Source organism: Luteitalea sp., assembly GCF_022842525.1.
In the GTDB taxonomy this organism is placed as follows: domain Bacteria; phylum Acidobacteriota; class Vicinamibacteria; order Vicinamibacterales; family Vicinamibacteraceae; genus Luteitalea.
Map to the genome: position 1 here is coordinate 1 of NZ_JALHPM010000017.1, position 56,609 is coordinate 56,609.

At 69.6% G+C, this 56,609-nt stretch carries 36 protein-coding genes; 17 read left to right on the top strand and 19 right to left on the bottom strand.

Annotated features, from left to right (window positions below; all coding sequences use genetic code 11):
- The 5 genes from Q0C41_RS05475 to Q0C41_RS05495 form a co-directional block, all read right to left on the bottom strand.
- The coding region (locus Q0C41_RS05475) for a metal-dependent hydrolase (protein ID WP_291981677.1) at nt 1-522 on the bottom strand (522 nt) is incomplete at its 3' end.
- Entirely contained in the window at nt 523-1,512 is a 990-nt protein-coding gene (locus Q0C41_RS05480; RefSeq protein WP_291981679.1) for a lysophospholipid acyltransferase family protein, read from the bottom strand.
- The gene (locus Q0C41_RS05485) at nt 1,509-2,195 is read right to left on the bottom strand and encodes a glycosyltransferase family 2 protein (RefSeq protein WP_291981681.1); all 687 of its coding nucleotides are present in this window, start codon (nt 2,193-2,195) and stop codon (nt 1,509-1,511) included. The genes Q0C41_RS05480 and Q0C41_RS05485 overlap by 4 nt, the downstream gene beginning before the upstream one ends.
- Nucleotides 2,192-4,648 carry an MMPL family transporter gene (locus Q0C41_RS05490; RefSeq protein WP_291981682.1) on the bottom strand — a complete coding sequence of 819 codons (2,457 nt, stop codon included), beginning with the start codon at nt 4,646-4,648 and terminating at the stop codon, nt 2,192-2,194. Before Q0C41_RS05490 ends, Q0C41_RS05485 begins: the two co-directional genes overlap by 4 nt.
- A 30-nt stretch (nt 4,649-4,678) precedes the next feature.
- Nucleotides 4,679-5,374, bottom strand: coding sequence for an outer membrane lipoprotein carrier protein LolA (locus tag Q0C41_RS05495; RefSeq protein ID WP_291981684.1), 696 nt, complete (start codon nt 5,372-5,374; stop codon nt 4,679-4,681).
- On the opposite strand from Q0C41_RS05495, the gene Q0C41_RS05500 reads away from it, so the two are divergent.
- From Q0C41_RS05500 to Q0C41_RS05530, 7 genes are all read left to right on the top strand, one after another.
- On the top strand, nt 5,373-6,620 hold the full coding sequence (locus Q0C41_RS05500; RefSeq protein WP_291981687.1) for a beta-ketoacyl synthase N-terminal-like domain-containing protein: 1,248 nt from the start codon (nt 5,373-5,375) through the stop codon (nt 6,618-6,620). The genes Q0C41_RS05495 and Q0C41_RS05500 overlap by 2 nt on opposite strands.
- 102 nt (nt 6,621-6,722) lie before the next feature.
- Nucleotides 6,723-7,478, top strand: a complete 756-nt coding sequence (locus Q0C41_RS05505) for a beta-ketoacyl-ACP reductase (protein ID WP_291981689.1) — start codon at nt 6,723-6,725, stop codon at nt 7,476-7,478.
- A 7-nt stretch (nt 7,479-7,485) separates the two neighbouring features.
- A complete protein-coding gene (locus tag Q0C41_RS05510) occupies nt 7,486-7,743 on the top strand; it encodes a phosphopantetheine-binding protein (RefSeq protein WP_291981690.1) in 258 nt (85 codons plus the stop codon).
- A gap of 36 nt (nt 7,744-7,779) precedes the next feature.
- Nucleotides 7,780-8,619: a polysaccharide deacetylase family protein gene (locus tag Q0C41_RS05515; RefSeq protein ID WP_291981692.1), complete on the top strand. Its 840-nt coding sequence runs from the start codon at nt 7,780-7,782 to the stop codon at nt 8,617-8,619.
- A complete protein-coding gene (locus Q0C41_RS05520) occupies nt 8,604-11,498 on the top strand; it encodes a hypothetical protein (protein WP_291981694.1) in 2,895 nt (964 codons plus the stop codon). The genes Q0C41_RS05515 and Q0C41_RS05520 overlap by 16 nt, the downstream gene beginning before the upstream one ends.
- Nucleotides 11,499-11,511: 13 nt before the next feature.
- Entirely contained in the window at nt 11,512-12,732 is a 1,221-nt protein-coding gene (locus Q0C41_RS05525; RefSeq protein ID WP_291981695.1) for a beta-ketoacyl synthase, read from the top strand.
- 129 nt (nt 12,733-12,861) lie between these two features.
- Nucleotides 12,862-15,486, top strand: coding sequence for an alpha/beta fold hydrolase (locus tag Q0C41_RS05530; RefSeq protein ID WP_291981697.1), 2,625 nt, complete (start codon nt 12,862-12,864; stop codon nt 15,484-15,486).
- 9 nt (nt 15,487-15,495) lie between these two features.
- Here Q0C41_RS05530 and Q0C41_RS05535 read toward each other — a convergent pair whose 3' ends face one another.
- From Q0C41_RS05535 to Q0C41_RS05550, 4 genes are all read right to left on the bottom strand, one after another.
- Nucleotides 15,496-16,575, bottom strand: coding sequence for a hypothetical protein (locus tag Q0C41_RS05535; protein WP_291981699.1), 1,080 nt, complete (start codon nt 16,573-16,575; stop codon nt 15,496-15,498).
- Nucleotides 16,576-16,681: 106 nt separating this feature from the next.
- Complete coding sequence (locus Q0C41_RS05540; RefSeq protein ID WP_291981701.1) at nt 16,682-17,770, bottom strand: SPFH and helix-turn-helix domain-containing protein; 1,089 nt, start codon at nt 17,768-17,770, stop codon at nt 16,682-16,684.
- Between the two features lie 117 nt (nt 17,771-17,887).
- On the bottom strand, nt 17,888-19,474 hold the full coding sequence (locus Q0C41_RS05545; protein ID WP_291981703.1) for an NAD(P)/FAD-dependent oxidoreductase: 1,587 nt from the start codon (nt 19,472-19,474) through the stop codon (nt 17,888-17,890).
- A 160-nt stretch (nt 19,475-19,634) separates the two neighbouring features.
- Nucleotides 19,635-19,853, bottom strand: a complete 219-nt coding sequence (locus tag Q0C41_RS05550) for a hypothetical protein (RefSeq protein ID WP_291981705.1) — start codon at nt 19,851-19,853, stop codon at nt 19,635-19,637.
- A gap of 267 nt (nt 19,854-20,120) precedes the next feature.
- Between Q0C41_RS05550 and gltB the strand changes: the two genes are divergently transcribed.
- Nucleotides 20,121-24,752, top strand: a complete 4,632-nt coding sequence (gltB, locus tag Q0C41_RS05555) for a glutamate synthase large subunit (RefSeq protein WP_291981707.1) — start codon at nt 20,121-20,123, stop codon at nt 24,750-24,752.
- Entirely contained in the window at nt 24,752-26,191 is a 1,440-nt protein-coding gene (locus Q0C41_RS05560; protein WP_291981708.1) for a glutamate synthase subunit beta, read from the top strand. Before gltB ends, Q0C41_RS05560 begins: the two co-directional genes overlap by 1 nt.
- Here Q0C41_RS05560 and Q0C41_RS05565 read toward each other — a convergent pair.
- Both Q0C41_RS05565 and Q0C41_RS05570 read right to left on the bottom strand, forming a co-directional pair.
- Nucleotides 26,188-27,255: an HD domain-containing phosphohydrolase gene (locus tag Q0C41_RS05565; protein WP_291981710.1), complete on the bottom strand. Its 1,068-nt coding sequence runs from the start codon at nt 27,253-27,255 to the stop codon at nt 26,188-26,190. The two genes, Q0C41_RS05560 and Q0C41_RS05565, sit on opposite strands and share 4 nt — an antisense overlap.
- A gap of 217 nt (nt 27,256-27,472) precedes the next feature.
- The gene (locus Q0C41_RS05570; protein ID WP_291981712.1) at nt 27,473-29,803 is read right to left on the bottom strand and encodes a DUF2339 domain-containing protein; all 2,331 of its coding nucleotides are present in this window, start codon (nt 29,801-29,803) and stop codon (nt 27,473-27,475) included.
- A 72-nt stretch (nt 29,804-29,875) separates the two neighbouring features.
- On the opposite strand from Q0C41_RS05570, the gene Q0C41_RS05575 reads away from it, so the two are divergent.
- Nucleotides 29,876-30,886 (top strand): hypothetical protein, encoded by a 1,011-nt coding sequence (locus Q0C41_RS05575; protein ID WP_291981713.1) that lies wholly within the window; start codon nt 29,876-29,878, stop codon nt 30,884-30,886.
- On the opposite strand, the gene Q0C41_RS05580 is transcribed toward Q0C41_RS05575, so the two are convergent.
- Nucleotides 30,883-31,428 (bottom strand): hypothetical protein, encoded by a 546-nt coding sequence (locus Q0C41_RS05580; RefSeq protein WP_291981714.1) that lies wholly within the window; start codon nt 31,426-31,428, stop codon nt 30,883-30,885. The genes Q0C41_RS05575 and Q0C41_RS05580 overlap by 4 nt on opposite strands.
- Nucleotides 31,429-31,485: 57 nt before the next feature.
- On the opposite strand from Q0C41_RS05580, the gene Q0C41_RS05585 reads away from it, so the two are divergent.
- Nucleotides 31,486-32,952, top strand: coding sequence for a M48 family metalloprotease (locus Q0C41_RS05585; RefSeq protein WP_291981715.1), 1,467 nt, complete (start codon nt 31,486-31,488; stop codon nt 32,950-32,952).
- Nucleotides 32,953-32,973: 21 nt separating this feature from the next.
- On the opposite strand, the gene Q0C41_RS05590 is transcribed toward Q0C41_RS05585, so the two are convergent.
- The gene (locus tag Q0C41_RS05590) at nt 32,974-35,841 is read right to left on the bottom strand and encodes a SpoIIE family protein phosphatase (protein WP_291981716.1); all 2,868 of its coding nucleotides are present in this window, start codon (nt 35,839-35,841) and stop codon (nt 32,974-32,976) included.
- 167 nt (nt 35,842-36,008) lie between these two features.
- Here Q0C41_RS05590 and mtgA point away from each other — a divergent pair, with 167 nt between their 5' ends.
- Nucleotides 36,009-36,914, top strand: a complete 906-nt coding sequence (gene mtgA, locus Q0C41_RS05595; RefSeq protein WP_291981718.1) for a monofunctional biosynthetic peptidoglycan transglycosylase — start codon at nt 36,009-36,011, stop codon at nt 36,912-36,914.
- A gap of 61 nt (nt 36,915-36,975) precedes the next feature.
- Nucleotides 36,976-37,767: a hypothetical protein gene (locus tag Q0C41_RS05600; RefSeq protein ID WP_291981720.1), complete on the top strand. Its 792-nt coding sequence runs from the start codon at nt 36,976-36,978 to the stop codon at nt 37,765-37,767.
- Between the two features lie 13 nt (nt 37,768-37,780).
- Here the strand turns inward: Q0C41_RS05600 and Q0C41_RS05605 are convergent, their stop codons facing one another.
- Nucleotides 37,781-38,302: an HNH endonuclease gene (locus Q0C41_RS05605; protein ID WP_291981721.1), complete on the bottom strand. Its 522-nt coding sequence runs from the start codon at nt 38,300-38,302 to the stop codon at nt 37,781-37,783.
- A 147-nt stretch (nt 38,303-38,449) separates the two neighbouring features.
- Here Q0C41_RS05605 and Q0C41_RS05610 point away from each other — a divergent pair, with 147 nt between their 5' ends.
- Together Q0C41_RS05610 and Q0C41_RS05615 are read left to right on the top strand one after the other, a co-directional pair.
- Nucleotides 38,450-38,923 (top strand): C40 family peptidase, encoded by a 474-nt coding sequence (locus Q0C41_RS05610; RefSeq protein WP_291981723.1) that lies wholly within the window; start codon nt 38,450-38,452, stop codon nt 38,921-38,923.
- 41 nt (nt 38,924-38,964) lie between these two features.
- The gene (locus tag Q0C41_RS05615; RefSeq protein WP_291981725.1) at nt 38,965-39,954 is read left to right on the top strand and encodes an IPT/TIG domain-containing protein; all 990 of its coding nucleotides are present in this window, start codon (nt 38,965-38,967) and stop codon (nt 39,952-39,954) included.
- A gap of 39 nt (nt 39,955-39,993) precedes the next feature.
- Here the strand turns inward: Q0C41_RS05615 and Q0C41_RS05620 are convergent, their stop codons facing one another.
- From Q0C41_RS05620 to Q0C41_RS05640, 5 genes are all read right to left on the bottom strand, one after another.
- Nucleotides 39,994-40,983, bottom strand: a complete 990-nt coding sequence (locus tag Q0C41_RS05620) for a nitrilase-related carbon-nitrogen hydrolase (RefSeq protein WP_291981728.1) — start codon at nt 40,981-40,983, stop codon at nt 39,994-39,996.
- The gene (locus Q0C41_RS05625; protein ID WP_291981730.1) at nt 40,980-44,327 is read right to left on the bottom strand and encodes an FG-GAP-like repeat-containing protein; all 3,348 of its coding nucleotides are present in this window, start codon (nt 44,325-44,327) and stop codon (nt 40,980-40,982) included. Before Q0C41_RS05625 ends, Q0C41_RS05620 begins: the two co-directional genes overlap by 4 nt.
- A gap of 108 nt (nt 44,328-44,435) precedes the next feature.
- Nucleotides 44,436-46,133, bottom strand: a complete 1,698-nt coding sequence (locus tag Q0C41_RS05630) for a CRTAC1 family protein (RefSeq protein WP_291981732.1) — start codon at nt 46,131-46,133, stop codon at nt 44,436-44,438.
- The gene (locus tag Q0C41_RS05635) at nt 46,130-49,129 is read right to left on the bottom strand and encodes a tetratricopeptide repeat protein (RefSeq protein WP_291981734.1); all 3,000 of its coding nucleotides are present in this window, start codon (nt 49,127-49,129) and stop codon (nt 46,130-46,132) included. The genes Q0C41_RS05630 and Q0C41_RS05635 overlap by 4 nt, the downstream gene beginning before the upstream one ends.
- Nucleotides 49,130-49,262: 133 nt before the next feature.
- The gene (locus Q0C41_RS05640) at nt 49,263-50,966 is read right to left on the bottom strand and encodes a CRTAC1 family protein (RefSeq protein WP_291981735.1); all 1,704 of its coding nucleotides are present in this window, start codon (nt 50,964-50,966) and stop codon (nt 49,263-49,265) included.
- Nucleotides 50,967-51,466: 500 nt separating this feature from the next.
- On the opposite strand from Q0C41_RS05640, the gene Q0C41_RS05645 reads away from it, so the two are divergent.
- Both Q0C41_RS05645 and Q0C41_RS05650 read left to right on the top strand, forming a co-directional pair.
- On the top strand, nt 51,467-55,063 hold the full coding sequence (locus Q0C41_RS05645) for a carboxypeptidase regulatory-like domain-containing protein (protein ID WP_291981737.1): 3,597 nt from the start codon (nt 51,467-51,469) through the stop codon (nt 55,061-55,063).
- 173 nt (nt 55,064-55,236) lie between these two features.
- Entirely contained in the window at nt 55,237-56,460 is a 1,224-nt protein-coding gene (locus tag Q0C41_RS05650) for a tetratricopeptide repeat protein (RefSeq protein WP_291981739.1), read from the top strand.
- The last annotated feature ends 149 nt before the right edge of the window (nt 56,461-56,609 follow it).

Consider the following 56,609-nt stretch of genomic DNA (forward strand, 5'->3'; position numbering starts at 1 on the left):
GCGCGCCCGCGTCGTCAGCTTGACGGCACTGACGAGCGCCAGCAGTGCCATCACCAGCGCCGCCGCCGTGCGTGGCACCCGCGGCCACACCCACAAGGCCAGCGCGCCGACGATGAGGACGGCGATGACGATCGGGTCGGCCATCGCCACGACCGGTGCCGAGATGGGCGCCGACCACACCGGCCACAACAGCCGGATCGTGGCGCCGGAGAACAGGTCGAAGAACACATGGCTGAGCGTGCCCAGCCAGGCGCCGAAGACCAGCGCGCTCAGCGGTGCCGCACGCGCCCACGTCCGCACGAACGCGCCTGTCGCCAGGGCCACCACGGGCGTCCCCACGAGTGCGTGCGTACCCACCTCGTGCCACTGCAGGTACACGTCCCAGCCCACGGCCATCACGGCCGCGTCGATGTCGGGCGCCAGCCCGCCGAGGACCGTTGCCGCCACCACGCCGCGTGGCACGTGCGACGTCCGCGTCGCGGCGACCATGCGCGCGAAGAGCAGGTGCGAGATCGGGTCCATTCAGGCCGGATCCCCGATGCCTGACTCCCGCGTCCCGACTTCCGACTCCGGCCCCCCGACTCCCGACTCCCGACTCCCGACTCCCGGTGCTTCCCAGTAGCGATAGAACTGGTACCAGCAGTCGGGCCGCTTCTCGATCTCGCGTTCGAGCAGCGTGGCCACGCGCTGCGCGGTGGCCCGCACCTGGAGATCGCGCTGCCCCGTTCGATCGACGAGGATCGGCTCGTGCGGTCGCGCGCGGAAGCGGCCGCGGCCCTCGCGCACGAGGAAGATCGGCACCAGCGGCGCGCCGGTCAGATACGCCAGCATCGCCGGGGCCCCCATGAAGTGCGCCTCGCGGCCGAACATGGTCACCGGCACGCGGTCGCGCGCCACATGCCGATCCATCAGCATCGCGACGGCCCGGCCCTCCGACAGGCGACGACGAATCTGCAACGGGGTGTCGAGCGACTGCCGCACTTCGATGGTGTCGGCGTCGAGCGACGTGCGCACGCGGTGTCGCAGCCAGTTGACCGCGGGATCGGCCTCCGGCATGGCGACCACGGTGAGCGGTACGCCCAGGGCCTTCATCAGCACCGCGCCAGCTTCCCAGTTGCCGAAGTGGCCCGTCACCAGAATCGCGCCCCGGCCGAGCGCGAGCGCGTCCTTCAGGTGATGGGCCTCCTCGTAGACGAAGCGTTCGAGGACCTTCTCGCGCGACCACGACAGCGATCGCATGAAGTCCATCCAGTCGTCCGTGTACGTGTGACACGTGCGGTAGGCACGCCGCCGCAACTGGTCGTCGGACTCCTGCGGGAAGACCGCGCGCAGGTTGTCGACCAGCGCATCCCGCACACTCGCCATCGTGTGGCTGACGAACCAGGCGCCCGCGTGGGCCACCGGCCACGACAGCGGCAGCGGGGCGTACCGCGATCCCAGATAACTGCCACCGACGATGAAGGACCCGTTGAGACGGTGGGTAACCCAGCGCACCGGCGCGGCGAGGCTCATGCCGGGCCTCGTCCGCCGCGACGGAAGAACCGGTAGACGAGGGCCAGGATGATGTTGCGCGTCGTGTCGCGCACGGGGCGGATCTTGCTCTTCTCTGCGCCGTACACGGCCTTGATCGGCACGCGGGCGATCTGGGCGCCGCGGCGCGCCAGCTTCACCACGAGCTCCGTCTCGAACTCGTAGCCGGTCGCCTCGAGCGGCAACTGCCGCAGGACGTCGGTCCGCACGACCCGGAATCCCGACTGCGTATCGGTCAGGTCCACACCCATCAACGTCGCCAGCGCCCAGCTCCCGATCACGTTCGCCCAGTAGCGGGACGCCGGCATCTCGTCGCGTACGAAGACGCGCTCACCGATCACCATCGCCGCGCCGGTGGCCGCCGCTTCCGCGAGCAGCGCCGGAATCTCCTGCGGACGATGCTGGAGGTCGCCGTCCATGAAGAGCACGTGCGTCGCGGTGCCGGCAAACACCTGCGACAGCCCGGCGCGAATGGCCGTGCCCTTGCCGCCATTGTGGGCGAGACGCATGACGTCCGCCCCAGCGGCCGCGGCCGCCTCCCCCGTGCCATCGGTGGACCCGTCGTCCACCACCAGCACCTGCGCGACGTGCGCCGTCGCCCCGTGCACGACGGTGGCAATGGTCCGGGCCTCGTTGTACGCCGGCACGAGCGCACACACCTTCATGCCGCACGCTCCCGAGCCATCAGCGCAGGGAGCACCAGGAGCGAGGCGATCAGGCCAGAGGCGAGTGTCGCCACCGACACGAGCCCCAGCGAGCGCAGGGGGGCATACGCCGACCAGACCAGGGTGCCGAAGCCGACGATCGTCGTGCCGCCGGCCAGCAGCAGGGCCGGACCGACGAGCGAGAGCGTCTCCGACAAGCCGGCGCCGTCGGGGCCGAGGGTGGGGTGGAGCAGATGGATGCCGTAGTCCACGCCGATGCCGAGGAACATCAGGATTGCGAACACGCTGAACAGGTCGAGCACGACGCCCGCCCATCCCAGCATGCCCAGTCCCCAGATGATGCCGCAGATGGTCGGCAGCAGCGCCAGCAGCGTGGGCGTCACCGTCCGGAACTCCAGCCAGATGAGCACCAGGACCACCAGCGCGCCGACGGCCAGGCCGGTGGCCAGCTCGCGCGGGAACCGCGCCGCCAGGGACGCATTGACGAGCGGCAGGCCGGTGAGCACGAGGCCCGGGTGGGCTCCGACGGCCGTCTGCAGGGCTGTGAGCCGCGCGGGGTCGGCGGCCGTGGCGTAGGTCACCACCAGGAAGTCGCTCCCCTCCCGGCGGATGAAGCGTCCGGCCAGTTCGCCGAAACCCCTGGCGTCGAGTGACTCGAGCGTCAGTGACTGGGCCGGGTCGAGCACACGCGTCAGTCGCTCGCGGAACGGCGCGAACGTCCCGGCGACGAAGCCTGCCGCATCGCCGGCCGTGTCCACCGCATCGGCCAGTCCGGCGCGTGCGTCGTCGAGCGAGGCCAGCCGCGCTCGACGCTGCCGCTGCACAGCCTCCGACGGCAGCAGCACCGACGGGCCCACATGGGCGACGCCGGTGGTGCCGGCCAGGTCGTGATCGAGGGCTTCGTGCGCGGCCAGCAGCGGGTCGAGCGCCGGTCCACGGCCGAGCACGAGGTAGACGTCCCTGGCCAGCCCGAAACGCTCGGTGATCTCCGTCTCGAGCGCCAGGCCCGCGGTCACGGGGCGGAGGCGCTCGAGCCGAGGATCGACGCGCAGCTTCGTGAGTCCCCACGCGAGCGGCACGGTCACGAGCACCGCGATGGCGAGGATGCGCCGTCGATGCCGCAGCACCCAGGGACCGAGCCCGGGCATGGACAGGTCGCGGGCGCGGGTGACCCACGCGCGACCGGGCAGGCCCGCCACCAGCACCGTCAGCGTGAAGAACACGGTCAGCAGCATGCCGAGACCGACGACGATCCCGAGTTGCTGGAGACTGGGAAAACTCATGAACCAGAGGCCGAGGAAGGTTGCCGCCGTCGTGACCGCCCCGAGGAAGACACTCACCCCGACGCCTCCGAGATCGCGCACGGCATCCAGCGGGGAGCAGCCGCGCGCGAGCCGATCGCGGTAGGCCACGAACAGCAGCACCAGCCCGTCGTCGCCGAGGCCGAACAGCATCGCGGAGGCGCCCGTCGCGGCCGCCGACAGTTGCACGCCGGCCACCTCGTGGATGGCGAGTGTGACCAGGGTGCCGAGCAGGATCGGCAGCGTGCCGAACACCACCAGCCACACGTTGCGGAACGCGAGGTAGAGCAGCGCCAGCACGCCGACCATCGACCAGGCCGTGTTGCTCACCGCCTCGCCGCGCATCAACGACTCCGTCTCGATGGCGGTGCGGTGTCCGCCGGCGACGTCCATGCGAGGCGGCGGCAGGTCGTCTGCGGCCCACTCGGGGGCGAACTGCGCGCGCATGCGGGCTTCGGTGACGGCGATGCGGTCCAGCAGCGTCCGGGCGTAGGTCGTGTCGAACGGCGGCTGGGTCGGGTGCACGACGAGCATCCGGGCGCGCCCGTCCGTGGTGACGTAGCCATCGGTGCGCGACGGATCGACCTGCAGCACGCCGGAGGCGCCCTGCAACCGTGCACTCGTCAGCTCGAACCACCCGAGGGGATCCCGCTGCGCCAGCGCCTTCATCTCGGGCGTGGGCAGCGCCAGCAGTTCGCGCGTCCGGGTCAGCTGCACCGGCACCCGGTCCGGCGCCATGCGCGCGGTCGCCTCCGTGAAGCCGGCCTCGTCGAGCAGCAGCAATTGCCGGTCCGTGAGGTACGTCCAGTCGCGCGAGCCGTCCAGCAGGCCGGTATCGACGCGCGTGATCTCCGGCACCGCACGCAGGGCGTCGGCGAGGGCCTCGACGTAGTCGTCGTAGTCGGCCACCGCGCCGTCGCCCGGCGCGGCCACGTAGACGTACAGCGCATCGAGGCTGCCGAAACGTTCGAGGTATGTCTCGAAGGCGTCGACGGCTCCGGACTCGCGTGGCATCAGTTGCAGCACGTCGGTCTCGAACCGGATGCGCAGCACGGGCACGAGGCTGACGACAGCGAGGACGGCGGCGAGCACGAGCACGAGCACGCGACGCGTGCGCGCCCCGGTCATGAGGCCCTGAATCAGACGGGTCACGAGGTGTGGATCACGAGGGGCATCACGGCCTCAGCGCCGTGCGGGCACGGCGAAGGCGCCGGCATCGACCGGGGGATTGACCCGCACGTCGCTGAACTCCATCAGCCGCGTGTCGCCGCCCGGATAGTCCATCGCGAGCGCGCGCATCACGAGGGTGGCCTGATCGATCCACAGGTGCACGCGCGACACCCCCTCGCGCATCTGCTTGCGCTTCGGCGTGAAGGTCACGCGCCAGGCGCCGGCGCGATCGGGCGCCTCGACGGCGACGATGTCGAAGTGCTTGCGGAGTTCGGCCGGCGAGGACATGACGAAGAACCGCTCCGCGCGCCGCATGGTGCCACCGATGTCGCGCGTCTCCTTCAGGTTGCGGGCCGGCCAGTCGAGGGCCAGCGTGTTGCCGTTGACGATCACGGTGCGCGCGTCCACCCCGGCATACACGAGGCGCACGCGATTGGGCCGCTGGCCGACCAGGGTGCCCCGCGCGATCTGCGGCGCCTTGAGCAGCGTCGAGGTACTGGTCTCGACGAAGTCCGCCGACACGGTCCGCAGGGTCTTCTCGACGGGGGCGCCTCGCCGGAAGATCTCGTCGAACAGATCGCCGCCCGCGGTCTGCCCCGAGGAGGACGCCGTTCCGGACGCCCCTCGTGCCGAGCCGGGTGCCGCGGAGGCCATCGCGAGGGCCAGCACGGTGGCGAAGACACGTCGAAGCGCCCGTTGAAGAGCCATGAATCGAAATGGTAACGTACCCGCCGTGCAGCGACAGGCCGCAATCACCGGGGTTGCCGCCTGCTCCAGCCTCGGGCAGACCGACGCCTTTCTCGAGGCCGTGCTCGAGGGCCGCACGGGCATCCGTCCCATCACGTCGTTCGACACGACGGCCCGCCAGGCCCGGCAGGCGGCCGAGCTGTCGGGCTTCGACCCTGCCGCGTTCATCCATCCGATGAAGCTGCGCCGGATGGACGAGGTCGGTGCCTTGTCGGTGGCCTCGGCCCGGCTGGCGCTCGACGCCGCGGGACTCCCGCGCAGCGACGCCGGCTACGACGACGTGGGGGTGGTCTTCGGCACGTGTACGTGCGGGGTGCACTCCACCGGCGAGTTCCTCGATCGGTTGCTCGACCTCGGGCCGACCGGCGCGCCCGCGATGCTCTTCAGCAACACCGTCGGCAACGCCGCCGCGAGTCTGATCGCCCTCGAGGAGAAGCTGCGCGGGCCGAACACGACGTTGAGCTACAAGGAGGCGTCGGGCCTGGCGGCGGTGGCGCTGGCCACCGATCTGGTGCGGGCCGGCAAGGCCGGCGCGCTGGTCACCGGCGGGGCCGAGGACATCTACGACCTCTACTTCCAGGTGCACGACTGGTTCGGGGTGCTGTCGCACGACGGCGCCTACCCGGAAGGTGCGCGCCCCTTCGACCGCACCCGCAACGGCTTCGTGATGGGGGAGGGCGGCTTCGTGGCCATCGTCGAGGACCTGGACCGGGCGCAGGCGCGCGAGGCGGCGGTCCTGGCGACCGTGATCGGCGTCGGCGCGACGGCCGGGCTGACTGCGATCAATGCCTGGCCCACCGAGACGGCCGCCCTCGTCCGCTGCATGCGCGACGCCCTGGCCGAGGCCGGCATCGACGCGGCCGAGGTCGGCGCGGTCTATGCCGCGGCCAACGGCGCCATCGATTTCGACCGCCTCGAGTCGGCGGCCATCGCCGAGGTCTTCGCGGACCGCCCGGTCACGACGACCTCCGTCAAGGGGGCCGTCGGCGAAGGGGGGATGGCCGCGGCCGCGTCGCTCGTCGTGGCCGTGCTGGCCGGGCGGCGCGGGCTGGTCGCGCCGACGGCTGGCCTGTCGGCCCCCGATCCCGCCTGTGCGCCCCTGGGCTGGGTGATCGGGTCCCCGGCCCCGCTGCGCACGCCGTACATCCTCGTGAACAGCTTCGCCAGCGGCGGCACCAACTACAGCGTCGTCCTGCGCTGCCAGTAGCACGCGGGGTCGGGGGCCCGGTGCCCGGTGCCCGGCCGATCGTGCCCGCTGTTATAGACTGTTCCTTCGGCGGTGCCGCCCGGGTGCCGCCAGGGATGCTGCGTGCCGTACGAATCGCTTGCCCTGTCTGGCCGGGTCGCGCTGGTCACTGGCGGATCGCGCGGCATCGGTCGCGCCATTGTCGAGGCGCTGGCCCGTCGCGGTGCGGCGGTCGCGTTCTCCTACCGCGAGCGCGACGAGCCGGCCCGCGAGATCGTCCGCACATTGCAGGCGGAAGGGGCGCGCATCTGGACCGGTCCTTGCGACGTGGCAGACGAAGCGCAGGTGCAGCAACTGGTCGCCGACGCCTCGGCGGCGCTGGGACCCATCGACATCCTGGTCAACAACGCCGGCGTCACGCGTGACGGGTACCTGATGATGATGGACCGCGAGAAGTGGGACGCCGTGCTGCGTCCCAATCTCGACGGGGCCTTCTTCTGCACGCGGGCGGTGGTGCGCGGCATGCTCGTCCGCAAGTGGGGGCGGGTCATCAATCTCACCTCGCCGAGCGCCGTCGCCGGGTTGCCCGGCCAGGCGAACTATGCGGCGTCCAAGGGCGGCCTGATCGGCCTCACCCGGACGCTCTCACGCGAGCTGGCGCCCAAGGGCGTCCTCGTGAACGCCGTGATGCCGGGGCTCATCCAGACCGACATGACGGCAGCGATTCCCGAGGCCACCCGTGAGGCGCACCTGCGCAACGTGCCCGTCGGGCGGCTCGGCACCCCGGCGGAAGTCGCCGAGGTGGTGGCGTTTCTCAGCTCCAACGCGGCCGCGTACGTCACCGGTCAGGTGATCGGCGTCGACGGTGGGCTCGTGTAAGGCAGTCATGACTGATCTTCGTAGCGACATCAAGGCGGCGATCGTGCGCGCCCTCAAGCTGCCGATTGCGGCCGACGAGATCGACAGCGCCGCGCCGCTGTTCGGTGCCGGCCTCGGCCTCGACTCGATCGACGCCCTCGAGCTGGTACTGGAGATCGAGCGATCCTTCGGTGTCGTCATCGGCGACGAGGAGACCGGCGGCAAGGTGCTGCAGTCGGTGGATGCCATCGCCGAGTACATCGAGGCCCAGAGGAAGCCCGCGTAGTGCGCTGCGCCGCGGGCTGCGCGTGCGGCTGGTGAAATGGCTGCCAACGCCTTCACGGTCGACGTCGAGGACTGGTTCCACATCTGCGGCATCGACGATCGTCTGCCGCCCTCGCAGTGGGATGCCCTCGACAGCCGCGTCGTGCCGACGACGCGCGCGCTGCTGGACGACCTCGCCGCGACAGGCAATCGCGCCACGTTCCTGATCGTCGGCTGGGTCGCCGAGCGGTTTCCGGCGCTGGTGCGCGAGATTCGTGACGGCGGTCACGAGGTCGGCCTGCACAGCTACTGGCACCGGCGCGTGTTCGACCTCTCGCCCGAGGCCTTCCGCGACGACCTGCGCCTGAACATCGCCGCCGTGCGGGCGGCCGGCGCCGGGCCCCTGACCACCTTCAGGGCTCCCGAGTGGTCCCTGAATCAGCACGCGCCCTGGGCCCTCCCCATCCTCGTCGAGGAGGGCATCCGCCTCGACGCGAGCCGCGCGCCTGTCGCGCGCGTCGGGTCGCCGGCGTTCCCGCGGCGCCCGCACCCGATTGCCACGGTGGCCGGCGCGTTGCTCGAACTGCCACCCCTCGTCGGTCGGCTCGCCGGGCAGGCCGTGCCGCTCGGGTGGGGCTGGGGCCTGCGCAAGGCCGAGCCCGGCGCCGTGCTCGACGCCATCGCCGCCAACAACCGCAAGGGCGATCCCGCCGTCCTTACTGTGCACCCATGGGAGATCGATCCCGCCCCGCCGCACGTGCGGCTGCCGCCGCCACTTGCGTTCGCGCACTATTACCGATTGTCGGGCTTCCGGGCACGTCTCAGGGAGGTGCTGGCGGGCGCCGAGTTCGGACCACTCTGCGAACTGCCGGACGCAGAGGCGTGGCTGCGCGCCTGAGCGGTGCCGGGCTGCTGCTCGGCCTGCTGACCGTGGCGGCGCCTGCCGCGGCCGGGCAGGCGCAGGCGCCGACGCTGCCGCGGCTCGTGTTCGACACCGGCGTCGAGCGGGCCACGATGCCGGCGTCGCTTCCCGCCGCCGTGCGTGTGACGGTGAGCGCCGAGGTGCCAGACATCCAGTCGGAGGCGCCGGCGATCCCGCAGGACACGGCCGTCTGGTTGACCATCACGGCCGTCGATGGCCCGGCCGTCGACCCGTCGACCTGGTCGGCTCGCGTCCGCGCCATCGTCGCCGCGGTGCCCCGGCTTGCGGCCGTCGAACTGCAGGCGGATGGCCGCGACCCGAGGCGCACCGCCTTCCTGATCAAGCTCGCCGCTGCGGAGATTCGCGCCCAGGCGGCCTCCGCCGCGATCGTGCTCGGCGGGGCCGCCGCGTCCGACCCGCAGCGCGATGCCGTCCTGACCCCCGACGTCGCCCCCGTGATCGATGGCCTCGCGCTCGCCCCGGGCGCCGACCCGGAGGCCGCCGCGGCATGGGTCGCCGACCACGATCCTGGCGCCTCGCTCGTCGAACTGGACATCCCGCTGCCGGAGGTCGAACCGGCACGGGCGTTCGTCGATCACGAGATCGCGCGACTCGGGACGCCTGTCGCCGTGCGAGGCTATCGGCTCTCGCCATCGGCCCTGGCGGGCGTGCGACCCGTCGCGGTCCGCCTGCAGGATCTGTACGCCGGCGACATGGCGCCCGTGGCCACGCCACCGGGAGCGCTCACCGTGCGTGCGAGTGGACGCGACGTCACCGCGACGCGCCGTGCGCGCGTGCTGTATCACCTCGGCACGCTGGGCACGTTCCTGGTGCTCGACGCCGCGGCGAGCGGCGAGACCCTCGACGTCTCGCTCGTCCTGCCCTCGGCCGGCACCGTCGTGGTCCGCGACCCGGTGTCGGGGCGCGACCACCCGGCGCGACGGGTGGTGCGCGACGATGCGGCGCAGCGGACCGAGGCGACGATCGTGCTGCCCGGGACGGGGCCGTGGCTGGTCGACTTCAACCGGGGCGCGGAGGCGGGGTTCGTCCAGCAGGAAGACGTGACCGGCGCGCGGACGCTGTCGGTCGAGGAGATCCTTGCCCGCCATCAGGCGCGTCAGGCCGCCGAGCGCGAGCGGTCGCCCCGGTACGTGGTCGATGGACGCATCCAGCAGTACTTCCGGCCGACAGTGACCGATCCCGGCTTCGACGTCATCACGGAGAACCGCTTCTTCGTCGACCGCGTCGACGGCACCGAGTGGGAGGAGCGCGACTTCAGCGTCAACGGCGCACACTTCGGCGAGCCGCGGCCGCCGTTCCCGCTGCTGCAACCCGAGAAGGTCCTGACCCCGCCGCTGTCGATCGAACTCGACGCGCGCTACCGCTATCGCCTGCAGGGCACGGCGATGGTCAACGGCCGGTCGGCCTGGGTGGTGGCGTTCGAGCCCCAGGTCCGCGACCAGTCGCTCTACCGCGGCACCGTCTGGATCGACCGGGAGACCTTCGCGCGTCTGCGCCAGCAGGCCGTGCAGACGGCGTTGTCGGCTCCCGTGATCTCGAACGACGAGACGCAGGACTTCGCGGCCGTGCGCACGGCGTCCGGCGACGAGGTGTGGCTGCCGTCGCGCATCTACAACCAGCAACTGATCCTGATCGCGGGCCGCAACCTGCTCGTCGAGCGGCGCATCACGTTCAGCGACTACGACCTGGCGCCGGAGGACTTCGCGGCGCAGCGTCAGGCGGCGCGCGCCGGCGATCGGACGATGTATCGCGACACGGACGTCGGCGTGCGGTACTTCGTCAAGGAAGGTGACCGGCGGGTGGTCAGCGACATCGCGACGACGAAAGCCAGGGCGCTGGCGCTCGGCGTGACCATCGACCCCGGCTTCGAGTTCCCGCTGCCGATCGGCGGCATCAACTACCTCAACTTCCGCTTCCTGGGGCGGCAGGACACGCAGGTCGCGGTGTTGTTCGCGGGCGTCCTCGCCGCGGGCAACATCCAGCGTCCCCGTGCCATCGCCAACCGCATCGACGCCTCGATCGACTTCTTCGCGATCGCGCCGCCGTCCACCGACCGGCTGTTCGTCGCCGGTGGGGAACGGAAGGACCAGAGCCTGCTGACGTGGCCCCTGTCCACGGGACTGAACCTCGGCTGGCAGGCGACGACCTACCAGCGCATCTCCGGGCAGTACCTGTTCCGCTTCGACGGCTTCGTGCGCAACACCACGACGGCCGACGACTACGTGACGCCGACCAGCACCATCACCAACGGCCTCGGGCTGCTCTACGAGTACCGCCGCGGTGGCTACTCGGTCACCGCCAACGGCACCTGGTCGGGACGCCTGTCGTGGCGGCCGTGGGGTGACCCGTCGGCGCTCGCGGCCACGCCCTCGACCTATCTCAAGTACCAGGCGTCGGCGACCAAGGTGTTCTACCTCGGCGCGTTCAGCAAGGTCATCGTCAACGGCGCGTGGTTCGGCGGCACCCGCCTCGACCGCTTCAGCCAGTATCAGTTCGGCCTGTTCGACGACACGAAGATTCATGGTGTGCCGTCGGCCGGCGTCCGCTACGGCGAGCTGGCGATGGCCCGCGGGCAGTACTCGTTCAACATCCTCGATCAGTACCGGATGGACCTCTTCGTGGATCAGGCGTGGGGCCGGGTGCGTCCCAGAGGAGTGCCTGGTGTCGTCGAGGTGCCCTGGGAGCCGCTGACGGGCGTCGGCGTGGCCTTCAACGTCCGCGTGCCGGGGCGGACGGCGTTCATCCGCGGCGAAGTCGGCCACAGCTTCCTGCCCAGCCGCTACAGCGGACTGGGATCGACCACCATCCAGGTGATGCTGCTCAAGCCGCTCTAGAATTCACGTGAGCATGTCTGACCAGAAGCGAATCGCGATCACGGGCATCGGCATGATCTGCGCCCTCGGCACGCAGCGCGAGGCGGTGTGGGCCCACATGCTGGAGGGGCACTGCGGCATCGGCCCGGTGACGCTGTTCGACACCGAGGGTTACCGCAGCCGCATCGGGGCCGAGGTCGACCTGACCGAGGTGCAGGCCCGGTACACGCCCTACCAGCGCCGCCGCTGGTCGCGCAGTGATCTGATGGGGGTGGTGGCGGCCACCGAGGCGCTGGAGGACTCGGGGCTGCTCGACAGCGGCATCGACCGCACGCGGGTCGGGGTGATGCTCGGTGCGGGCACCGGCGATCTCGTCCGCAACGAGTCGTACTACTTCACGATGCGGCGCGAAGGGATGGACCGGGCCCGGCCGACCTGGATTCACAACCACTTCTCGAGCACCCCGGTGGATGTCGTCGCGACGCACTTCGGGCTGGAGGGCATGCGCTCGTGCCTGATGGCGGCGTGTTCCTCGAGCACCATCGCGATCGGGCAGGCCGTGGACGCCATCCGTCGAGGCCGACTCGATGCCGCGCTAGCTGGCGGGACCGACGCGCTGTCGCGGCTGACCTTCGCCGGGTTCAACGCCCTGCGACTGATGGACCCGCAGCCGTGTCGCCCCTTCGATGCCGGTCGTCAGGGCATGAACATCGGCGAGGGCGCCGCCATCCTCGTGCTCGAGGACTGGGATCGGGCGGCGCGCCGCGGCGCGCACATCTACGCGGAGCTGGCCGGGTACAGCTTCACGTGCGAGGCGCATCACCCGACGGCGCCGGAGCCGGAGGGCCAGGCGATCGGGGCGACGATTCGGGCGGCGCTGGCCGACGCCGGCGTCAACGCCGACGAGGTCACGCACGTCAACGCGCACGGCACGGCCACACCGCAGAACGACAAGGCGGAGGCGCGGGGGGTGCGCGTCGTCTTCGGCGATCGGGCCGCTGCGATGCCGGTGACGTCGCTGAAGGCGATGTTCGGCCACTGCCTCGGTGCCGCGGGGGCCATGGAAGCGGCGGCCCTGGCCCTGACGATCGATCGGCACTGCATCCCGCCGACGATCAACCACGAGCGCACCGACCCCGAATGCCCCGTCGATCTCGTCGCCAACACCCCGCGCGAGGTGCCGGTGCCCTGTGCCGTCTCGACGTCGCTGGCCTTCGGTGGCAACGACTCGGCGCTGGTGCTGCGCCATGCGTAGACGGCTGCGGCGTCCGGGAACCATGCGCACGGCTGAGGCGTATCCACAAGACACGTCGGTCAATTTCAGGGGGATGGCATGGTGCGAGTGTGTGCGGCGGTGGTATGTGGCGGAATGGCGATGGCGCTCATGAGTGGCGTCGTCTTGGCGCAGTCGACGGGACAGCCGCCGCTGATCGACCGGGCGCTGTTCTTCGGCGATCCCGAGATCGCGGGCTCGCAGCTGTCGCCTGACGGGCAGTACCTCTCCTTCATCAAGCCGTTCAACGGCACGCGGAACATCTGGGTGAAGAAGGCCGACGAGCCGTTTGCCAACGCCCGGCCGATCACCAACGATCAGAAGCGCCCCATCGGGGGCTACTTCTGGAGCCGCGACAGCAAGTACGTCCTCTACTCGCAGGATCAGGGCGGCGACGAGAACTTCAACGTCTACGCCGTCGATCCGACCGCGTCACCCGCCGCCGGGCAGCCGGTGCCGGCGGCGCGCAACCTCACCGACGCCAGGGGCGTGCGGGCGCTGATCTACTCGGTGCCCAGGAACGACCCCGACACCATGTACGTCGGCATCAACGAACGCGACAAGGCCTGGCACGACCTCTACAAGGTCCGGATCTCGACCGGCGAGCGGACGTTGCTGCGACAGAACACCGACAAGGTCGCCGGCTGGGTGTTCGACGAGGCCGGCCGGCTGCGCCTGGCGGCCCGCACGACCGACAGCGGCAGCACCGAGATCCTTCGCGTCGACACGGACGCGCTCGTGAAGGTCTACGAGTGCTCCGTCTTCGAGACCTGCCAGCCGGTCCGCTTCCACAAGGACGGCACGCAGGCCTACATGATCACGAACAAGGGCGACGTCGATCTCATCGGCCTCGTGCTGTTCGACCCGGCCAGTGGCAAGGCGACACTGGTCGAGAGCGATCCGAAGAAGCGGGTCGACTTCGGCAACGCCATCTTCTCGGACCGCACCGGCGACCTCGTCGCCACGCAGTACGAGGACGACCGCACGCGGTGGTACGTCAGGGACGCCGCCCTCAAGGCGGACTTCGAGTTCCTCGAGAAGCGCTTTCCCGGCAAGGACGTCAATCTGCAGTCGTCCACCGCCGACGAGCAGCGCTGGATCGTCGTCGCAGCCAGCGACACCGACCCCGGCGAAGTGTTCGTCTACGATCGCCGCACGAAGGCGCTCGTGTCGCAGTACAAGGTGCGCGAGGCGCTGAAACGCGACCAGCTCTCGCCGATGACGGCCATCACCTACCCGTCCTCGGACGGCGTCGAGATTCCGGCGTTCCTCACCTTGCCGAAGGGCGCCGCCGCGACCAACCTGCCCCTCGTGGTCTTCCCGCACGGCGGACCGTGGGCGCGCGACACGTGGGGCTACGACACCTACGCCCAGTTCCTCGCCAATCGCGGCTACGCCGTCCTGCAGCCCAACTTCCGCTCGTCGACCGGCTACGGCAAGCGGTTCCTCAATCTCGGCAACGGCAAGTGGGGCGAGACGATGCAGGACGACATCACGTGGGGCATCAAGCACCTCGTGGCGAAGGGCACCGTCGATCCGAAGCGTGTCGGCATCATGGGCGGGTCCTACGGCGGATACGCCACGCTCGCCGGCCTCGCCTTCACGCCCGACGTCTACGCCGCCGGCGTCGCCATCGTCGCGCCGTCGAACCTGCTGACGCTGCTCGACTCGATCCCGCCGTACTGGGAGTCGATCCGCACGGTGTTCAACGTCCGCATGGGCGACCCCGGCAAGCCCGACGACAAGGCGCGGCTGATGAAGCAGTCGCCGCTCAACTCGGCCGACAAGATCCGCACGCCGCTGATGGTGGTCCAGGGGCAGAACGACCCGCGCGTCAAGCGGGCCGAGTCCGACCAGATCGTCATCGCGCTGCGTGACCGCGGCTTCCCCGTCGAGTACATCGTCGCGCCCGACGAGGGGCACGGCTTCGCACGGCCAGTCAACAACATGGCGATGATCGCCAGCACGGAGAAGTTCCTCGCCAAGCACCTCGGCGGTCGCTTCCAGGAGGACGTGCCGGCCGACGTGGCGACGCGCCTCACCGAGATCACCGTCGATCCGAAGACCGTGACGCTGGCCACAACACCGGCGGTCGTCTCCGGGACGCCGACGCCGGTGGCCGATCTGGCGGCCATGAAGGCCAACTACTCGGCGACGATTGCCCTCGGCGCGCAGAGCATCGCCATGAAGATCACCCAGGAGGCGCGCGAGGAGAACGGCGCCTGGGTGTTCGTCGAGACGGCGGACACGCCGATGGGCGCGGCGACCGACTCGGCGATCATCGAAAAGGGGTCGCTCCGGCTCAAGAAGCGCACCGTCAAGCAGGGCCCTGCCGACATCGCGCTCGACTTCTCGAACGCCGCGGTCACCGGCACGATGACGGTCAACGGCCAGGCACGACCGATGAACATCGCCCTCGACGGTCCGGTCTTCGCCGATGGGCCGGGGTCACATGCCGTCGTCGCGCGCCTGCCCCTGGCGGCGGGCTACACGACGTCGTTCCGCAACGTCAACGTCCAGACGCAGAAGGTCGAGGTCAAGCAGTTGACGGTGGCGAGCCGCGAGTCGGTGACCGTGCCTGCCGGCACCTTCGACGCCTGGAAGGTCGAGATCAAGGGCGAGGATGGCGCGCTGACGACGCTGTGGGTCGACGCCGCGTCGCGGCAGGTCGCGAAGATCACCGCGGTGCTGCCGGCGATGAACGGCGCCGTGCTCACCGCGGAACTCGAGAAGTAACGAGGGGCGCTACCGGTTGACGATCATCAGCACGATCAGCACGAAGACGATGATCAGGGCTACCTTCACCCAGCTGACCGGGTAGGTACCGCCCATGCGGCCGTTCGAGGCGTTGACCACCACCTGGTACGACTGCCGGCCGTAGTTGTAGGTCATCACGTAGACCGGCACGAGCACGTGCTTGAACGTGCGTCCGCTCCACGACGGCGCGATCTGCAGGTTCTGGTACGTGTCGCCGGGCACCTGGTCGGCGCACATCTGCCGCAGCTGGGCGTGCATGTGCGCCAGCCCCTGCTCGGCCGCGTCGGTCAGCACGATCTGGTACTGCTCGACGACATGGCCCGACAGGTAGGCCGTGTCGTACGGCAGCAGTTCCTGGGTGGGGAACGGCTCGACCTGCGCCAGCAGGCCCCGGTCGATGCCGGTCGTGCCCGGGACCAGCATGTCGTCGAAGAAGTGATCGACGACGCCCGACGCCGGCACCCAACGGGTGCGTCGGACCTGGTTGTTGCCCTGCTTCTCGTAGTAGTGGTACCCGGCCTCGGCGCGCCACGGGCAGTGCACGCGCGCATCGAACGTCCAGTACGGGATGTACAGTCCGCGCAGCGTGTCGACCAGGGCCTTGCGCTTGAAGGCGTTGGGCGCCAGCCACTTGCTCGAGAACCAGTGCCGCACCGTCTCGCGCACCTGCGCCTCGCTGACCCGGAATGGCAGCAGGCTCGACGGCGTGATCGGCGGCTTGATCGAGGCGTAGTCGACCAGAGCCGGCGAGCCGCAGAACTCGCAGTTCTGCCCGACGCGCGCCGCCTCGAAGACCATCACCGCCTTGCAGCTGCGGCACTGCACGCTGCGGGTCTCGGCCTTCCAGCCCCGATGCAGGGCGTCGGTTTCGGCCAGGGCGTGGTCGAGGTCGCGCTCGGCGATCGGCCCGGTGCCCTCGGTCGGTACATACGCCGACTCCGTGCCGCAGAACGGGCAGACCAGCCGCTGCCGCGAGGCGTTCCACTCCGCCTGTGCACCACAGGCGACGCAGACGTGCTTCTGGAGCGCGGTGATGTCCTCGGGGAGGGGCGGCGGAGGCGTGGACACGGTGTGAGGGGGCCCGTGACGTGGGTAGGGCCCGCTCTCCGAGCGGGCCGTCACGACAGGCGCGTGGAGCACGGCCGGCTCGGAGAGCCGGCCCTACCCCGGAAGACTAGCTTGCCAGGTACGAGTCGAGTGCCGCGCGGGTGACGCGGTACGTCGAGCCGATCTTCTTGGCCTTGAGCTCGCCGGCTTCGATCACGGCCATGACGTCGGCGTCAGAGACCCCGAGCGCCTTGGCCACGTCCGCCACGCCGAGCAGGTCGACCGTCGGCACCGCGGCGGCGGCACTCGCGGCGGCCGCGGCCACGGCGGGGCCGCCTGCGACCGGCGGGGTCGGGGGAGCGGTGGCCATGCCCTGCTGCATCATCTGCTGCGCGATGCCGAAGCCGACGGCCAGCTCCGAGGCCATGCCGGCGGCACCGGCGCCGCCGCCCGTCTCGAAGCCCTTCGCCATCTGATACTTGACGAAGTCGTTGAGGTTGCCGATGGCGGCCATGCTCGAGCGCTTGTCGATGGCGGCCTCGACCTCGGGCGGCACCGACACGTTCTCGACGATGAACGACGCGATCTCGATGCCGTACTTGGCCGAGGTCAGCGGGTTGATCAGGGGCAGCAGCGCTTCGCCGAGCTCACTGTAGCGCGTGGCCACATCGAGCACCGGCACGGCCGACGTGGCCAGCGCATCGCTGAAGATGCTGACGATGCGCGACCGCATCGTCTCGGCGAACTCGTCGAGGCGGAAGTTGTGGTCCGACCCGGCCACTTCCTTCAGGAACAGCTTCGGGTCGGTGACCTTGAAGTCGTAGGTCCCGAACGCCCGCGCCCGGACGATGCCGAAGTCCTGATCGCGCAGCATGATGGGGTTGCTGGTGCCCCACTTGTTGCCCGTGAACAGGCGCGTCGTGACGTAGTAGATGTCGACCTTGAAGGGCGACTCGAAGCCGTACTTCCACGACTTCAGCTTCGTCAGGACAGGGATGTTCTCGGTGACCAGCGAGTGCTTGCCGGGCCCGAATGTGTCGCCGAACTCGCCGAGGTAGACGAACTGCGCCACCTGCGACTCGCGGACGATCAGCTGCGCGCCGTTCTTGATCGCCTTGTCATCGTCCGGGAAGCGGAACGAGATCGTGTCGCGTGAATCGTCGGTCCACTCGATGACCTCGAGCAGCTGTCCCTTGATGAAGTCGAAAATCCCCATCGTTCAGTTGGCCTCCGTAGCGCATCCATTGTACGCACGAACGGGCACCCCGGTTCAGTCGTGCCCCCTGATCTGCGCCACAGGTGCGACCGCCGGACACGCCCGGCGGCTGCGTGTTCAGGCCGCGACGGTCGCCTTCGGCAACTGGAACACCGCCGCATTCTCGAACCCGCCGTGATGGCGGTCGATCGTCCGTCCGCCGGCCATCTGCAGGATCACGTCGGCGTAGCGTTCGAGCTCGGCGAAGTTCTCGTGCAGGCGCGCGGTCAGCGTCGCGTCGTCGATGTCGTCCCACAGCTGTCCCTGGATGCGGTGCAGGTACGGCATGTCGAGCAGCGACATCTGCTGATAGCCGTAGCTGGCCTGATCGGCGTCGTTCCACAGCTTCAGCTTGTGCTGCATGCGGGCGTGCAGGAAGAAGAAGCGGGTGAGCAGGCCCTCGAGCTGCTGCATGTACGCCATGTCGCGATACTTGCGGCGGAAGTACAGCAGGGCCGAGATCGCCCAGTAGCAGGCGTTGTCCCACGCCACCTTCACGGTCATGACCTGCGCGTTGCCCATGATCGGGTACTGCCCGTCGTACAGCTTCAGGAACGCGTTGAAGAGCAGCAGGTACATGCGGCTGAAGAAGGCCGCGTGTGCCGTGATGTCCTCACCCCGCCGATCACGCGTGATCAGCTCGGCGACGATGTCGTTGCCGATGGAGATGAAGTCCGAGCCCGGCGAGTAGAACGGATCGGTGAAGACCCCGGCCTCGCCGATCAGCGCCCAGCGGTCGGCCGAGTACATCTGCGCGCACGAATGCGAGAAGTGCTGCAGGCCGAGGAAGTCGTCGAGGTCGTCGCGATGGGCCTCGAGGACCTCGGCGCACTGCGGCTCGAACCGGTGCAGCCACGACATCGCGCGGTCGAAGCGGTTCAGCGTCTGATACGGATGGATCGCATCGTCGACGACGATGCCGATGCTGTGGCTGTCGGAGGCGAGGGGGATCAGCCAGGTCCAGTAGCCCTTGCCCATCAGGTGGACGGTGCTCATCCACCGCTCCTGCATCGGCATCCAGTCCTGCCAGGAGCCCTTCGGCGACCAGTCGTCGATCTTCAGGCGACGTCCCATGCGGAACCACACGGCGTTGGCGTTGTGCGAGGCCGGCCGGGACAGGCCCAGCTTGCGCCGCAGCAGACCCGATCGCCCGGTGCCGTCGACGACCCAGCGTCCCTTGAAGCTGTGGACGGTGCCCGCGATGTCGATGTCGACGCGATGGTGCGGATCCCCGAACTCCACGGCCGTCACCTTGACGCCGTCGAGCACGTCGATGCCCGCCTTGCGGTTCTCCTCGAGCAGGAAGTTCTCGAGGCGGCCGCGATCCAGCTGGAACGACGGCACCTTCGGGAACGACTTCGGCCCGAGTTCGACGCGTGTCGTCACGTCGCGGTTGTCGCCATCGGTGAAGAAGTAGCGCAGCCCCAGCTTGTAGAGCTGCTTCTCGACCAGATGCTCCTCGATGCCGAGGATCTTCGAGAAGTAGTGCGCCCCGATCTCGACGCTCGACTCGCCGACCTTGTGCGCGGCCTCCGGCACCGGGTGCTTCTTCTTCTCGGCGACCAGCACCGTGAGGTCCGGGTGCTCCTGGCGGAGTTGGCGGGCGAGGCAGAGGCCCGCGAGGCCCCCACCGGTGATGATCACGTCGTAGGTCGTCAGGGACATGCGGTCAGGGTCGGGAAGCCGAAGTCGGGAACCGGGATCGGGAATCGGGAATCGGGAGGCGGGACCGGGTCGCCTCCGTGAGAGTCCCGACGGATCTTATCGTGCAAGACAGTGGACGACGGCAGGGGCGGCGAGGATCCCGGGCGCGTGCCGGGTCGCGTCACTTGCCTTCGCGTCGACCCTGCGGGCGCTGCGTCCGGGCGGCGGGGTGCGCCTGGGCGCGCGTGACGTGCGCCGGCTGCAGCGCCTTGTCGGCATCCTCCCCGGCGTGCGCGTCGGGCGCCGCGATCCCGTGCTGACGGGCCACGCGCTGCTTGAGCTCGGCCACCTTGGCCTGCGCGCGCTTCTTCGCCTCGGCGGTCGCTGTCGTCTTGGTCATGACGGCATCGTACTCTCAAGTCCCAGGACTCAGGGCTCAGGGCTCAAGCCAAGGCCCACGGCCCAAGACCCAAGGCCCGTGGTGTGCCATTGGTGTGGCTAATGGCATCTTCACGAACGCTAATCGGCTGGCCGGTTCGTCTCCGCCGTCGCCGCATTTCATCCATAAGCCAGACGCATGCTTATGGTGGCTGACATACACTGCTCGCACGCTGCACCACCCGGCGGGACGTGTCCCCGCTGGACGCCCGGTGCGCGGGGTGCCCCAATGGACAACACGCAGTTGCCACAGCGGCCGCAACGCGGCCTGTATGACCCGTCTTTCGAACACGATGCCTGTGGCGTCGGGTTCCTCGCGCACCTGCGCGGGCAGGCCTCGCACGACGTCGTCGATCGCGGCCTCAGGGCGCTCGAGCGCATGGAGCACCGCGGCGCCACGGGGGCGGAGCCCAACACCGGGGATGGCGCCGGCATCCTGATCCAGATCCCGCATGCGCTGTTCGAGCGCGAGTGCGCCCTCGGGCGCATCCTGGCTCCCGAGGACGGCAAGGTGCTGACGGCGCTGCCGCCGGCCGGCAAGTATGCCGTCGGCCTGGTGTTCTCGTCGCCCGACCCGCAGGCCGCTGCCCTCGCGAAGCTGATCTTCGCCATGGTCGTCCGCCAGGAAGGGCAGGTCCTGCTCGGCTGGCGTCGCGTGCCGACCGACAACCGCAGCCTGGGCCAGACGGCACGGTCGGTCGAACCGGTGATGGATCACGTGTTCCTGGCCCCGGGCCCGGACGTGGCAGACACGGCCGCGTTCGAGCGCAAGCTGTACGTCATCCGCAAGCGGTACCAGACGACGATCCGCACCAGCGGCATCGACGACACCCGGTACTTCCACGTGCCGAGCCTGTCGTCGCGCACCCTGACCTACAAGGGGATGCTGACGCCGCCGCAGGTGCGCGAGTACTTCTCGGACCTCGACGACCCGCGCACGGAGAGCGCGCTGGCGCTGTTCCACTCGCGCTTCAGCACCAACACGTTCCCGAGCTGGGAGCTGGCCCACCCCTACCACCTGATCGCGCACAACGGCGAGATCAACACCCTGCGCGGCAACATCAACTGGATGCGCGCCCGTGAGGCGATGCTCGCCTCGCCGCTGTTCGGCGACGACCTCGAGAAGATCCTGCCGATCGTGCGCGAGGGGCTGAGCGACTCGGCCTGCCTCGACAGCGTGCTGGAACTGCTGGTGCAGGGGGGCCGCTCGCTGCCGCACGCCGTGATGATGCTGGTGCCGGAAGCGTGGGAGCACCACGACACCATGAGCGAGGAGAAGAAGGCGTTCTACGCCTACCACTCCTGCCTCGTCGAACCGTGGGACGGCCCGGCCTGCGTGACCTTCACCGACGGCCTGCAGATTGGCGCCGTGCTCGACCGCAACGGTCTGCGTCCGGCGCGGTACTGGGTGACCGCCGACGACTACGTCATCCTCGCCTCGGAAGTCGGCGTGCTGGACGTGCCGTCCAGCGAGGTGATCGAGAAGGGGCGCCTGCAGCCCGGCAAGATGTTCCTGGTCGACCTGACCGAAGGGCGCATCGTCTCCGACGAGGAGATCAAGCATCGCATCGCGACGGAGCACCCGTACCAGGAGTGGGTGAGCCAGCATCTGATGCCGCTCGACGTCCTGCAGCCGGCCGAGACGCCGGCGCCCCACACGGGCGAGGCGCTGCGCACGCTGCAGCACGCCTTCGGGTACACGCAGGAGGATCTGAAGGTCCTGATGGCGCCGATGGCGCTCAAGGGCGAGGAGCCGCTCGGCTCGATGGGCAACGACGCGGCCCTCGCCGTGCTCAGTCGTCGTGCGCGCGCGCTGCCCGACTACTTCCAGCAGCTGTTCGCCCAGGTCACCAACCCGCCGCTCGACGCCATCCGCGAGAAGCTCGTCACGTCGGTCGGGACGGCCATCGGCCCGGAGCGCAACCTGCTCGATCCGCAGCCCGAGAGCTGCCGGATGATCCTCTGCGACAGCCCGTTCCTCGACAACTCGGAGATGGCGCGCTTCAAGGCCCTGCAGCGCTACGACCGCGCCGGGCGCCTGCTGCCGTCGAGCCAGAATCGCGACGAACAACCGTTCTACGTGACGGTGCTCGACATGGTCTTCCCGATCGCCGACGGCCCCGACGGGATGGAGCCGGCGCTGCGCGCGATGTTTGCCAAGGCCGACACGGCCATCACCAACGGCGCGAAGGTCCTCGTGCTCTCGGATCGGGCGGTGACGCCCAAGAAGTGCCCGATTCCGGCCCTGCTCGCCGTCGCCGGCCTGCAGAACCACCTGGTGCGGGCCCGCACCCGCACCCGCGTGACCCTGATCGTCGAGACGGCCGAGGCCCGCGAGGTGCATCACTTCGCCACGCTGATCGGCTATGGCGCCAGCGCGGTGAACCCGTGGCTGGCCCTCGAGTCGCTGACCCAGCTGAAGGAGATGGGCCTGGCGGACCAGACCGTCGAGGACGCGTCCCTGCAGGCCAGGTACCTGAAGGCCGTCGAGAAGGGGGTGGTCAAGGTGATGTCCAAGATGGGCATCAGCACCGTGGCCAGCTACCGCGGCGCGCAGATCTTCGAGGCCGTCGGCCTCGCGAAGGATCTCGTCACCCGCTACTTCAGCAACACGCCCTCGCGCATCGGCGGCATCGGCATGAAGGAGGTCGCGCAGGAGGCGCTGCTCAACCACGCGCGCGCCTATACGCTGGCGCCGCTGGCCGACCGCGAACTCGTGCCAGGCGGCCAGTACCAGTGGCGTCGTGACGGCGAACTGCATCTCTTCAACCCGGAGACGGTGTTCAAGCTGCAGCACGCGACGCGGTCGAAGCGCTACGACATCTTCCGCGACTACACCCGGAGCGTGGACGACCAGGGCCGCGAACAGGCCACCCTGCGCGGCCTCTTCACGCTGCGCACCGGCACCCGCCCGCCCGTGCCGCTCGACGAGGTCGAGCCGGTCGAGTCCCTCGTGCGCCGCTTCGCGAGCGGAGCGATGAGCTTCGGGTCGATCAGCGCCGAGGCCCACGAGACGCTGGCCATCGCGATGAATCGCCTCGGCGGCCGCAGCAACAGCGGCGAGGGCGGCGAGGATCCGCACCGGTACACGCTCGACGCCAACGGCGACAACCGCCGCAGCGCCATCAAGCAGGTGGCCTCGGGCCGCTTCGGCGTCACGAGCCACTACCTCGTCAACGCCGACGAACTGCAGATCAAGATGGCGCAGGGGGCCAAGCCCGGCGAGGGTGGGCAACTGCCCGGCAACAAGGTCTACCCGTGGATCGCCAAGGTGCGGTATTCCACGCCAGGCGTCGGCCTCATCAGCCCGCCGCCGCACCACGACATCTACTCGATCGAAGACCTCGCGCAGCTGATCTACGACCTGCGCAATGCCAACCCGCGGGCCCGCATCAGCGTCAAGCTCGTCTCCGAAGTGGGCGTCGGCACGGTGGCGGCCGGCGTGGCCAAGGCCAAGAGCGACGTGGTGCTGATCAGCGGCCATGACGGCGGCACGGGCGCCAGCCCGCTGACCTCGCTCAAGCACGCCGGCGTGCCGTGGGAACTCGGCCTGGCCGAGACGCAGCAGACGCTCGTGGCCAATCGCCTGCGCGATCGCGTCACCGTGCAGGTCGACGGCCAGATGAAGACCGGCCGCGACGTGGTCATCGGCGCGCTGCTCGGGGCCGAGGAATTCGGCTTCGCCACGGCGCCGCTGGTGGTGATGGGCTGCGTGATGATGCGCGTCTGCCACCTCGACACGTGCCCGGTCGGCATCGCGACGCAGAACCCGACGCTGCGCGCCAAGTTCACCGGGCAGGCCGATCACGTCGTCAACTTCTTCCACTTCATCGCCGAGGAGGTCCGCGAGCTGATGGCCCAGCTCGGCTTCCGCACGCTGCAGGAGATGGTCGGTCGGACCGACCTGCTCGACGTGCAGCCGGCCATCGATCACTGGAAGGCGCGCGGGCTCGACTTCTCGAAGATCCTCGACACGTCGCACGTCTTCGGCGCCGAGGGCTCGACGCCGCCCGCCCTGCATCGCACGACGAAGCAGCACGTCGACCTGACCTCGATCCTCGACGCGAAGATGATCGAGCTGGCCGAACCCGCGCTCGCCCGCCGGGAGAAGGTCACGCTCGACCTGCCCATCGGCAACGTCGACCGCTCCGTCGGCACGATGCTCGGCAGCGAGGTCAGTCGCCGGTATGGCGCCGAAGGCCTGGCGCACGACACCATCGACATCAGCTTCAGGGGCTCGGCCGGCCAGAGCTTCGGCGCGTTCCTGCCGTCGGGGATCACGCTCAGGCTCGAGGGGGATGCCAACGACTACGTCGGCAAGGGCCTGTCGGGCGGACGGGTGATCGTCCGGCCGCCGCACGATGCGCCCTTCGTGGCCGAGCAGAACGTCATCGCCGGCAACGTCGCCCTCTATGGCGCGACCAGCGGCGAGGCCTTCATCCGCGGCGTGGTCGGTGAGCGCTTCGCCGTCCGCAACAGCGGCGCGGTGGCCGTCGTCGAGGGCGTGGGCGATCACGGCTGCGAGTACATGACCGGCGGGCGCGTCGTCGTGCTCGGCCGCACCGGACGCAACTTCGCGGCCGGCATGAGCGGCGGCGTGGCGTACGTGCTGGACGAGGACGGCGACTTCGCGCAGCGCTGCAACACCGAGATGGTCCTGCTCGAGGGCGTCGACGCCGACGACGACCGGTTCGTCGTCGAACTGCTGGAGCGGCATCGGGCCGTGACCGGCAGCGTCGTCGCCGATCGGCTCCTCGGCCACTGGGATGCGACCAGGGCGCGTCTCGTGCGCGTGATGCCGATCGATTACAAGAAGGCACTCGACGCGCAGCGCGTCGAGTTGCAGGGGGTGGCGGTCTGATGGGCAAGCCGACGGGGTTTCTCGAGCTGACGCGGCAAACGCCGACACGGCGTCCGGTGGACGAACGCATCCACGACTGGGAAGAGGTCTATCAGCCGTTCCCGGTCGAGGCCCTGCGCGGGCAGGCGAGCCGGTGCATGGACTGCGGCATTCCGTTCTGCCACCAGGGCTGCCCGCTCGGCAACCTGATCCCGGACTGGAACGACCTGGTCTACCGCGATCGCTGGCGTGAGGCGGCGGCCCGCCTGCACGCGACCAACAACTTCCCCGAGTTCACGGGACGCCTCTGCCCGGCGCCCTGCGAGACGTCGTGCGTGCTCGGCATCAACGATCTGCCCGTCACCATCAAGCAGGTCGAGGTGTCGATCATCGACCACGCCTTCGAGCAGGGCTGGGTCGTGCCGGAGCCGGCCGCCCATCGCACGGGCCGCAAGGTCGCCGTGGTCGGCTCGGGCCCGGCCGGGCTCGCCGCTGCCCAGCAACTCGCGCGCCAGGGGCACGACGTCGTGCTCTTCGAACGTGCCGATCGGATTGGCGGGCTGCTGCGCTACGGCATCCCCGACTTCAAGATGCACCGCCGCCTGCTCGACCGGCGGCTCGAGCAGATGCAGGCCGAGGGCGTCGAGTTCCGCACCAGCGCCGACGTCGGGGGCGCCATCGATGGCGAGCAGTTGCGGCGGGAGTTCGATGCCGTGTGCCTGGCGGTCGGGGCGACGCAGCCGCGCGCCCTCACCGTGCCTGGCGCCGACCTGCAGGGCGTCCACCTGGCGATGACGTATCTCGAACACCAGAACCGCATCATCGCCGGTGACGATGTCGTGCTCGACCCGACGCTCGATGCGAAGGGCAAGCGCGTCATCATCCTCGGTGGTGGTGACACCGGCGCCGACTGCCTCGGCACGGCCCACCGCCAGGGCGCGGCGAGCGTGCGGCAGTTCGAGATCGCGCCGCGGCCGCCCGACAGCCGCAGTGCGGCCGACCCGTGGCCGCAGTGGCCCAACATCTACCGCGTGTCACCGGCCCACGAGGAGGGCGGCGAGCGCGAGTACTCGATGATGACCACGCGGCTCGAGGGCGAGAACGGCGTGCTGCGTCGCCTGCATGGCGTGCGCGTCGAGATGGTGCGCAAGGAGAACGGCCAGATGGCGTTCGAACCGGTGCCGGGGTCGGAGTTCAGCGAGGACGTGGACCTGATCTTCCTCGCCATGGGCTTCACCGGACCGGAGCCGCTGCCGCTGTTCACGCAGCTGGGCGTCGAGTGCGATGCCGCCGGCCGCGTCAAGGCCGATCCCGTCACGCGGCAGACGTCCACGCCAGGCGTCTTCGTCGCTGGCGACGCCCGCCGCGGCGCCTCGCTCATCGTCTGGGCGATTGCCGAAGGGCGCCAGGCGGCCGAGCAGATCGGGACCTATCTCGCGCAGGCCGAACCGCGAGCCTAGGACTCCTCGCCTGACAGCCCCTCGAGGGTGAGCTCCCCGCGTTCGACGATGTGCAGCAGCGCATCGACGACCGCGGGGTCGAACTGTCGGCCCTTCTGACGCTTCAGCTCGTCCAGCACTTCTGCCAGCGGCCACGAGCGCTTGTAGCTGCGCGCGTGCGTCAGCGCGTCGAACACGTCGGCGACGGCGACGATCCGGCTCACCAGCGGGATGGCCTCGCCGTTGAGGCCGTCCAGATACCCGGTGCCGTCCCACTGCTCGTGGTGCGTCCGGGCGATCTCCTCGGCCATCTGCAGCAGCGGATGGGTACTGCCCGAGAGCAGGCGGGCGCCGATTCTGGTGTGCGTCTTCACCAGGGTGAACTCGTCGTCGCTCAGGCCGCCGCCCTTGAGCAGGATGCTGTCCGGCACGGCGATCTTGCCGAGGTCGTGCAGCGGCGCCGCCAGCCGGAGCAGTTCGACATCCTCGCGGTCCATGCCGAGTTCCCGCGCCAGCGCCGCCGAGAGCCGACCCACGCGCTCGGTGTGCTGCATCGTGTCGTCGTCGCGGAAGTCGGCGGCCCGTGACAGCCGGTGCAGGATCTCCAGCTGGGCCTGCTCGAGATCTTCCGTGCGCTCCCGGACGCGCGCTTCGAGCATCTCGTTCTGGGCCTGCAACGCGAGATAGAGGTAGCGCACCTCGAGGAGGTTGCGGATGCGCAGGACGATCTCGGTCGCGTCGAACGGCTTGTTGACGAAGTCCTTGGCGCCCATCGAGAGGGCGCGCTTCTTCAGATGGGTGTCGGCGTCCGCCGTGATGAAGACGATGGGCAGGTAGCCGTCGGCGGGCAGCAGCGGCGCGAGCTGGTCGAGCACCCCGAAGCCATCGAGGTCGGGCATGTGGAGGTCGAGCAGGACCAGGTCGGGACGATGCTCCTCGAACAGCGGGCGCGCCTGCTGCGGGTGCGTGGTCGTGACGACGCGCTCGAATCCGGCGCGCCGCAGCAGCCGGTCGATGATGTTGACGTTCTGGACCTGATCGTCAACGGCGAGGATGCGCGCCTCTGGCCACGAGAACTCCGCCATGCGTAGCCCGATCGTGACGGCACGGTGCGCTGGTGTCAAACGAAGAGGAGATCAAGGGACAAGGGACGAGTCGAGAAGTCACAAGGGGGGCAAGTGACAAGGGAGGGGGCTGGAGGGCACAGGCTGAAGGGACAAGGGACACTCGCCTTGTCCCTTGTCCCTGCCGTCCTTGTCTCTTGTCCCTTGCCCCCCTTGTGACTTGTCCCCTTGTCCCTCGTCACCCGGTCTTCCGTCCCCCCACCGTCCGCTGGTAGAGGTACGACGCGACGACCAGCAGGGCGCCCAGGGCGAGCACGCTCAGCATCTGGTAGACCCGGTCCAGTTCGGCGATGTCCTTGGTCATCACCTTGACGATGGTCAGGCCGAAGAGCGCGATGGCCAGATAGCGCGCCGGCGCATAGCCGCGGCGGAACCCGGCGGCGACCAGGCCAACGGCGTACAGCGCCCACGCCACCGACAGGGCCACCTGCTCGCCCAGGTCGGCGCGGGCCGCGCCTGCCGGTAGTCCCGCCGCGGTCGACGCGTAGGCCCGCTCGGCGAAGACATGGACGATCTCGGCCGACATCCACGCGATGGCCAGGACGTTGGCGCCGACGATCAGCACGTGGCGGACGAGGGCGCCGCCGAAGTGCTCGGGCGCCTCCTCGACCCGCGCCGCCAGCCAGGCCATCGCGCCGACGATGATCAACGCCGCGAGGGCACGGGCGTTGACCACCGGCCACGTGCCCACCGCCAGGGGCGAGGCCAGCGCGTCCATCAGCCGCAGGGCGCTCAGCGAGAAGAGCGTGAGCGCACCGCGATCGAGCCATCGGTTGCGGGCCTGCAGGCCCGCGTAGCCGAGCGCGGCGCCTTCCAGGGCCCAGCCGATGGCCACGACCGGCCCCTCGAACCACTCGCTGATGGCCACGGCCCCGAGCGTCGCCGCCAGCGCCACGAACTGCCACGACAGCACCGGCATGCGCACGCGCAGCAGGGCCGCGATCCCCAGGTTCCAGCACGCGAGCGCCGTCAGCATCGGCGCGTTCCACCACGCGGCCCGGTCCTCGAGGAAGGTGTACAGCGCGAGGGGCAGGAAGACGCCCGTCGCATGCGTATGGACGAACTCGGCGATCGGCACCCGCACCGTCGGATCGTCGTCGCTCAGGTCCCGCCACTGGCCGGCGAGGTGGAGCAGGTAGAGGGCGACGGCCGTGACGAGCCCCGCGGCGTGCCACCGTGGCGTCACGAGATCGCCGATCCAGTCGAGGAACGGCAACGCGACGAGCCCGAGCACGATCGTCCGCGCCCAGCGCCAGCCGGCGTGATAGGCCGCCGACAGGCCTGCCACCGTCGCCAGCAGGAGATACACCAGGAACACGCCCTGTGACCGTCCGATCAGCCACAACGCGACGGCGTGATAGAGCACGGGCGCCGAGAGCAGGATCCACGACGCCGGCACCACCAGCACGGACCGACCCCGCTGTCGCCGCAGGGCCACGATCATCAGGGCGACGATGCCGAGATGGAGGGTGAGCAGCAGCAGGGTCTGCAGGCCGGCGGCGGGCCGATAGAACCGCACGCCCCACGCCAGCGCCATTGCGACCGCGAGACCGTAGGCCAGCACCGCCACGCCCGCCCAGGCATGGCGCGCCACCATGACCAGCGCGCCGACCATCAGCAGCGCGTTGTAGACGAAGAGGAAGATCTGGCGATTCTCGCCGCCGCCGACCAGCGCGGGCGTCAGGAACCCGCCGAGCAGCGCGAGGGCCGCCAGCACCTGCACGCCGTGCCGATCGGCCAGCCATGTGCCCAGCAGGGTGACGCCGAGCATGGCGGTGAAGGCGGTGGACGGCGCGATCAGATCGTAGATGTGCAGGGCGGCGTAGATCGCGACGTACAGCACCACCAGGCCGCCGCCACTCAACGCATGGCCGAACAGGGCGAGGCCCTGTCGGACGAACCGCTGGCCCACCGCCACCAGCCCACCGCCGACCAGCAACCCGACGGCCACGCGCAGCGGCTCGCTCACCCAGCCGTTGTCGAAGGCGAACTTGATGAAGTAACTGATGCCGAGGATCAGGGAGCCGATGCCGGCGTAGAGCAGCCACCGCGCACCGATCCGCTCCTCGAGACCCTCGACATGCGGCTCGGGGCGCGGGACGCCGGGCTCGACGATCGGCGCGCCGTTGGCCACGTCCGGGATCGGCGCGGGCCCGTGGTCCGCGTGGGCGGTCTCCACGGCTGACCCGTCAGACACCGTGTCCGGCAGCGGCCCGTCGGCGGCGACGGGAGACGCGAGCACCGGTGGCGGCGCGGACTCGGGCGCCGCCGCGAGATCGCGGACGGTCTCGACCCAGGCCGTCGGCGTGGGCGCGAGTGGCGGCGCGGGCGCCGGGGCACCGGGAGCGGCCCGCAGGGCCGCCACCTCGGCACGGAGGGCCTGCACCTCTCGTGACAGCGCCTCGGCTCGCTGGGTGGCCTGCGTGGCACGCAGGTACGACAGCACCGGCAGCACGAAGGCCACGGCGAGCGACGCGCCGAGGAACACCAGCCCGATCAGGATTTCCACGGTGTGCCGGCGAGTATAATCTGGGGCTTACGGGCGCCGGCATCCGGCGCCGTTTCAGGAGATTTCCCGGTCATGGCCATTCGCGTCCTGCACGTGGGGCTCGGTCCCATCGGCGTTGGTGTCGTTCGTCAATGCGCATCCCGCAAGGGATTCAAGATCGTCGGCGCCGTCGACCTCGACCCCGCGAAGATCGGCAAGGACCTCGGTGAGGTCGCCGAACTCGGGCGGACCCTGACGGTCATCGTCGAGGGCAAGCTCGGCCCGGTCGTCAAGGCCAGCAAGCCCGATGTGGTGGTGCTCTGCACGAGTTCGTCGCTCGCCAAGGTCACCGACCAGATCGCCGACGTCCTCAAGTACAAGCTGCCCATCGTCTCCACCACGGAAGAACTGGCCTACCCGTGGTTCTCGAACAAGCGCCTCGCCAAGAAGATCGACGCCCTGGCGCGCAAGGCCAAGGTGGCCGTCCTCGGCACCGGCGTCAATCCCGGCTTCACGATGGACGCCCTGCCCATCACCCTGACGGGCGTCTGCGAGCGCGTCGACACCATCCGGGTCGAGCGCATCCAGGACGCCTCGATCCGTCGCCTGCCGTTCCAGCAGAAAATCGGCGCGGGCCTGTCGCCGGATGAATTCGCCGAGAAGGTCCAGAGCGGATCGGTGCGCCACGTCGGCCTGACCGAATCGGTGGCGATGATCGCCGATGCGATGGGATGGAAGCTCGAGACCATCACCGACGTCATCGGCCCCAGGATCGCCACGAAGGCGACCAGGAGCCAGTTCCTCGAGGTGGAGAAGGGGCAGGTGGCCGGGATCGTCCAGACCGGCACGGGGTACGACAAGGCCGGGCAGGAGCTCATCACGCTCCACATGGAGGCCTACCTCGGCGCTCCGGAGTCCTACGACGCGGTCATCGTCAAGGGATCGCCCGACCTGCACATGAAGATCGCCGGCGGCGTCCACGGCGACATCGCCACCGCGTCGATCACCGTCAACTCCATCCCCAAGGTCCTCACCGCGCCGGCTGGGTTGCAGACGATGCGGAGCATGGTCATCCCGTCCTACTTCGGCGGGAAGACGCGCTAGGCGCCCGCGATCACCACGCTGTCGTCCACCGCCAGCCGCACCAGGAACGCGCCGAGCAGCAACAGCGGCGACGCGTCTCCGAGGGTGCTGGCGGCGGGCGCCACCTCCACCATCGTCTCGGTCTGCAGTGCCCCGGACGTCCGGAAGGTCAGCAGACGCGCGCCGTCGCCGACGCGGGCGAAGGCCCACGTGTCGCCGAGGCTGCCCAGCGCCCGCCACTCGACGGGCTCGTCGCCCGGCAGGTCCAGCGTGCCGTCGAAGGACCACGACTGGCGCATCAGCATCGGGGCGCGCCGTCCGTCGGCCGGCGCCATGTGCACGCCGAGCTGCAGCACGCCGCGTCGCTGCAGGTGCCAGACACCCCGGCTCGTGAGGCCGCTGGCCCGGCCGTAGCCGGCAAACCCCAGCGACCCGATACAGGTGGAGTCATCGAAGAGCCAGGCCGTGCGACGCTGGGTGTGCGTCCAGCGCAACCGAGTGGGCAGCGGCTCCGGAAGGGCGTGGAGTTCCGGCGTCATGTACTGGTCTGCGACGAGAGTCACCGGGCTCTTGTTCAACTGGCGCCATCCTTGCTAGTGCTGAACAGGCAGGAGAGTGGGATGACCGAACGTACAGGAATGTCGTGGCGCGTGGCCGCACTGGCTGTCGTCGCCGCCGTGGCCGTGGCCTGCGCCACCAATCCAGCCACCGGCCAACGCGAGTTCTCGCTGATGAGCGAGGCGCAGGAAGTGGCGCTCGGCAAGGAATCCGATCCCCAGATCCGCCGGGAGATGGGCGTGGTCGACGATCCGGCGCTGCAGCAGTACGTCGACGGCATCGGGCATCGCCTCGCGGCGTCCACCGAGCGACCCGACCTGCCCTGGTCCTTCGCGGTTGTCGATGCCCCGGCGGTGAACGCGTTTGCCGTCCCCGGCGGCTTCGTCTACCTGACGCGCGGCATCCTGGCCCACCTCAACAGCGAAGCCGAGCTGGCCGGCGTGCTGGGACACGAAATTGCACACGTGACGGCCCGGCATTCAGCCGCGCAGTACAGCAAGCAGACGGCCGGCTCGCTCGGACTGCTGCTCGGGCAGATCTTCGTGCCCGAGCTGCGCCCCTTCGGTCAGGTCGCGGAGGCCGGACTCGGCGTCGCCTTCCTCAAGTTCGGGCGTGACGACGAACTGCAGGCCGACGACCTCGGCGCCGGGTACGCCACCGCTCAGGGCTGGGATCCGCGTGGCGTCGCCAGCATGCTCGAAACGCTCGGTCGCCTGGACGATGGCCCGGACCGCAAGGGCGTGCCCAACTGGCTGTCGACCCACCCCATGCCGGCCGACCGAGTCGCCCGCCTCGATGCGCGCGTCTCGTCGCTCCGGGCCCAGGCCACGCGCGAGCTGGCGGTCAACCGCGCGGCCTACCTGCAGCGCGTCGACGGCCTGATGTTCGGGGAGAACCCGCGCGAGGGCGTGCTGCGTGGCAACACCTTCCTCCATCCCGACATGCGGTTCCGGCTCGAGTTCCCCCAGGGCTGGCAGGTGCAGAACACGCCGCAGCAGGTGGTGGCGCAGCCGCAGGGGGGCGGCGGGTATGTCTTCCTGCAACTGGTGCAGCCCGGCCAGGCCCGCTCGCTGCAGGACGTGGCGGCCGCCGACCTCGGGCAGACGGGGCTGCAGTTCGTCGAGGGCAGTGAGACGCGTGTCAACGGTTTGCCGGCCTTCGTCGGGACGTTCCGCGGCCAGATGCAGAACATGGGCGACGTCGTGCTCCGCGCGGCCTGGATTCGGCACAACAACCAGGTGTTCCGGCTGGCCGGCCTGGCGGGCACCAACGCCTACCGCCAGTTGCAGCAGGCCGTGGACGGCACGGTGCAGTCGTTCCAGCCGCTCAGCGCGGGGGAGGCCGAACGCATCCGACCCAGCGTGCTCGAGCTCTACACCGCGAAGGCGGGCGACACCTGGGAATCGATTGCGGCCGGCCCGGGGCAGAAGTTGGTGCCAGCGGCACGCCTGGCGGTCATCAACGGCTTCAGCCCGCAGGAGCGCCCGCAGGCCGGCGACAGGTTGAAGGTCGTCATCGAAGGGCGATGACGCCCGGCCCGCCCGGCCCGGCTAGCCCAACCCGGGCAGGCGAATCTTCTGCGACTGGAACAACGGCTCGTTGCCCTGGCGGTGAACCACCGCCAGCAGCGTGACGTCATCGTCGAACTGCCCCTGCGTCCAGGCGGCGATGGCCGACAGCGCGTCGTCGCGCAGGGCACCGGCGCTGGCGTGCGGCCGGTCGACCAGATCGAGCAGGCGCGCCATGCCGAAGTCCTCGCCGTCCGGGCTGCGGCCTTCGGTCACGCCATCGGTGTAGAGCAGCAGGCGGGCATCGGCGCCGAGTGTGACGCTGGCGTCGCGGTAGCGGTGGGTGCGCAGCAGGCCGAGACCGGGATCGCCGAGGCCGAGCTGATGCACGGCGCCGTCCGAGGACAGGACGGGCGGGTTGTGGCCGGCATTGGCGTAGCGCAGTTCGCCGGTCGACAGCCGCAGTACGCCGTAGAAGAACGTCACGAAGCGGCCCTTGCGCAGGTTGGCGGCGAGGGTTTCGTTGACGCGGGTGCAGAGGTCGGCCGGGCTCACGTCGGGGCCGGCCAGCGCCTTCACCGTGGCCTGCAGGTTGGCCATCACGAGCGAGGCCGCGAGGCCCTTGCCGGCGACGTCGGCCACGCACAGCGCGATGGCGTCGGTCGACAGCCACCACGCATCGTAGTAGTCGCCGCCGACCGCCAGCGCGGGATGCCAGGCCCCGGCGATCGAGAAGGCGTCCGGCTGCGGCAACTGCTGCGGCAGCAGCGCGCGCTGGTTGTCGAAGGCCTCCTTCAGCGAGGCGTCGTGCTGACGCGCTTCGATGTCGGCGATGGCCATCGAGGTCTGGGCCGCGAGCGACGACAGAATCTCCATGTCGCGTTCCTGCCAGGCCTCGTCCGAGCGCTTGCGGCCGAGGCCGAGCACCACCGCGATCGCATCCCCCTGCCGCACCGGCAGCAGGGACTCGATGCCGAGGCGATCCCACGTGCTCGCTTCCTCCACGTCCATCGTCAACTCGACGAGCACGGTCGGGCCGAGCAGATCGGGGGCGCGCCGCGTCAGGAACGGCAGCGCGGCAAATGCCTCGCGGGCCGTCGGGTCCGGTGAGTGCGCCGCGATGAACTCGGCCTGATCCTCGCGCCGACGGAAGACGTACGTGGGCCCGTGCGGAATGGCTTCCTGCAGGGCGAGGACGAGGCGTCGCTCGAGGTCGTCCGGGCGGGTCACCTCGCGCAGGGCCTGGCCGTGCCGCGCCAGCACGCCCACCGGGTCTGGCGTGCGCTGATAGAAGTGCTTGTCGACGCGCCGCTGGATGCGGCGGCGCAGCGGCTCGCACAGCGACATCGCGAGCAGCGTGATCAGGATCGTGGTGACACGATTGCTGTCGGCGGCCGATCCGACGGCCGTCGCCAGCAGCAGGACGACGGCAAACGTCCCGATGTAGACGCTGGCCGTGGTCAGCAGATAGAAGAACGTCAGACGGATGATGAACCGGATGTCCATCAGGCCGTAGCGCAGGACCGCGGCGGCGAAGGCCAGCGGGATCACCGAGTATGCGACCCACGTGGAGATCTCGAAGACCGAGAACAGCCACGGCGGCGGCGTGTTGCCCGTCGAGAACGACAGGCCGATCGACAGCAGCGAGAGCACGACGGCGATGCCCAGCGCCAGCGCGATGCTCAGCAGCGGCCAGCGAATCTGCAGGCGGACGTCCGGCGAGCTCAGTCGCCATGAACGCCACATCGCGATGCAGCACGCAATCGGGTACGCGACGCCGACCCCGACACCGAAGAGCGCGGCAGCGGCGGCCATCAGCAACCCCGCCATCACCCCGGCCGCCTCGTTCGATCGCAGGCTCACGGCCTCGATCGCCGAGAGCATCACGGCGACGTACGTCAGGGCGACGGCGGCGCCGAGCCAGTGGATGTCGTCGAGCAGCCGCGTCCGCCACGGGCGCCGTCGCAGCCGCGTCCACCACACCCGCAATGCCCCGGCCCCGGAGAGGGCTGCCAGCGTGAACGCCACCGGCGGACGCGCCGGGGCCGGCAACCACGTGGCCGCCACCAGCACCACCACCGGGGCTGCCAGCCAGCAGACCAGGGTTGGCACCAGGTAGGTCCAGCGGAGCATGCGGCCGAGCGCGCGCGGCGCCAGCCGAGGCTCGGGAAACAGCGCGAGGAAGTGGAGCAGCGTCGGGTTGATGACCAGCGCGCAGGCGTAGGTGATGGCCAGCGACGTCATGTTGAACCGACGGAAGGCCTCCGGAATCGGCAGGACGCTTTCAGGCGGTTGGCTCAGGCCCGGCACCGAGAAGTTCAGCATCGAGAGGCCGAACGTCGAGCCGAACAGCATGAAGAGCAGCGCCCGCGGATCATGCGGCCGCCACTTGAAGACCACCGAGGGGATGCCCAGGAACAGCGTGAAGACGAGCACGACGCGGATGGCCACGCCCGCCCACGCCCATCGCCCGACGAGCACGCGGCCCGCGGTCACGCGCCGCGTCAGCCGCTGTCCCTCCCGCTCGATCTCGAACACGACGCCATCGCCGGGCTGCAGGCGGTCGTGCCGAGCGATCAGCGCCCCCGAGTCGCCGATGGCGACGCCATCGATGCTGATCACCTGATCGCCAGGGCGAAGATCGGCCTCAGCCGCCGGGCTGTGAGCCCGGACGGCCCGGATGACGGCGACGCGGCCGTCCGGCCGGCGCAGCAGCGACGAACTGCTCCGGCTCATCTGCACGCCGAGGGTGGGCTGCGTGCGTGCCCGGACCAGCGCCACCACGACCCAGAAGGACACCGCCGCCAGGGCCAGCAGCACGAGCGTGGCCAGCAGCCGACGACGACGCAGCATCGCTGCGGTGACCGCATCGTGGGTCACCTCCGCCAGCACCTGGACCCGGGCGGTCATTGGCGAGATTGTACGGGAGTGGTGCACGCTTCGCTCGTCCGGCCGGCGCGAGGCGGCCGACCCGTCTTGCGCGTCGCCGACGCGTAAGACGCGGCCGCTATACTGCTGACACCTCGATGGCTCCCCCGCGCCGCCGCTCCTCAGCCGTGTCGAAACGATCGCCCGTGATGCGGACGGCAGGACGCGTGGTAGCAGGCGGTATCGCGGCGGGTGTGTGCTTTCTCGGCTACCTGGTCGTGACGCTGCCCGACGTGCGACCGCTCGTCGACAGCCCACCGGCAGCCACCGCGTTCATGCGGCTGCGCGCCGATCAGGCACACGCCGAGGGACGCCCCGCCACGCAGGACTACCGCTTCGTGCCCTACGCCCGCATCGCGCAGACGCTGAAGCGCGCCGTGCTCGTCACCGAGGACAGCGGCTTCTGGGACCACGAGGGCATCGAGATCGACGCCATCAGGGAGTCGCTCGAGGCGAACCTCACGAAGGGCACCATCGTCCGGGGCGGGTCGACGATCACGCAGCAGCTCGCCAAGAACCTCTATCTCTCGGAGTCGCAGACGCCGCTGCGCAAGCTGCGCGAGTTGCTGATCACGCGGCGCCTCGAACGCCTGCTCAGCAAGCGTCGGATTCTCGAGCTGTATCTCAACGTGGTCGAGTGGGGCGGCGGGACCTGGGGCGCCGAGGCCGCCAGCCGTCACTACTTCCGCAAGCCGGCGTCGAGCCTCGGGGCGGCGGAGGCGGCGCTGCTGGCCGGGGCACTGATCAATCCCAATCGCTACAGCCCTGCCGATCCCCCACCCCGTCTGCGTCGTCGGCAGCAGATGATCCTCAGGCGGATGGGCATGCGGGATGCCCCCGTGCCGCCGCCCGAGCAGAAGGACGAGCCGGCTGCGGCGAGCGTGCCGACGCCGCTCCCCGAACGCCCGGAGACACCGGCGACGCTGCCGGCGTCCGACGGAGAGGAGGGCGATTCGCCCCAGGCGCCGGCGCCGGCCGACGAGCCGCCGTCGAGCCCCGTTCCTGCAGACGAGACGCCGGCTCGGCCGTCGCCGCCGCCCGTGCCTCGAGCTTGACCCGGCGGGCCTTGCGGGTGTCTCATGTTGCGGCCCCGCCCGCCCGATTCGCCAAGTAGCGATGTTTCATTTCACCGACGCGCTCTCCGGCCTCGTTGCCGACATCGCCCTGCGCGTCCCGGCCCTCGCCCACGTCCGTCCCGAGCGCACGCTCGTGTTCGCCCGTCGCGGACGGTCGGGCACCGAGGGGCCCAACGCGACCTGCCATTGCCTGACGCTGCCGACCAGCGAACCCGGGTACTACTTCTGGGCGGACGAGGCGACCGGCGTCATCACCAGGCGTTCGCCGTGCTTCGTCACCCGCTCGCCTCGCGTCGTGATTCGTGGCACGCCGGTCGATTACATGATCTCGGTGACGCTGCCGCGCTTCACCGATCAGGTGAGCCGACGGAAGCTGGAACGGTATCCGGGGTTGCCGCCCTGGGTCGTGCGGCTCGACACCGTCGTGCACGAGCTTTATCACATCGCGCCGGATGGCCAGGGCCTGCGTCAGCTTGCGCGGGCCGATGGCACGTTCGATGCGCGCACGCATCCGCCACAGTTCTTCGACGACGTGCGTGACCTGGTGCTGTCCTACCTGGCCACCTCGCCGTCCGACGAGATGCTCGAAGTGGTGATGCACGACTTCGCCACGCTCAAGACCCGCCACGAGGCCGTGGTCGGCGTGACGTTCCGCGAGGCGTCGTACCCGCAGCGCTACGTCGAGGTCGTCGACGACCTGCCGGGGGCGCCGGGCGTGCTCGTCGAGCCGTTCAAGGAACCGCCCGGGCGCGCGCTCTTCACCGAGGCCGACCTGATCGTGCGCGACTTCAGCCGCGCGCAGCCGCCCGTCGTGCCGGTCCGCGCGGCCTGAGCCGCGCACCCGCTCAGGTCTCGTCCAGCTCGACGTTCCAGTACAGATAGTCGCGCCAGCTGTCGGGCGTGTGGCGCAGCCCGATGGTCAGCCGCACCGCCGGCGCCTTCGACGGCCGCTTCGGCGGGCGTGTCAGCGACATGCCGGCCTGTTCCGGCGTGCGCCCACCCTTGCGTCTGTTGCAGGTCACGCAGGCCGCGACGATGTTCTCCCAGGTCTTGCGACCACCCTGGGCCACCGGGATGACGTGGTCGAACGTGAGGTCGGCGGCCGAGAACCGGACACCGCAGTACTGGCACGTACAGCGATCGCGGGCGTAGATGTTCGCGCGCGAGAAGGGCACATCGTCGATGGCCCGCCTGATGCGTATCCGCCGCAGCAGGCGGATGACGGAAGGAAGTCGAAAACTCAGCGAGACTGAGCGCACTTCCCGGTCGTAACTGGCGACCACCTCCACCTTGCCCTGGCACCAGAGGGTCAGGGCCTTCTGCCAGTTGACGACCTTGAGGGGCTCCCACGTCGCGTTGAGAAGCAATGTCTGCTCCATAGGCGGCGTTACTGACCCGTGCAACGGTACGTGCTCGTAGTCTGGCCGACGGGCTTCGACACTGTCAAGCCATCCATTCGACCGGTAACGTGCACGTGACTAAAGAGTTACACCGAAGCGCCCGATAGCGCCGACATGGGACTCGCCGGGCGCGTGCTCGTGGTGCTGCTGGCCGTCGCCGCCTCGGCCTGTGCCTCCGGTGGGGGGCGCCGGCCGGTGATGACCCACCCGGGAAGTGTGGTCTCGGGCCCGGCGATCCTCGCCGATGCCCGTGCCTACACGGGGACGGCCTATCGCCCCGGGGGCGCGTCCCCGAGCGGGTTCGACTGCAGCGGATTCGTCCAGTTCCTCTACCGCGAAGCCGGGGTGGCGTTACCGCGGACGGCCGAGGCGCAGTACGAGATCGGTCGCAAGGTGCGCGACCGCGAGATCGCCGCAGGCGACCTCGTCTTCTTTCGCACGGATGGGCGTCGCATCTCGCACGTGGGCATCGCCACCGGCGACGGGGGCTTCATCCACGCCCCCAACACTCGCAGCCGAGTCCGCATCGACCGCCTCGACGCGGCCTACTGGTCCGACCGCTACGCGGGCGCGCGGCGCGTGGAGTAGGGCTCAGGGCTCAGGCGCAGGGCTCAAGGTACGATCGCCACGTGCAACGCGCAGCGATTCAACGCATCGAGCCGACGGCCGTGCTGCCTGGCGGCCGGCTGACCGTGAGCGGCAGTGGCTTCGACATCCGGCCAGGGCACCTGCTCGACGTCCGGCTCGGTGGGGAGCGCGCCCGCGTGGTGCGTGCCTCGCCCCGCGTGCTCGTCGCCGAGGTCCCGGCCGGGACGCCCGGCGGGCGGCAACCGCTCGTCATCGAAGGACTCGAAGGTTCGACGCCGGTGATCGAGGTCGGCACCGTCCTCGCGACTGGCGTGCACCAGGTCGACAGCCCGGCGTTCGACCGGGAGGGACGCCTGTACGCGACGCTCAGCGGGCAGCGCGGCCAGCAGACGCCGGTGTCGGTGTTCCGCGTCGGTCCCGATGGCGCCCGCGAGCCGTTCGTCACGGGGCTCGGCAATGCCACATCCCTCGCGTTCGGCCCGGACGGCGATCTCTACGTGTCCAGCCGGTTCGAGGGCACCGTGTCACGCGTGACCGCCGACGGCGCGGTGACCAGATTCGCAGACGGCCTCGGGGTGGCCTTCGGTCTGGCCTTCACGCACGCGGGCGACCTGCTCGTCGGCGACCGGTCCGGCACCATCCATCGTGTCAACCGCGAGGGCCGGTCCGAGCCGTTCGCGACCATTCCCCCCAGCGTCGCCGCCTTCCATCTCGCCGTGGCGCCCGACGACACGCTCGTCGTCTCCGCGCCGACCCTGAACTCGTCGGATGCGCTCTACACGGTCACGCCCGACGGCGTCGTGACACGCTGGGTCGAGGGTTTCGGTCGGCCGCAGGGCCTCGCCTTCGATCGCCACGGCGTCCTGCACGTCGTCGATGCCCTGGCGGGCGACAGCGCCGTCTATCGGGTCGCTGCCGATGGCACACGCACGGTGGTGGTGAGCGGCGCCGGTCTGGTCGGCATCACCTTCGATCCGACCGACGGGGCCATGGTCGTCTGCACCGACGACACGATCTACCGGATCGGCTGAGGCACACGGCGCGCTCGGCGAGCGCGCCCTCCCACGCACTCATCCCTTGCGCTGCACGATCCGCGCGACGTTCGATGCGTAGGTGATCGGTGACGTGATGCCGGCGGGCGGGAAGCCGTCGGCCTGGTAGATGGGGTAGGCCGTCGTCCGCAGGTGCGCCAGCATCTGGTGGCCGATGCGGGTGCTGCGCTCGTGCCGCAGCGCCTCGATGTCGATCGGCGCCACGACGATGCGCTCGCCAGGGCCGGGCGAGGCCTCGGCCAGCAGCCGTCCCTCGAAGTCCACCACCTGGCTGCCCCCCGGCCACGAATACGGCGGGTAGTGCGCCAGGCTCGCGCCCTGGTTGGCCGCGACGACGAACGCCATGTTCTCGAGGGCGCGCGTCCGGTTGACCAGCGTCCACCAGTTCATCGGCTCGGTCGCGCCCCAGGGGTCCATGTACGCCGAGACGCGGATCAGCACTTCGGCGCCGTTGGCGGCCAGTTGGCGGATCGCTTCCGGGAACAGCCAGTCGTAGCAGATCGCACACCCCAGCTTGCCGATGGGGGTGTCGGCCACCGGAAAGAGCGGCTCGTCATAGCCCGGGATGTCGTGCGGGCTGGCGTGGACCTCGAACGGAATCCACGGGTTGACCTTGCGGTACCTCGTGAGAATGCCGTCAGGCCCGATGAGGCAGGTCGTGTTGAAGACCACCCCGGGCCAGCGGGCATCGACCTCGATCATCGACCCGCTCTGGATGTAGAGGTCGTGCTGGCGCGCGCGCTGCGCCAGGCGGTCCGTGTGCGCGTTGGGGATCGGGACGGCGAGGTGCTCGATCAGCGCCTCCACGGTGGCGTAGGCCGGCGCGGCGTGCGCGAACTCGGGGAAGACCACCAGGCGGACCGGCAGGAACGGCTGGCTGCCGATCACCGCCGCGTCGATCATCGCGATCATGCGGTCGGTGTTGGCGGCCATGTCGGCCCGCGTCCGCGGGCACGGCAGGTCGGTCTGGCACGCGGCCGCGGCGTACCGCAGGCGGGGCGTCGTCACTGCGGCAGGCCTGCCAGGCGCGGCACCTGGCGTCCCACGACGCGCGTGTTGTAGCGCGTGAACCACTCCGGTTCGTCGAGGGGGGACGCCGGCGTCGACATGCCGGGACGCGCGCCGCGCGATGTCCGCGACGGCAGGGGCCAGGCCTGATCGGGACTGGCCGAGTTGATGTCCATCTCCTTGCTGAAGCCGTCGCCATGCAGCAGGAACGTGCGCGTCCAGCCGTCGCGCAGGGCTGGCAGCGCCGAGGCGTCGAACGACAGGGCGACCTCGTCGCCCGGCCGCGAGACGACGAAGGCATCGTCGACCGAGGTGAGCAGCGACCTGACGTCACCCTCACGCGTGTAGCGCCCGGGCATCTGCTTCCAGGGCGACGTGGCGAGGACCCGGCTGTAGTCGAACGTCAGAGGTTCCTGCGTCGAGACCATCTCGGAGAAGCCGCGCCAGCGCAGGTCGGCGGTCGTCGCGTCGACGCGCGTCACGATCGGCGTGGCCCGCGTGTCACGCGTCGCGACCTCGACCTGATCCCAGTACACGCGCATGCTCGTGGCGATACGCACCTCGCGGCTCGCCGACAGGAAACGATCGGTCAGGTCCACCACGATGGTCTGCGGTCGTCCCACCGGCACGCCGATCTCCGCGATGACCGTCTGCCAGACGCCGCGTGCATCGCGCACCTGCAGCGCTGGCGGCTGCAGGGCATGGCCGGCCTGCGAGGCCGCGATGTTGTCGCTCGAGAAGGCGTAGTCGGTCCAGCCGGTGAGCAGCAGGACGGCGCCGCGTGCCGGCGTGTCGGCGCCGAGGTCGATGGTCATGGCGTGAGGCTTTGCGTACCCGCGCACCGGCAGCAGCGGCAGCCCGTCGACGAAGGCGCGATCGGTGCGTGCGGCGACGCGCGTGGCGTCGTGGCCAGCGGCGTCGGTCACGCGTGTCGCGGCGCGGCGGTTGCGCAGCGCTTCGAGGCGCAGACCGGCATCCGGTGCCGACACGAGGCCTTCACGCGGGAACACGTCCATCCCCTCCGGATGGTCGACGGCCACGAGCGACAGGTGGTCGAGGAACAGCGTCTCCTCGAGCTCGTTGGTGATCCGCAGCTCGTAGCGGCCGTCCGTCGGGCGCAACTGGTCGCCGCGGATGCGAACGAACTCCTCGGGGTCTGGCGTGTTGAAGACACCCGGGGCAACCTGATACCCCATCTCGCCGCCGCCGAGGAAGTCGGTGACGAACTCGAAGCGATCGCCATTCCACGTGTAGAGGTACGGGCACGACGAGGGCTTGCGATCCAGTTCGACGACGTCGAGGGCATTGGCCTTCAGCGTGTCGGCACTAATGGGCTCGGCCTGGACGATGCCCGCTGGCCACAGCACGCGGACCACGTCGACCGACGCCCGCGTGCCGAGGCCGAACAGGATGTCGGCCGGAGCGGACGACGGCGAGGACGCGGAGGTCTCGAGCTTCTGCCACAGGCTGCCGGCGCGCATCTCGACCTTGGCACCGAGGCCGCTGCGGTTGCTCACCTGCGCGGTCAGGCGGACACGGATGCTCGGCCAGCCCGCGCCCGAGGCGAGATGCAGGGTGGCCGTCCCAGCTCGCAACATCACGGCGTCCATGCCGCCGGAGGCATCGGTGTCCAGCAGCAGCAACGCACCGCCCTCGGCACCGGCCGTCACACCCGGTGCCGTCGCCAGACCAGCCCGCGTCGAGACGTCCTCGAAGCCGCCGGCCACCTGCCGGATGACACGCACGCCGTCGGCCTGGAGCGTGACGACGTCGAGGAGCCCGTCGTTGTCGGCATCGACCATCTGGGCCGCGTGCGCAGCGGCAGGCAGCGCGGCGAATGGTCTGATGTTGAACCGGTTGTTCGAGGCGCCCACCGCCAGGACGCTTTCACCGGTCTTCGCGCTGACGGCGATGTCGGGAAAGCCGTCCTTGGTGGCGTCGCCCACGGCGAGGGCCGCGGCGGCTGGCAGGGCGTCGAGCCCGACACTGGTCGAGACCTCGCGGAACGACGCGTCGCGCATGTTGCGCCACAGGCGGACGCGGCCGTCGTCGCCGAGCACGATCAGGTCGATGTCGCGGCGGAGGTCGACGTCGGTCGGCACCATCGCGCGGGCCACCATCGGGGTCTGACCAGGCAACGCGGTGGCCGAGATGTCTGCGAACGTGCCGTCGCCGTTGTTGCGCCACACCGCGAGCGGCGCCGCGTCGCCCGCATCTCTGGACGCACCGCCGAGCACCACGTCGGCGTCGCCGTCGTGGTCGAGGTCGACCAGGGCCGCCGTGCGCACGTCGAGCGACGTGACGATGCCGCTCGCTGCGGTCACGTCCTCGAAGTCGAGTGTCGTCCCGGACTTCTGGTGCCAGAGCGCGATGCCCCCGCGCCCGTGCAGCAGCAGGTCCGCCTTGCCGTCGTTGTCGACGTCGGCGACCACCACGCCGCGGGTCCCGAGGGCCGCCGGCACCGGCCAGGGCGCCGGACGCACACGCTGCGGCGTCGTGCCGGCGTTCAGGTAGGCGTCGACGCCCAGCGGACCGACCGTGAGGTAGTCGCTGCGCCCGTCGCCATCGACGTCGGCGGCGGCGAGGGCGCTGACGGCACTGCCGGCGAAGGTGAGCGGCGTCGTCGAGTACGTCAACGGGCGGGCGGGCGGGACGAGGTCGGGCTCACCGCCGGTCGAGAGGATCGCTTCGGCGTAGCGCCCCTGCTCCATGTACGTGTTGGAGTAGGTCGTGCCGTAGCCGGTCTCGCGCAGCGCCTGGAACTTCGCGGTCGTCGCGGCGCCCAGTTCCCGCTGGCCGGCCCGCGTCTGCGCGACCGCCAGGTTGTACAGCGCCGACACGTTGTAGGGCTCGAGGTCCACGGCCTTCGAGAAGACGGGGACCGCCTCGGCATACTCGCGCCGCTGCAGCAGCAACTGCCCCAGGTTCACCAGCGACGCCACATCGTCCGGGTCCGTCTCCAGCACGCGGCGGAACGCGGCGACGGCATCCGCCTCGCGGTTCTCGCTGCGGGCGATGAGGCCGAGGACGAAGTCGGCGTGCGGCGGCGCGGCTGGCGTGGCGGCGGCAGCCGTGGCGGCCTTCAGGGCCGCTGGCAGGTCGGGCTCGTACAGGCGGGCGATGGCCAGGTTGACACGGGCTGGCGTGAAGCTGCCGTCGATGGCGAGAGCGGCCTCGAACTGGGTGGCAGCCTTCTCGTGATTGAACTGCTCGAGATAGGCCACGCCCAGGTTGTTGGCCTGCCACGCCCGCTCGCGCACGTCGCGGGGCGACGGCGCGGTCTGCGCCGCGAGGACGACGCCCAACGAGACGACTACAGCCAGCACCGAAAATGTTCGCGTCATGTATGTGTGTCTGTCGCCGTCGGGCTTGCCCGACGGTCCGTTGTCGCCGTCGGCCTTTGGCCGACGGTCAGTGATGCTCGCCCCGGCGACCGTTATCCACGGCGCCGATCACCGTCCGAACGGCACTTTCGCGGTGACGCCCTTCGCTTCGGTGACCACCAGAGTCTGGCCGGCGGTCTGCGGACCGAGGCGATCGACCTGGCCACTGGGCCAGCGAATCTCGACCTGCTCCACCTTGGACGCCGCGCCGAGCCCGAAGGTGAGCGGCAGTTCGCTCTGCGACAGGTAGCTCGAACCCGTCTTGACCATCGCCGTCCGGGTGAGGCTGCCGACGGTGACACGCACCTGCGCGCCGATGGCCGACCGGTTGGACTTCACGCCGACCAGCGACAGGCGCAGCGCCTGCGCGGCCGGGGAGTCGTTGCGCAGCACCCGCGCCGGGCCGTTGTTGACGGTCACCACGAGGTCCTGATCGCCGTCGTTGTCGATGTCCACGTGGGCGGCGCCGCGGGCCACGACGGCCTTCGAGAGGGCTGGACTGCCGGCCGCGACGTTGGAGAACCGGGCCTTGCCGGTGTTGCGATACAGGTGCGCCGGCTGGGCGTAGGTGACCTTGGGCTGGACGCGGCTGATGTCGTCGGCGACGTGCCCGTTGGCCGTGAAGATGTCGAGCAGGCCGTCGTTGTCGGCGTCGAAGAAGAAGCACGCGAAGGTCAGCGACAGCAGCGACTCGCGCCCGAGCGTGGACGTCGGCGCATCGTCGATGAACAGGCCGTTGCCCTCGTTGCGGTAGAGCGACAGCATCTCGTTGGAGAAGTTGCCGATGAGCAGGCCGGGGCGGCCCGAGCCGTCGAAGTCGGCGGCATCGACGCCCATGCCGGCGCGCGCCACCCCCGCTTCGTTGAAGGCGACCCCGGCGGTCACGGCCTCGTCGACGAAGGTGCCCTTGCCCGTGTTGCGGTAGAGCCGATTCGGCTGGGTGTCGTTGGCGATGAAGATGTCGAGCCAGCCATCGCCGTTGTAGTCGAGCAGGCCGACGCCGAGGCCCTTGCTCGTCGGATCGTGGAGGCCCGCCTTCTTCGTCACGTCCTCGAAGGTGCCGTTGCCGTTGTTGCGGAAGAGGAACGGCGTCTCGCCCTTGTAGCTCTCCGGCGTGCAGTACGACTTGGTCTTGCCGTCGAGCGTGCAGTGGATGTCCTTCTCCAGTTGCCACTGGACGTAGTTGGCCACGACCAGATCCAGCCGGCCATCCTTGTCGTAGTCGAGCCAGGCGGCGCTCGTCGAGAAGCCGGCCCGACCGACCCCGGCCCTGACGGTCGCGTCCTGGAACGTGCCCTTGCCCGTGTTGCGATACAGGCGGTTGCCACCGAGTGCGGTGACGAACAGGTCGATGAAGCCGTCGTTGTCGTAGTCGGCCGCCGCGGCTCCCATGCCGTACGCCGTTGTGGCGAGCCCGGCCGCGCGCGTGACGTCGGTGAAGCGGCCGCCGCCGGCGTTGCGATAGAGCGCCGGCAGGCTGCGCGTCGCCGCCCGCCCGGGCCACACCGTGCCGTTGACGAAGAAGAGGTCCTGCCGACCGTCGTTGTCGACGTCCAGCACCACCACACCCGATCCCATCGTCTCCGGCAGGTACTTCTTGCCGAAGGCGCCGCTGGTGTGGCGGAAGGTGACGCCGGACTGGACCGTCACGTCGGTGAAGGCGACCGGGCCGCGCGCCTTCGCGCCCTGGGCCATCACGGCGGTGGCCGCCACCCCTGCCACCGCGATGGCGGACAGGACATGCGTGAGGAAACGATGACGCATCATTCTGGGGATTCGACTTTCGCCGGTGAGGGGGCCCGCGCCGCCAGCGGCGTCGGACGTGCCGGTGCCGCCGCCCGGCGAGGCGCCGGACCCAGCCGCGTCGGCGGTGCCGCAGGGGCCGAGGTGGCGACGGTGGTCTGTCCCGACGAGGCGGCGTCGGCCGGGAACGGCGTGAACGTGCGGTGCTCGTGCACGCTCTGGCGCTCGTTGTTGTCGTCGGGATTCAGGCGCCGGAAGTCGCCGGTGATGGCCTGCGCCGACTCGTCGGCCTTGAAGCGCTCGTACAGGGTCCGTTCGCGCGCCGCCAGGTCGGTCTGGCCCATACCCTGGTAGCACAGCATCAGGTTGTAGTGCGCCTGCAGGTCCTCGGGGTCGACGTCGAGCGCCACCTTGAATTCGGTGATCGCGGCCGCGTATTGCCGCTTGAGGAACAGCACGCGGCCCAACTGGTTGCGCACGACGCGATCGCGGGGGTACTGACGCGCGGCCTCGCGCAGATGGGTGATGGCCGTGTCGTAGTCGCCGAGGGCCCGGGCCGCCTGGCCGAGGAAGAAGTGCGTCTTGGCCAGTCGCGGGTCGATCGTCAGCGCGCGCTGCAGCATCTGGGTGGCGCCGTCGACGTTGCCCTCGTTGAGCCGCGCCCGCGCCACGTTGACCCAGCCGTCGGCGTAGCCGGGCTCGGCCTGCGTCACCTTGAGGAACGCCCCCTCGGCCCCCTTGAGATCGCCCTGCAGCAGCAGGCCGATGCCGTAGTCGTTCCAGCGCTCGCGCACTGCCTGTGTGACCACCGGCGCATCGGCGGGCAGGGGCGCTGTCGCGTCCACCACCTTCAGGGTCGTCCTCGACTCGGCCATGACGGTGATGGGCAGGTTCGGGATCTCCTTCACCTTGCCCGAGACCTTCGACGTGTCGCCGGTGAAGACCCAGCGACCGTTGTCGTAGTCCTTCGAGAGGCGCACGTCGCGGTGCTGCGGATCGCGGACGCCCGCGAACGCCCACTGCGTGTTCCACCAGTTGAACTTGCGGTAGTTGATGCGCGCCGTCAGGGTGATGGTGTCACCGGCATCGGGCGGCACGTCGAGTCGGTAGTGGATCGTGTCGGCGGCACCCGGCGGCACCAGGCGCACGTAGGCGACCGAGCGCGCCGCCCAGGCGTTGCGCTTGTTGATCGGATTGCCTTCGGCGTCGAGCATCAGGCTCTTGTAGAAGTGCGCGCCGGTCTCGACCCGGCCGCGACCCTCGTCGGCCACCTTGCCGCTGTGCATGATGGTGCGGCCCTTGCTGTCGACCGCCTCGAGCTCCACCCAGACCTCATGGCCGTCGACGGTGCCGCCCGGGAAGAAGTGCCCGACCTTGCGGGTCCGGACGACCACCTCGAGCCGCACGCTCTCGCCGCGTCGCAGTGCCGGCTGTGCCTTGTCGAGCGGCGCCACCACCTCGACCGGCGTCGTCACCACGGCGCTGCCGGCGCCGAAGTGCATCGATTCCTCGCCGACCGCAAACGTCGAATTGAGGCGCGGCTCGGCGCCGGCCAGCTGCCGCTCCTCGAGGACCTGCCCGCCGGGCGTGCGCACGAGACCGAAGACGTCGACCGAGACCTGGCCATCCTTGAGGAACGACTGCACGGCCTTCATCTGGTTGGCGTGACCGTTGACGAACGGCAGGGCCGTGTTGGCGGCGGCGAAGCGGTGGCTCTTGTGCCTGCCGTCCTTGGCCGACGGATCGGTGGAGGCCACCTTCGGCATGTGGCAGTCGCCGCAGCCCGACGACTTGGCCGGGTAGTAGAACGCGCGCGCCCCCATGCCGGACACACCGGAGGCCTGCCAGTTGTCGTAGTCGTTGAAGCCGCGAATCCAGCGATACCCGTTGACGGGCACGTCGAGGTGCACCTTGTGGCAGCTGCTGCAGTACTCCGACGTCTGCTCGGTCATGAACGGCTTCATGAACGTCTCGCGGTGCGGCTGCGGGTCGAGAGCCAGCAGCTTGTCGTGCGCCCACCGCAACAGCGGCTGGTCGCTCACGGCCAGGTCGTGCAGCGGCGGGTACTCGATGACGAAGTCGCCGTTGCCCATCGAACTGCCGACGTGCGTGATGGCATGGCACGACGTGCAGCTCAGGCCGTTCTGCGCCTCGGGCGTGTCGATCTGCTGCTTGATCGGCGTGTCGAAGCGGCCGTTGAAGAACACCGCGTGGTCATGGCAGCCGGCGCACCACTTGGACGGCTGGGTGCCGACGACGTCCTGCATGTACTCGATCGACTTGCGGTACCACTGGTTGTTGAACGACGCGAAATGGTGCGCCGACTCGTTCCACTCGTCGTAGATCTCCTTGTGACAGCGCGCGCAGTCCTTGCTCGTCATGAAGAAGTTCGACGGGATCACGCCGTTGCGGTTGGTGTTGGCCGACGACGGGAAGAAGGGCCCGTTCGGGCCGGCGCCCTCCTCGAACATCGAGGTGGGCACGACCGCCGGGTTCTGGATGCGGTACGACGCGCGGCGCACCGCGCCGTGGCGGCTCACGTACACGATCGATCCGACCATCGCCACCAGCGTCACCACGACGGCTACTCGCATCAGCGTGGCGCCGGGGAGGGCCGCGTCGCCGAGGCGGCTCTCACGCGCCGCCCGCCGCCCGAACGGGCGCACGAGCAGGCCCAGCAGCACCGGCAGGACGCCGAGCACCGATGCGGCGATGTGGGTGTAGAGCAGCCACCGCCAGGGACGGGTGGCGCCCGTCCAGGTCAACGCCGCCCCGGTGACCAGCGCCACCAGCAGCGGACCCGCGGCGATGCCCCACCCGTCCGGCACCGCGCGGTGCCGGACCAGGAACCGCAGCGCCGTGACGCCGAGCACCGCACCACCGACGATGTGCAGGGTGACCTGGGCGTAGTAGAACGCCGATGCCGTCGCGAAGGCGCCGAGGTAGGCGCTGTTCAGCAGCAGCAGGAAGAAGCCGGCGAGCCACCACGCCCGCCGCCCAGAGAGCATCTGTGCAGACATCGATACCTGGTTGGCTGGAAATAGCCGAACCGTCAGCTTAGCCGCCGGGCCAGGACGACGCGCTCACCTGAATGCACTAGACGTGCGGGTTCAGACAGATAGGCGTCCCGTCGACCTTGAGGTCGACGCCTCTCTAGACGAGACCCTTGCCCTCGACGACTTTCTGATAGGTGTCGATCTTCACGTCGGTGAGGCGATCGACGCGCGTGCTCGGGGCGGGCCAGGCGATCTCCACCCAGTCGACGCGGGTCGCGGCGCCGAGACCGAGCACCTCGCGCGGGTCGTGGGCCGACAGATAGCTGCCGCCGCCGGGGCGGAAGCGCCGCGTGACCTTGCCGCCGACCGACCAGCTGAGGCGGGCGCCGATGGCGTCGCGGTTGCAGGTCACCCCCTGCAGCGACAGTCCCACCCAGTGATGGCCCTTGCCGGCGCGGTTGTGCAGCAGGGTCGGCGCGCCGCCGTTGTTGTTGATCAGCACGTCGAGCCGGCCGTCGTTGTCGATGTCGCCGACGGCGAGGCCGCGGGCCGTGAACTCTTCCTTGAACACCGGACCGCTGCCGGCGCTGACATCCTTCAGCCGGCCGCCTTCGTTGTGGAACAGCAGCAGCGGCTCCTTGTAGCTGACCTGCGTCGAGTAGTGCTCGATCATGTCGTCGGGATGGCCGTTGGCCAGCATGAGGTCGAGGTGCCCGTCGAGGTCGTAGTCGAAGAACTTGAGGCCCCAGCCGCTCAGCAGGCGCGTCGACTGCGCCACGCCGTTGGCGTGCGCGACGTCCTGGAACGACTCGTTGCCGCGGTTCTTGTAGAGCGAGAACATCTCCTGATCGACGTTGGCGACGAACAGGTCCTCCCACCCGTCCTGGTCGAAGTCGGCCGCATCGACGCCCATGCCCGATCGCGGCTGGCCATTGGCCGAGAAGCCGACCTCCGAGGCCAGGCCGATTTCCTCCCACTTGCCCCCGCCGCGGTTCATGAACAGGAAGTTCTGCACCGTGTCGTTGGCGACGAACAGATCGAGCTGCCGATCGTTGTTGACGTCGGTGGCGACGACGCCGAGGCCCTTGCCGAGGGCGCGCTGGATGTCGGTGCCCTTCGTGACGTCGGTGAAGGTCCCGTCCCCGTTGTTGTGGAAGAGGAACGACGACGACGGCTTGAAGACGCGCGGGATGCAGTAGTAGCGGCGTCCGAGCTTGTTGTCGCCGCAGTACACGTTGGTCTTCAGCGAGAACTCGACGAAGCTGCAGACGAACAGGTCGAGGCGGCCGTCGTTGTCGTAGTCGAACCACACCGCGCTGGTGGTCCAGCCGGGCACGCGCAGCCCGGCTTTCTCGGTCACGTCGGTGAAGGTGCCGTTGCCGTTGTTGCGGTACAGGGTGCAGGTGCCGTACGCCGTGACGAACAGGTCGGGGAAGCCGTCGTTGTCGAAGTCGGCGACGGCGACGCCCATGCCGAAGGTGCCGCCAGGCACGCCGGCCTTCTCGGTCACGTCGGTGAAGGTGCCGTCGCGATTGTTGTGGTACAGCGCGTTGCGGATGGGCGTCTTCGGCGTGTAGATGTCGGCCGGGCCGCTGTTGACCAGGTAGATGTCCATCCACCCGTCGCCGTCGTAGTCGAGGAACGCGCAGCCCGACCCGCAGGTCTCGGGCAGGTAGCGGAACTCGGACATCGCGTTGTCGTGCACCCACGTGATGCCGCTGCGGGCGGCCGGGATGGCCTCGAAGACGGGATCGCCGGCTTGCGCGTGTGACGACCAGGGCCAGGAGGCGGCGAGGCCGGCAGCGCCCGCCGCCTGCAGGAACTCGCGGCGGGACCGCCGCGGGAGCCAGAGATCAGGCATATCCCCGCGTTGTACCACGGCCGTCGTCTTGTCGCGGCGGGCTCGGCGGTGCGCATTGATCCCACGATGTGACAAGAGAGGGCGGCCACCTGATCCAATTAGCCGGATTCGCTCGTCGGGGCGGGCGGCCGTTGAGACGGACGCCACGAAAGAGGACCTTCCACTTATTTCTCAAGCGGCGCGAGTGGTCCGTCCAATTGGCGAGAGTTCGTCCCTCAACAGGACCAATTCATCACAGCCCCTATCTGTCGATAGCGACTTCGCCGCCGAGGTGGTCGGTCCAATTCGGCCCTTCCCTGAGGCCCATCCCGAGCCTGTGGCCGAATGGCTCACAGGCGCCGTAAGTTCAAGTTTTTGAACGATTTCCAGCGCTTGACAAGCCTCAGAAACCGGGCAGATACTCCGCCTCACCTGAAAGCAGTAGGACGTTCATGGTGCGGATGTCTGGTCCCCCGACGGCCGGCGTTCGCACGCCCAGTTACCTGCGAGGCGAGACTGCTATGCACGTAGTTCCGAGATGCCACCGATGGGTTGCCGCCATCGTCCTGGCGCTCTCCCTGCCCACCCTGGCGCATGCCCAGGCCACGGCCACCGTTCGGGGCACCGTGTCGGACACCTCCGGAGGCGTCCTGCCGGGCGCCACCGTGACCGTGACCGACGAAGGCACCAAGGCCGTCCGCACGGCGGTCAGCGACGACCGCGGCGGCTACCTCTTCTCCGGCCTGTTCCCGGGCACGTACACCGTCAAGGTGGAACTGCAGGGGTTCAAGACCTACGAGCAGACCAGCCTGACGCTGTCGCCGGCCGATACCCGCGGCGTCGACGTGTCGCTCGAGGTCGGCCAGCTCAACGAAGTGGTCTCGGTCACGTCGTCGCCCGAGATCATCCAGACGGAGACCGGTGCGCGTGAGGGCGTCCTCCGGGCCGAGCAGATCGACAAGCTGTCGATCATCGGCCGCAGCTCGCTCGAACTGCTCCGCATCCTGCCGGGCGTCGTGGCGCCGGATGCGAGCACGATGCAGAGCGTCGGCTTCGGCAGTGGCGCCAACAACACCCAGGCCTACACGGTCAACGGCGTGCGCAGCTCGGGCAACACCGTCAGCCTCGACGGCTCGGCGCTGATCGACATCGGGTCGAACAGCGGCGTGATCGTCACGCTGAACAACGACATGGTGCAGGAGGTCAAGGTCCAGAGTTCGAACTACGCGGCTGAGTACGGCTCGAGCGGCATGAGCGTCAGCGCCGTGACCAAGTCGGGCACCTCGCGCTTCCGCGGCACCCTGTACGACTACATCCGCGACTCGAAGTTCAGCGCCAACGACCGCTCCAACTCGATTGCCGGCACCGACAAGCCGAAGGACACCTACCAGTATCCCGGCGGCAACGTCGGCGGCCCGATCGTCATCCCCGGGCTCGGGTTCACCAAGAACCGCGACAAGCTGTTCTTCTTCGTCGGCTACGAGTACCAGAAGCAGAACGTCGACTCGGGCTCGCGCTTCACGACGGTCCCGACCGCGGCGATGAAGCGCGGTGACTTCAGCGAGCTGCTCGCCGGCACCGGCCAGAACCTCAACATGCCGACCACGGTGAACATCCCTGGCGGCTTCGCGGGCGCGGGTGAGCTGGCGCCGGGCAACAACATCGCGCCCTTCATCCACCCGCTCGGTCAGTTCCTCGTCAACGCCTATCCGGACCCGAACTACCAGGATCCGACCAACCGGTTCAACTACGTGTACTCGGCGCTCGAGCCGCAGAACCGCAACGACTTCAAGACGCGCGTCGACCTCAACATCAGCAACAACACCAAGGCGTACGTCCGCTTCGCCCGCGAGAGCGAGTCGCTCGACCAGCCCCGCGGCGGCTGGTGGGGCCCCTCGCAGGTCGCGCTGCCGACGCCCAACGTGCAGGACGCGGCCGGCAACAGCTACTCGTTCAACCTCGTCAACGTGCTCGGCCCGACGACAACGGCCGAGTCGCTGGTGAGCTACAGCCGGCTGACGCTCGACAACTTCTACAGGGACCCGTCGCGCGTCAGCAAGGCGTCGCAGGGCATCGACTTCGAAGGCATGTTCCCGGGCATGAGCCCGTACCTGCCCCTGCAGGCCATCCACAGCTGGGGCGGCAGCCAGGTCGGTGACCTGTGGTCGCCGATGAACGACGTCTTCGCCTACAACGACGCGCTGCAGTTCCAGCACAAGCTGACCAAGATCGTCGGCACCCACGGTCTGAAGTTCGGCGCTACGGCGACCCGCCTCAGCAAGGAACAGAACTTCCAGAACGAGGAGAACGTCCAGCTGATCTTCGCCAACTGGGCGAGCGGCACCACCGGCAACACGGTGGCCGACATGATGACCGGCAAGTTCGCCCAGGCCGTGCAGGGCACGCGCATCCCGGTGGGCAACTTCCGCGCCTGGAACTTCGACATCTTCGCGCAGGACAGCTGGAAGGTCCGCTCGAACCTGACGTTCGAATACGGCCTCCGCTGGGCGTACATGCCCAACAACATCGAGCGCAACGGCCTCGGCGCCGTGTTCGATCCGTCGGCCTACAACCCCAACGTCGGCACGTTCCTCGACCCGGGCACGTTCCAGCGCCTGAACGGCTACCAGTACGCCGCCACCGGCGACGTGCCGAAGGATCTGGTCGGCAACCGATCGCCGTTCTGGATGCCGCGCATCAACCTGGCGTGGAACATCGATGGCGAGGGCAACAACGTCCTCCGTGGCGGCTACGGCATGTTCATCAACCGACCGATGGGCAACGTGGAGTACGACACCACCCTGCGGGTCGCGCCCAACGCCTACAACGTCGGTGTGACGCCCGGCGACGTGTCGTCCGACTTCGCGGGCGGACGGGGCCTCAACTACGACACCCTCCGCTTCGTCGACGGCCTGGCGCGGGCGGGCGCCGGCGCCATCAGCGTCAACACGCCCAGCCTCAGCCCGGACGACAACACCTGGCCCACCACGCACAGCTACTCGGTGTCCTACGCCCGCCGTATCCCGTGGGGGCAGGTCATCGAGGCGGCCTACGTCGGCACGCGCGGCGTCAATCTGGTGAGCCGCACCGATGGCAACGCCATCCCGCTGGGCGGCATGAGTTCCGGCCTGGTCGGCAACGCCGATCTCAGCAACCCGCTGCACCGCGCCGCGGCCGCCGACGTCGTCGTCAACCGCTACCGTCCGTTCTCGGCGTACTCCAACGTCACCATCTTCGACCTGCGCGGCGACAGCACGTACAACTCGCTGCAGGTGACCTTGAGCCGACAGACGAGCAGCAAGTTCTCGTACTTCGGCACCTACACGCTGTCGCGTTCGACCGGGTCGCTCGGTGGGGAGTACGCCTCGCTGGATCCCATCGACCCGGCGCGGTCGGAGGGCGTGCTCGAGAGCGATCGCACCCACATCTTCAACTTCTCGTGGAACGCGACGCTGCCCGATCCCATCCAGGACGGCCCGGTGTTCCTCAAGGGCCTCCTGAACGGGTGGCAGCTGTCGGGCATCTCGACGGTCGCCAGCGGTATCCCGATTCGTCTGCGCCTCACGGGCCCGATCAACAGTGACGGCATGGAGCGCTACTTCTTCGGCACGCCGTCCTTCATCGGTGGGCAGGGGTCGGGGGCCTTCGCGCCGGTCTACGTCTCGGACCCGCGCACCGGCGACGCGAGCCTGGGCGACAAGCTGTTCGACATCAATGCCATCCGGCTCCCCAACCTGGCCGGTGGCGAGGTGGGCGACATCAACCCGCCGTACAACCTGCGCTACCCGACGCGCATGAACCACGACCTGACGATCTTCAAGGACTTCCGCTTCTCCAACGACCAGCGGCTGCAGTTCCGCGTCGGGTTCTTCAACCTGTTCAACATGGCCTATGCCGGCGTGCGGTCCGACCTCACGAACGACATCGACCTGATGCTCGAGACGCAGTGCAACGTCACCGTCAACGGCGTGCCCAACGGCAACGGCGGCACGGTGGACAACGTCTGCGACCCGACCGGCGGCTTCTCGTTCACGCCGAACACCATCGCCAACTTCGGCAAGATCAACCTGCTGCGCGGCCGTCGCGTGGTGGAGTTCGCGCTGAAGTACTACTTCTAGGCGAGCGACCGCTCGAGACGAGGGCCGGGGTGGCATACCATCCCGGCCCTTTCGCATTCCGGTCGCGTCCAATGCTGCGATGCCGGCAGACGGCCGGCTCGGAGAGCCGGCCCTACCCATCGGGGCGAACTCCCGGTTCCCGGTTGCCTCTTCAGGACTAGAATCGATCCATCGTGTTCCACCGACTCCTCGCGCGCGGGTGCGGCCTCGGCCTGACCCTCGTGATGCTCGTCACCTGCCCGCCGCTGGCCGCGCAGACGCGTCCGGCGGGGCCCCAGAAGCCCACGGCCGAGTCGCTGTTCCAGCAGGCCATCGAACTGCACCAGGCTGGCGACACCCTCGGCGCCATCGCGGCCTATCAGGCCTCGCTCAACCTCAATCCCGACAACCCGGGCGCGCACTCCAACATGGGGGCGGCGTACGTCAAGCTCGGGCGATACGACGAGGCCATTCGCGAGTACCGCCTGGCGGTCGAGGCCGCTCCCGCCGACGCGACCTTCCGCTTCAACCTGGGGCTGGCCTACTACAAGTCGGCACAGATTCCGTCGGCAGCCGAGACGTTCGCGGCGGTGCTCGCCGCCGACCGCACGCACCTCAACGCGCGCCTGCTGCTCGGCGACTGCTACCTGCAGATGGGGCGGTTCCAGGACACCATCGACGCCCTCGCGCTGTGGGAAGAGAGCTATGGCGACAGCCCCGCGTTCGCGTACATCCTGGGCAGCGCGCTCATCGAGACCGATCGACTGGACCAGGGGCAAAGGCTCATCGACCGCATCTTCGCCAAGGGCGAGTCGGCCGAGGCCCACCTGCTGATGGCCACCGTGCACCTGCGGCGGACCGACAACCCGGCGGCGCTCGACGAACTGAAGAAGGCCGCCACGATCAACCCGAAGCTGCCGCTCGTGCACAGCCTCATGGGCCGCGCGTTGCTGCGCACCGGCGATCAGGAAGGCGCCGCGCGGGCCTTCGCGGCCGAACTCGCCAACAACCCCAACGACTTCCAGGCCAACATCGAGATCGGCGACCTGCGCAAGCGCGAGCAGAAGTTCGACGAGGCCGAGCCCTACATCCGTCGCGCCCTGCGCATGCGGCCCCAGGACCCGACGGCGCGCTTCTCGCTCGCCGGTCTGCACGTGTCACGCGGCGAGACCGAGCAGGCGCGCGGCGTCCTCGAGACCATCGTCGCGGACTCGCCGACGTTCACCGAGGCCTACGTACTTCTGGCGACGGTGTACTACCGCCTGCAGCGGCGGGACGACGGCGATCGCATGCGAGCAGTCATCGAACGGCTGAACGCCGAGGCTCAGGCGAAGCAGCCCGGCGCGAAAGCGGCCGAGGCCGCCGCGGCGGCATCGGCGGGGAGCACGCCACCCACGCCAGGGACGCCCCCGCGATGACGAGGCACGTGTGTGGTGCCGTGCTTGCCGTGTGTCTGTCGACCACGATGGCGACCGCCCAGCCCCGGACGCCAGCGCGGCCGTCCACGCCAGCGTCTGCGCCGGCGACCGCTGCCGCGACGCGACCCGCCGCCCGCGGCCCACTGATG

Coding starts and splice junctions, on each gene's coding strand:
- Q0C41_RS05480 (WP_291981679.1), bottom strand. CDS start 1,512: ATGAGCCTCGCCGCGCCGGTGCGCTGGGTTACCCACCGTCTCAACGGG.
- Q0C41_RS05575 (WP_291981713.1), top strand. CDS start 29,876: ATGGCCATTCGCGTCCTGCACGTGGGGCTCGGTCCCATCGGCGTTGGT.
- Q0C41_RS05500 (WP_291981687.1), top strand. CDS start 5,373: ATGAATCGAAATGGTAACGTACCCGCCGTGCAGCGACAGGCCGCAATC.
- Q0C41_RS05610 (WP_291981723.1), top strand. CDS start 38,450: ATGGGACTCGCCGGGCGCGTGCTCGTGGTGCTGCTGGCCGTCGCCGCC.
- Q0C41_RS05545 (WP_291981703.1), bottom strand. CDS start 19,474: ATGTCCCTGACGACCTACGACGTGATCATCACCGGTGGGGGCCTCGCG.
- Q0C41_RS05640 (WP_291981735.1), bottom strand. CDS start 50,966: ATGCCTGATCTCTGGCTCCCGCGGCGGTCCCGCCGCGAGTTCCTGCAG.
- Q0C41_RS05550 (WP_291981705.1), bottom strand. CDS start 19,853: ATGACCAAGACGACAGCGACCGCCGAGGCGAAGAAGCGCGCGCAGGCC.
- Q0C41_RS05510 (WP_291981690.1), top strand. CDS start 7,486: ATGACTGATCTTCGTAGCGACATCAAGGCGGCGATCGTGCGCGCCCTC.
- Q0C41_RS05630 (WP_291981732.1), bottom strand. CDS start 46,133: ATGATGCGTCATCGTTTCCTCACGCATGTCCTGTCCGCCATCGCGGTG.
- Q0C41_RS05530 (WP_291981697.1), top strand. CDS start 12,862: ATGAGTGGCGTCGTCTTGGCGCAGTCGACGGGACAGCCGCCGCTGATC.
- Q0C41_RS05540 (WP_291981701.1), bottom strand. CDS start 17,770: ATGGGGATTTTCGACTTCATCAAGGGACAGCTGCTCGAGGTCATCGAG.
- Q0C41_RS05485 (WP_291981681.1), bottom strand. CDS start 2,195: ATGAAGGTGTGTGCGCTCGTGCCGGCGTACAACGAGGCCCGGACCATT.
- Q0C41_RS05585 (WP_291981715.1), top strand. CDS start 31,486: ATGACCGAACGTACAGGAATGTCGTGGCGCGTGGCCGCACTGGCTGTC.
- Q0C41_RS05625 (WP_291981730.1), bottom strand. CDS start 44,327: ATGACGCGAACATTTTCGGTGCTGGCTGTAGTCGTCTCGTTGGGCGTC.
- Q0C41_RS05515 (WP_291981692.1), top strand. CDS start 7,780: ATGGCTGCCAACGCCTTCACGGTCGACGTCGAGGACTGGTTCCACATC.
- Q0C41_RS05495 (WP_291981684.1), bottom strand. CDS start 5,374: ATGGCTCTTCAACGGGCGCTTCGACGTGTCTTCGCCACCGTGCTGGCC.
- mtgA (WP_291981718.1), top strand. CDS start 36,009: ATGCGGACGGCAGGACGCGTGGTAGCAGGCGGTATCGCGGCGGGTGTG.
- Q0C41_RS05560 (WP_291981708.1), top strand. CDS start 24,752: ATGGGCAAGCCGACGGGGTTTCTCGAGCTGACGCGGCAAACGCCGACA.
- Q0C41_RS05600 (WP_291981720.1), top strand. CDS start 36,976: ATGTTTCATTTCACCGACGCGCTCTCCGGCCTCGTTGCCGACATCGCC.
- Q0C41_RS05590 (WP_291981716.1), bottom strand. CDS start 35,841: ATGACCGCCCGGGTCCAGGTGCTGGCGGAGGTGACCCACGATGCGGTC.
- Q0C41_RS05645 (WP_291981737.1), top strand. CDS start 51,467: ATGCACGTAGTTCCGAGATGCCACCGATGGGTTGCCGCCATCGTCCTG.
- Q0C41_RS05635 (WP_291981734.1), bottom strand. CDS start 49,129: ATGTCTGCACAGATGCTCTCTGGGCGGCGGGCGTGGTGGCTCGCCGGC.
- Q0C41_RS05525 (WP_291981695.1), top strand. CDS start 11,512: ATGTCTGACCAGAAGCGAATCGCGATCACGGGCATCGGCATGATCTGC.
- Q0C41_RS05565 (WP_291981710.1), bottom strand. CDS start 27,255: ATGGCGGAGTTCTCGTGGCCAGAGGCGCGCATCCTCGCCGTTGACGAT.
- gltB (WP_291981707.1), top strand. CDS start 20,121: ATGGACAACACGCAGTTGCCACAGCGGCCGCAACGCGGCCTGTATGAC.